59 protein-coding genes and 7 pseudogenes (2 of these 66 running past the window's edge) are annotated in these 55,239 nt (G+C 62.2%); 37 read left to right on the plus strand and 29 right to left on the minus strand.

The genetic code is table 11. The features are described 5' to 3' along the window. Positions 1-175, plus strand: partial view of a non-heme iron oxygenase ferredoxin subunit gene (locus HRJ34_RS27660; RefSeq protein WP_185210326.1) — the 3' portion only. Its footprint begins 158 nt before the window's first position; 175 of the gene's 333 nt are visible here — the last part of the coding sequence; its start codon lies off the left edge, out of view; it ends in the stop codon at positions 173-175. A 75-nt stretch (positions 176-250) separates the two neighbouring features. Beyond that, a pseudogene (locus HRJ34_RS27665) lies at positions 251-406 on the plus strand (anthranilate 1,2-dioxygenase); the annotation flags it as partial. 119 nt (positions 407-525) lie between these two features. Here HRJ34_RS27665 and HRJ34_RS27670 read toward each other — a convergent pair. Together HRJ34_RS27670 and HRJ34_RS27675 are read right to left on the minus strand one after the other, a co-directional pair. Next, a complete protein-coding gene (locus tag HRJ34_RS27670; RefSeq protein ID WP_244858183.1) occupies positions 526-1,455 on the minus strand; it encodes an ATP-binding protein in 930 nt (309 codons plus the stop codon). A 231-nt stretch (positions 1,456-1,686) separates the two neighbouring features. After that, positions 1,687-1,800: pseudogene (locus HRJ34_RS27675) on the minus strand (IS3 family transposase); the annotation flags it as partial. 86 nt (positions 1,801-1,886) lie between these two features. On the opposite strand from HRJ34_RS27675, the gene HRJ34_RS27680 reads away from it, so the two are divergent. Then, entirely contained in the window at positions 1,887-2,651 is a 765-nt protein-coding gene (locus HRJ34_RS27680) for an IS6-like element IS6100 family transposase (protein ID WP_001389365.1), read from the plus strand. Between the two features lie 61 nt (positions 2,652-2,712). On the opposite strand, the gene HRJ34_RS27685 is transcribed toward HRJ34_RS27680, so the two are convergent. The 10 genes and pseudogenes from HRJ34_RS27685 to bphC all read right to left on the minus strand — a co-directional run bounded on the left by HRJ34_RS27685 (position 2,713) and on the right by bphC (position 10,358). Beyond that, positions 2,713-3,723 (minus strand): ABC transporter substrate-binding protein, encoded by a 1,011-nt coding sequence (locus HRJ34_RS27685; RefSeq protein ID WP_208634564.1) that lies wholly within the window; start codon positions 3,721-3,723, stop codon positions 2,713-2,715. Continuing rightward, on the minus strand, positions 3,720-3,878 hold the full coding sequence (locus HRJ34_RS27690; RefSeq protein ID WP_208634565.1) for a hypothetical protein: 159 nt from the start codon (positions 3,876-3,878) through the stop codon (positions 3,720-3,722). The genes HRJ34_RS27685 and HRJ34_RS27690 overlap by 4 nt, the downstream gene beginning before the upstream one ends. Positions 3,879-3,948: 70 nt before the next feature. Further along, positions 3,949-5,532 (minus strand): class I adenylate-forming enzyme family protein, encoded by a 1,584-nt coding sequence (locus HRJ34_RS27695; RefSeq protein WP_208634566.1) that lies wholly within the window; start codon positions 5,530-5,532, stop codon positions 3,949-3,951. A 24-nt stretch (positions 5,533-5,556) separates the two neighbouring features. Further along, positions 5,557-5,955 carry a Zn-ribbon domain-containing OB-fold protein gene (locus tag HRJ34_RS27700; RefSeq protein WP_208634567.1) on the minus strand — a complete coding sequence of 133 codons (399 nt, stop codon included), beginning with the start codon at positions 5,953-5,955 and terminating at the stop codon, positions 5,557-5,559. Between the two features lie 12 nt (positions 5,956-5,967). After that, positions 5,968-7,155: a thiolase C-terminal domain-containing protein gene (locus HRJ34_RS27705; protein ID WP_226949243.1), complete on the minus strand. Its 1,188-nt coding sequence runs from the start codon at positions 7,153-7,155 to the stop codon at positions 5,968-5,970. Between the two features lie 20 nt (positions 7,156-7,175). After that, on the minus strand, positions 7,176-7,712 hold the full coding sequence (locus tag HRJ34_RS27710) for an aromatic-ring-hydroxylating dioxygenase subunit beta (protein WP_208634569.1): 537 nt from the start codon (positions 7,710-7,712) through the stop codon (positions 7,176-7,178). A gap of 106 nt (positions 7,713-7,818) precedes the next feature. Next, on the minus strand, positions 7,819-9,111 hold the full coding sequence (locus HRJ34_RS27715; RefSeq protein WP_208634570.1) for an aromatic ring-hydroxylating oxygenase subunit alpha: 1,293 nt from the start codon (positions 9,109-9,111) through the stop codon (positions 7,819-7,821). A gap of 68 nt (positions 9,112-9,179) precedes the next feature. Further along, entirely contained in the window at positions 9,180-9,350 is a 171-nt protein-coding gene (locus HRJ34_RS27720) for a 2-hydroxymuconate tautomerase (RefSeq protein WP_208634571.1), read from the minus strand. 2 nt (positions 9,351-9,352) lie between these two features. Next, positions 9,353-9,448: pseudogene (locus HRJ34_RS27725) on the minus strand (glutathione transferase GstA); the annotation flags it as partial. Between the two features lie 31 nt (positions 9,449-9,479). After that, the gene (gene bphC / locus HRJ34_RS27730) at positions 9,480-10,358 is read right to left on the minus strand and encodes a biphenyl-2,3-diol 1,2-dioxygenase (RefSeq protein ID WP_208634572.1); all 879 of its coding nucleotides are present in this window, start codon (positions 10,356-10,358) and stop codon (positions 9,480-9,482) included. Positions 10,359-10,753: 395 nt separating this feature from the next. Between bphC and HRJ34_RS27735 the strand changes: the two genes are divergently transcribed. The 3 genes and pseudogenes from HRJ34_RS27735 (at position 10,754) to istB (ending at position 12,513) form a co-directional block, all read left to right on the plus strand. Further along, positions 10,754-11,518 (plus strand): IS6-like element IS6100 family transposase, encoded by a 765-nt coding sequence (locus HRJ34_RS27735; RefSeq protein WP_001389365.1) that lies wholly within the window; start codon positions 10,754-10,756, stop codon positions 11,516-11,518. A gap of 48 nt (positions 11,519-11,566) precedes the next feature. Further along, a pseudogene (locus HRJ34_RS27740) lies at positions 11,567-11,749 on the plus strand (IS21 family transposase); the annotation flags it as partial. Further along, positions 11,746-12,513: an IS21-like element ISSsp5 family helper ATPase IstB gene (gene istB, locus HRJ34_RS27745; protein WP_007686288.1), complete on the plus strand. Its 768-nt coding sequence runs from the start codon at positions 11,746-11,748 to the stop codon at positions 12,511-12,513. The pseudogene HRJ34_RS27740 and the gene istB, both read left to right, overlap by 4 nt. A 123-nt stretch (positions 12,514-12,636) precedes the next feature. On the opposite strand, the pseudogene HRJ34_RS27750 reads toward istB, so the two are convergent. Next, positions 12,637-13,722 (minus strand): annotated as a pseudogene (locus HRJ34_RS27750) (DUF4158 domain-containing protein); the annotation flags it as partial. 16 nt (positions 13,723-13,738) lie between these two features. Here HRJ34_RS27750 and HRJ34_RS27755 point away from each other — a divergent pair. Next, positions 13,739-14,248, plus strand: coding sequence for a Fic/DOC family protein (locus HRJ34_RS27755; RefSeq protein WP_226949245.1), 510 nt, complete (start codon positions 13,739-13,741; stop codon positions 14,246-14,248). Positions 14,249-14,430: 182 nt separating this feature from the next. On the opposite strand, the pseudogene HRJ34_RS27760 reads toward HRJ34_RS27755, so the two are convergent. Continuing rightward, positions 14,431-15,266, minus strand: a pseudogene (locus HRJ34_RS27760) (IS3 family transposase); the annotation flags it as partial. A 52-nt stretch (positions 15,267-15,318) separates the two neighbouring features. Between HRJ34_RS27760 and HRJ34_RS27765 the strand changes: the two are divergent. Continuing rightward, a complete protein-coding gene (locus HRJ34_RS27765) occupies positions 15,319-15,708 on the plus strand; it encodes an SDR family oxidoreductase (protein ID WP_244858180.1) in 390 nt (129 codons plus the stop codon). A gap of 60 nt (positions 15,709-15,768) precedes the next feature. Here HRJ34_RS27765 and HRJ34_RS27770 read toward each other — a convergent pair whose 3' ends face one another. Further along, positions 15,769-17,007 (minus strand): NAD(P)/FAD-dependent oxidoreductase, encoded by a 1,239-nt coding sequence (locus HRJ34_RS27770; protein WP_226870539.1) that lies wholly within the window; start codon positions 17,005-17,007, stop codon positions 15,769-15,771. Between the two features lie 170 nt (positions 17,008-17,177). Between HRJ34_RS27770 and HRJ34_RS27775 the strand changes: the two are divergent. Next, positions 17,178-18,193, plus strand: a pseudogene (locus tag HRJ34_RS27775) (IS1595 family transposase). A 91-nt stretch (positions 18,194-18,284) separates the two neighbouring features. On the opposite strand, the gene HRJ34_RS27780 reads toward HRJ34_RS27775, so the two are convergent. The 9 genes from HRJ34_RS27780 to HRJ34_RS27820 form a co-directional block, all read right to left on the minus strand. Beyond that, positions 18,285-18,563 carry a 2Fe-2S iron-sulfur cluster binding domain-containing protein gene (locus tag HRJ34_RS27780; RefSeq protein ID WP_185210324.1) on the minus strand — a complete coding sequence of 93 codons (279 nt, stop codon included), beginning with the start codon at positions 18,561-18,563 and terminating at the stop codon, positions 18,285-18,287. Between the two features lie 5 nt (positions 18,564-18,568). Beyond that, positions 18,569-18,781 (minus strand): tautomerase family protein, encoded by a 213-nt coding sequence (locus HRJ34_RS27785; RefSeq protein ID WP_208634573.1) that lies wholly within the window; start codon positions 18,779-18,781, stop codon positions 18,569-18,571. Then, on the minus strand, positions 18,782-19,552 hold the full coding sequence (locus HRJ34_RS27790) for a 2-keto-4-pentenoate hydratase (protein ID WP_208634574.1): 771 nt from the start codon (positions 19,550-19,552) through the stop codon (positions 18,782-18,784). Beyond that, positions 19,549-20,610 carry a 4-hydroxy-2-oxovalerate aldolase gene (gene dmpG / locus HRJ34_RS27795; protein WP_208634575.1) on the minus strand — a complete coding sequence of 354 codons (1,062 nt, stop codon included), beginning with the start codon at positions 20,608-20,610 and terminating at the stop codon, positions 19,549-19,551. The genes HRJ34_RS27790 and dmpG overlap by 4 nt, the downstream gene beginning before the upstream one ends. Then, on the minus strand, positions 20,607-21,548 hold the full coding sequence (locus HRJ34_RS27800) for an acetaldehyde dehydrogenase (acetylating) (protein WP_208634576.1): 942 nt from the start codon (positions 21,546-21,548) through the stop codon (positions 20,607-20,609). Before HRJ34_RS27800 ends, dmpG begins: the two co-directional genes overlap by 4 nt. 22 nt (positions 21,549-21,570) lie before the next feature. Next, positions 21,571-22,383: a 2-keto-4-pentenoate hydratase gene (locus HRJ34_RS27805; protein ID WP_208634577.1), complete on the minus strand. Its 813-nt coding sequence runs from the start codon at positions 22,381-22,383 to the stop codon at positions 21,571-21,573. Positions 22,384-22,388: 5 nt separating this feature from the next. Next, a complete protein-coding gene (locus HRJ34_RS27810; protein ID WP_208634578.1) occupies positions 22,389-23,870 on the minus strand; it encodes a 2-hydroxymuconic semialdehyde dehydrogenase in 1,482 nt (493 codons plus the stop codon). Between the two features lie 25 nt (positions 23,871-23,895). Further along, positions 23,896-24,342, minus strand: a complete 447-nt coding sequence (locus tag HRJ34_RS27815) for a GlcG/HbpS family heme-binding protein (protein WP_208634579.1) — start codon at positions 24,340-24,342, stop codon at positions 23,896-23,898. A gap of 174 nt (positions 24,343-24,516) precedes the next feature. Further along, complete coding sequence (locus HRJ34_RS27820) at positions 24,517-25,281, minus strand: IS6-like element IS6100 family transposase (protein WP_001389365.1); 765 nt, start codon at positions 25,279-25,281, stop codon at positions 24,517-24,519. A gap of 62 nt (positions 25,282-25,343) precedes the next feature. Here HRJ34_RS27820 and HRJ34_RS27825 point away from each other — a divergent pair, with 62 nt between their 5' ends. The 3 genes from HRJ34_RS27825 to HRJ34_RS27835 all read left to right on the plus strand — a co-directional run bounded on the left by HRJ34_RS27825 (position 25,344) and on the right by HRJ34_RS27835 (position 27,908). Beyond that, positions 25,344-26,429 (plus strand): hypothetical protein, encoded by a 1,086-nt coding sequence (locus HRJ34_RS27825; protein ID WP_319025645.1) that lies wholly within the window; start codon positions 25,344-25,346, stop codon positions 26,427-26,429. Positions 26,430-26,824: 395 nt separating this feature from the next. Next, complete coding sequence (locus HRJ34_RS27830; RefSeq protein ID WP_208634580.1) at positions 26,825-27,511, plus strand: ParA family protein; 687 nt, start codon at positions 26,825-26,827, stop codon at positions 27,509-27,511. Next, positions 27,504-27,908 carry a hypothetical protein gene (locus HRJ34_RS27835; protein WP_208634581.1) on the plus strand — a complete coding sequence of 135 codons (405 nt, stop codon included), beginning with the start codon at positions 27,504-27,506 and terminating at the stop codon, positions 27,906-27,908. The genes HRJ34_RS27830 and HRJ34_RS27835 overlap by 8 nt, the downstream gene beginning before the upstream one ends. A gap of 42 nt (positions 27,909-27,950) precedes the next feature. Here HRJ34_RS27835 and HRJ34_RS27840 read toward each other — a convergent pair whose 3' ends face one another. Next, the gene (locus tag HRJ34_RS27840; protein ID WP_208634582.1) at positions 27,951-29,063 is read right to left on the minus strand and encodes a replication initiation protein; all 1,113 of its coding nucleotides are present in this window, start codon (positions 29,061-29,063) and stop codon (positions 27,951-27,953) included. 1,298 nt (positions 29,064-30,361) lie between these two features. Then, the gene (locus tag HRJ34_RS27845; RefSeq protein ID WP_208634583.1) at positions 30,362-30,835 is read right to left on the minus strand and encodes a hypothetical protein; all 474 of its coding nucleotides are present in this window, start codon (positions 30,833-30,835) and stop codon (positions 30,362-30,364) included. A gap of 190 nt (positions 30,836-31,025) precedes the next feature. Here HRJ34_RS27845 and HRJ34_RS27850 point away from each other — a divergent pair, with 190 nt between their 5' ends. The 14 genes from HRJ34_RS27850 to HRJ34_RS27915 all read left to right on the plus strand — a co-directional run bounded on the left by HRJ34_RS27850 (position 31,026) and on the right by HRJ34_RS27915 (position 42,770). After that, positions 31,026-32,309 carry a hypothetical protein gene (locus HRJ34_RS27850; RefSeq protein ID WP_208634584.1) on the plus strand — a complete coding sequence of 428 codons (1,284 nt, stop codon included), beginning with the start codon at positions 31,026-31,028 and terminating at the stop codon, positions 32,307-32,309. A gap of 168 nt (positions 32,310-32,477) precedes the next feature. Further along, a complete protein-coding gene (locus HRJ34_RS27855; protein ID WP_208634585.1) occupies positions 32,478-34,118 on the plus strand; it encodes a PRTRC system ParB family protein in 1,641 nt (546 codons plus the stop codon). A gap of 37 nt (positions 34,119-34,155) precedes the next feature. Continuing rightward, positions 34,156-34,584, plus strand: a complete 429-nt coding sequence (locus HRJ34_RS27860; RefSeq protein WP_208634586.1) for a PRTRC system protein E — start codon at positions 34,156-34,158, stop codon at positions 34,582-34,584. 47 nt (positions 34,585-34,631) lie between these two features. Beyond that, a complete protein-coding gene (locus HRJ34_RS27865; RefSeq protein ID WP_006954024.1) occupies positions 34,632-34,838 on the plus strand; it encodes a PRTRC system protein C in 207 nt (68 codons plus the stop codon). A 204-nt stretch (positions 34,839-35,042) separates the two neighbouring features. Further along, complete coding sequence (locus HRJ34_RS27870; RefSeq protein ID WP_226949246.1) at positions 35,043-36,005, plus strand: hypothetical protein; 963 nt, start codon at positions 35,043-35,045, stop codon at positions 36,003-36,005. 7 nt (positions 36,006-36,012) lie between these two features. Next, complete coding sequence (locus tag HRJ34_RS27875) at positions 36,013-36,840, plus strand: PRTRC system protein B (protein WP_208634587.1); 828 nt, start codon at positions 36,013-36,015, stop codon at positions 36,838-36,840. Positions 36,841-36,842: 2 nt separating this feature from the next. After that, a complete protein-coding gene (locus tag HRJ34_RS27880) occupies positions 36,843-37,496 on the plus strand; it encodes a PRTRC system protein A (RefSeq protein ID WP_319025646.1) in 654 nt (217 codons plus the stop codon). Then, positions 37,486-38,244, plus strand: a complete 759-nt coding sequence (locus tag HRJ34_RS27885) for a PRTRC system ThiF family protein (RefSeq protein WP_208634589.1) — start codon at positions 37,486-37,488, stop codon at positions 38,242-38,244. Before HRJ34_RS27880 ends, HRJ34_RS27885 begins: the two co-directional genes overlap by 11 nt. 92 nt (positions 38,245-38,336) lie before the next feature. Continuing rightward, positions 38,337-38,660, plus strand: coding sequence for a type II toxin-antitoxin system prevent-host-death family antitoxin (locus HRJ34_RS27890; protein ID WP_208634590.1), 324 nt, complete (start codon positions 38,337-38,339; stop codon positions 38,658-38,660). After that, positions 38,644-39,033, plus strand: a complete 390-nt coding sequence (locus HRJ34_RS27895) for a hypothetical protein (RefSeq protein WP_208634591.1) — start codon at positions 38,644-38,646, stop codon at positions 39,031-39,033. The genes HRJ34_RS27890 and HRJ34_RS27895 overlap by 17 nt, the downstream gene beginning before the upstream one ends. Positions 39,034-39,173: 140 nt before the next feature. Further along, positions 39,174-40,046 carry a Mom family adenine methylcarbamoylation protein gene (locus HRJ34_RS27900; protein ID WP_208634592.1) on the plus strand — a complete coding sequence of 291 codons (873 nt, stop codon included), beginning with the start codon at positions 39,174-39,176 and terminating at the stop codon, positions 40,044-40,046. A 24-nt stretch (positions 40,047-40,070) separates the two neighbouring features. Then, positions 40,071-41,309 (plus strand): hypothetical protein, encoded by a 1,239-nt coding sequence (locus tag HRJ34_RS27905; RefSeq protein WP_208634593.1) that lies wholly within the window; start codon positions 40,071-40,073, stop codon positions 41,307-41,309. Positions 41,310-41,531: 222 nt separating this feature from the next. Then, positions 41,532-42,125: a DUF1419 domain-containing protein gene (locus HRJ34_RS27910; protein ID WP_208634439.1), complete on the plus strand. Its 594-nt coding sequence runs from the start codon at positions 41,532-41,534 to the stop codon at positions 42,123-42,125. Between the two features lie 183 nt (positions 42,126-42,308). Beyond that, positions 42,309-42,770, plus strand: coding sequence for a hypothetical protein (locus HRJ34_RS27915; RefSeq protein ID WP_208634440.1), 462 nt, complete (start codon positions 42,309-42,311; stop codon positions 42,768-42,770). Positions 42,771-43,080: 310 nt separating this feature from the next. Here HRJ34_RS27915 and HRJ34_RS29375 read toward each other — a convergent pair whose 3' ends face one another. After that, the gene (locus HRJ34_RS29375; RefSeq protein ID WP_226949226.1) at positions 43,081-43,344 is read right to left on the minus strand and encodes a hypothetical protein; all 264 of its coding nucleotides are present in this window, start codon (positions 43,342-43,344) and stop codon (positions 43,081-43,083) included. A gap of 234 nt (positions 43,345-43,578) precedes the next feature. Continuing rightward, the gene (locus HRJ34_RS29380; protein ID WP_226949227.1) at positions 43,579-44,028 is read right to left on the minus strand and encodes a hypothetical protein; all 450 of its coding nucleotides are present in this window, start codon (positions 44,026-44,028) and stop codon (positions 43,579-43,581) included. 69 nt (positions 44,029-44,097) lie between these two features. Here HRJ34_RS29380 and HRJ34_RS27920 point away from each other — a divergent pair, with 69 nt between their 5' ends. Beyond that, on the plus strand, positions 44,098-48,048 hold the full coding sequence (locus HRJ34_RS27920) for a helicase-related protein (protein ID WP_226949228.1): 3,951 nt from the start codon (positions 44,098-44,100) through the stop codon (positions 48,046-48,048). 48 nt (positions 48,049-48,096) lie between these two features. Here HRJ34_RS27920 and HRJ34_RS27925 read toward each other — a convergent pair whose 3' ends face one another. Continuing rightward, positions 48,097-48,354, minus strand: coding sequence for a hypothetical protein (locus HRJ34_RS27925; RefSeq protein ID WP_006954054.1), 258 nt, complete (start codon positions 48,352-48,354; stop codon positions 48,097-48,099). A 297-nt stretch (positions 48,355-48,651) separates the two neighbouring features. Between HRJ34_RS27925 and HRJ34_RS27930 the strand changes: the two genes are divergently transcribed. The 10 genes from HRJ34_RS27930 to HRJ34_RS27975 all read left to right on the plus strand — a co-directional run. Then, complete coding sequence (locus HRJ34_RS27930) at positions 48,652-49,017, plus strand: DUF3768 domain-containing protein (protein ID WP_208634442.1); 366 nt, start codon at positions 48,652-48,654, stop codon at positions 49,015-49,017. 105 nt (positions 49,018-49,122) lie between these two features. Then, positions 49,123-49,956 (plus strand): N-6 DNA methylase, encoded by an 834-nt coding sequence (locus HRJ34_RS27935; RefSeq protein ID WP_208634443.1) that lies wholly within the window; start codon positions 49,123-49,125, stop codon positions 49,954-49,956. A gap of 119 nt (positions 49,957-50,075) precedes the next feature. After that, a complete protein-coding gene (locus tag HRJ34_RS27940) occupies positions 50,076-50,546 on the plus strand; it encodes a hypothetical protein (protein WP_208634444.1) in 471 nt (156 codons plus the stop codon). 2 nt (positions 50,547-50,548) lie between these two features. Then, positions 50,549-50,782: a hypothetical protein gene (locus HRJ34_RS27945; protein WP_208634445.1), complete on the plus strand. Its 234-nt coding sequence runs from the start codon at positions 50,549-50,551 to the stop codon at positions 50,780-50,782. 43 nt (positions 50,783-50,825) lie between these two features. Next, positions 50,826-51,218 carry a hypothetical protein gene (locus HRJ34_RS27950; RefSeq protein ID WP_208634446.1) on the plus strand — a complete coding sequence of 131 codons (393 nt, stop codon included), beginning with the start codon at positions 50,826-50,828 and terminating at the stop codon, positions 51,216-51,218. Further along, positions 51,215-51,913 carry a hypothetical protein gene (locus HRJ34_RS27955; RefSeq protein ID WP_208634447.1) on the plus strand — a complete coding sequence of 233 codons (699 nt, stop codon included), beginning with the start codon at positions 51,215-51,217 and terminating at the stop codon, positions 51,911-51,913. The genes HRJ34_RS27950 and HRJ34_RS27955 overlap by 4 nt, the downstream gene beginning before the upstream one ends. A gap of 178 nt (positions 51,914-52,091) precedes the next feature. Beyond that, positions 52,092-52,577: a hypothetical protein gene (locus tag HRJ34_RS27960; protein WP_208634448.1), complete on the plus strand. Its 486-nt coding sequence runs from the start codon at positions 52,092-52,094 to the stop codon at positions 52,575-52,577. After that, complete coding sequence (locus HRJ34_RS27965) at positions 52,574-54,385, plus strand: PcfJ domain-containing protein (protein ID WP_208634449.1); 1,812 nt, start codon at positions 52,574-52,576, stop codon at positions 54,383-54,385. Before HRJ34_RS27960 ends, HRJ34_RS27965 begins: the two co-directional genes overlap by 4 nt. After that, positions 54,372-55,031, plus strand: coding sequence for a DUF6915 family protein (locus HRJ34_RS27970; protein WP_208634450.1), 660 nt, complete (start codon positions 54,372-54,374; stop codon positions 55,029-55,031). Before HRJ34_RS27965 ends, HRJ34_RS27970 begins: the two co-directional genes overlap by 14 nt. A gap of 114 nt (positions 55,032-55,145) precedes the next feature. Next, positions 55,146-55,239, plus strand: partial view of a DUF5983 family protein gene (locus tag HRJ34_RS27975; protein ID WP_208634451.1) — the start only. It continues 1,010 nt past the right edge of the window; only the first 94 of its 1,104 coding nucleotides appear in the window; its start codon is at positions 55,146-55,148; its stop codon lies off the right edge, out of view.

Consider the following 55,239-nt stretch of genomic DNA (forward strand, 5'->3'; position numbering starts at 1 on the left):
CGACGGCTATCAGGACGGCGGCACGATCGAATGCCCGTTCCATGGCGGCGCGTTCGACATTGCGAGCGGGGCGGCGACGGTGTTCCCGTGCCAGATCCCGCTCAAGACCTATAGTGTCGAGGTCGACGACGGCTGGATCGCGATCCGGCTGGCATCGCCCGAAGCGGGCGCCTGAAATGGGAGCTGAGATGGGGGCACGGACGGGGTTCGAGGAAGCTGGGGCGCGCGATCTTCACCAGGAGGTTGAGGACTGGTGGCGCGCCATGCCGAGCTGATCGACGAGGACCGTCTGGAGGAATGGCCCGAGCTGTTCACCCAGGAGTGCGTCTACAAGATCATCGCGCGCGAGAATGTCGACCGCGGCCTGCCGATCGCGGCGATCTTCTGCGACAGCCGCAAGATGCTGGTGTGAACCGACAATTTAAGCTGCAATCTGCTTTGAACGCGGAATGCTGCCAACCGACAGATTATGCTGCAGCGGACGAGACTTCACACGCACCGTGATTGCCAGCCCGGGCGCAATTCTCATGATGGTTTTGAAGTCCCGGCCACCAGCTGCTCCAGCGCCTGCACCAGAGGCATTGCCGTGATGCCGTGCGGCTTCGGGTAGGCCATTTCTCCGGGGTAAATCAGCCAGCGCTTCTCGATCTCGAGATCGTCACAGGCAAGGTGAAACCCGCGCTCAACGCTGGGCGCCGTCGACCGCTTCACTTCGATGGCCACTTCGGGAACGCCGCCGGACACGAGGATGAGGTCTATCTCCGCACCATTCGCCGTCCGGTAGAAATGGGCATCGTAGCGATCGCCGACCGCGCCGATGATGTTCTCGATAACCATTCCTTCCCAGCTGGTGCCGGCGACAGGATGGGAAAGAATGTCGTCGAGCTTTTCGAGGCGCAGCAGGGCATGCAACAGCCCGCTGTCGCGAACATAGAGCCTCGGTGCCTTCACCAGTCGTTTGCCGACATTGGCAAACCAGGGATTGAGCCTGCGGACGAGGCCGAGATCACACAGGATGTCGATATAGTTGGCAACGGTCGGTGCCGAGATGGAGAGACTCCCCGCAAGGCCAGAGGCATTGAACAGACCCCCCTGCCCGTGGGCGAGCATCGTCCAGAGCCGGTTGATGGTCGCACTCGGCATGCGAGGAACCATGAAAGGCAGATCGCGTTCAACATAGGTGCGGATCAGGTCGAGCCTGCGGCGGAAGCTTTCGGTGTCGTTGGGCGCGGTCAGGCTCTCGGGAAAGCCGCCGCGCACCCACAACTGGTTGAGATCGTCCAGTCCGGCTGACCGCGCTTCGTCTGCGTCGATCGGACCCATGTCCATATAGGCGACGCGTCCGGCGAGCGACTCCGAACTCTGATTGAGCAGAATTCGGTTTGCCGAGCCGAGCAGCAGGAAATGACCCGCCCCCTCCCCTGCACGGCGGCGCTCGTCGATAACGCCGCGCAATGTCGAAAACAGATCCGGTGCCCGCTGGACCTCGTCAATGACGACAAGCTTGCCAACGCCTATCGTACGTAAATGTCACTTTCGTGCAGTGACCCCCGCTTCTCGCAAGGCTCGAGCGGCACCGTCGGCAACCGGCATATTTTCAGCATTGTCTCGCGGCCTATAAGCCCGAATATACCTGTACGCCGGTTCCCGGTCCGATCACGCTGCCTCCACGCAGCGGATGAGCCGGGTCAGGGTGATGCGCCGGCACGGCTCGGCCGTCGTTCCGCTCTGCGCCAACACGATCTCAACTTCACGCAGCTTGCCGATAATCTCTTCCGGCTTGTGCTTCTTGCTCGGCATTCGTCGTCCCTTTCGTGATCCAGACGGCTCTGTTGCAAAAATCGTGAAGCTTGAGCATGCTTGGCGGAGATTGGACGGACGGAACGATGACGGATTTCAAGTGGCGCCATTTCCAGGGTGATGTGATCCTGTGGGCGGTGCGCTGGTATTGTCGCTATCCGATCAGCTATCGCGACCTTGAGGAAATGCTGGCGGAACGCGGCATTTCGGTCGACCATACGACGATCTATCGCTGGGTCCAGTGCTACGCCCCGGAGATGGAGAAGCGGCTGCGCTGGTTCTGGCGGCGTGGCTTTGATCCGAGCTGGCGCCTGGATGAAACCTACGTCAAGGTGCGGGGCAAGTGGACCTACCTGTACCGGGCAGTCGACAAGCGGGGCGACACGATCGATTTCTACCTGTCGCCGACCCGCAGCGCCAAGGCAGCGAAGCGGTTCCTGGGCAAGGCCCTGCGAGGCCTGAAGCACTGGGAAAAGCCTGCCACGCTCAATACCGACAAAGCGCCGAGCTATGGTGCAGCGATCACCGAATTGAAGCGCGAAGGAAAGCTGGACCGGGAGACGGCCCACCGGCAGGTGAAGTATCTCAATAACGTGATCGAGGCCGATCACGGAAAGCTCAAGATACTGATCAAGCCGGTGCGCGGTTTCAAATCGATCCCCACGGCCTATGCCACGATCAAGGGATTCGAAGTCATGCGAGCCCTGCGCAAAGGACAGGCTCGCCCCTGGTGCCTGCAGCCCGGCATCAGGGGCGAGGTGCGCCTTGTGGAGAGAGCTTTTGGCATTGGGCCCTCGGCGCTGACGGAGGCCATGGGCATGCTCAACCACCATTTCGCAGCAGCCGCCTGATCGGCGCAGAGCGACAGCCTACCTCTGACTGCCGCCAATCTTTGCAACAGAGCCATTACACTTATTCAACGAGTTTCCATCGACCATTCTTGACCTGTACGATCCGCAAGGAGTCGGGGGTCAAGCCAATGTGGTCGGTCTCGTTCATCATCCGGAAATGCCCTGTCACACCCACAAAGGCGTTGCCTTTTTCGATGGCATCGCGAATTTTGGCGGGCTCGATACTGCCACTGCGCCGCACCGCCTCCCGGATGGCGAAGAACGAGTCATGTGCAATACCCGCAATGAAGGAAGGGGCTTCGTTGAATTTGGCGCGGTAGGCCTTCACATAGGACTGCACCACCGGTTGCTGGGGGTCGCTGGCCGGCAATTGATCCCACACAAGGATGGGGCCGTTGGCCATGATCATGTCCTCCGCCGCGCCGGCCGCCAATTTGACGAAAGCGTCCGACGCCAGCGCATGGGTTCCGTAGTGCGGCACGGTGATGCCGAGTTGCTTGTAGTTCTTGGTGGCAATCGCCGCCGGCTCGCCGAAGCCGCAATTGAAGATCGCCTGCAAACCCGGTTCCTGTCGCAGTTTGGTCAGCTGTACGGTCATGTCCGTGTCCTTGGCGTTGTAGGACTCATCGCGCAGAATCTTGACGCCTTTTCCCGGTGCCAATTTCTGCGCGAATGAGAGACAGGATCGACCGAACGCATCGCTACCGGCAATGATGCCGATGCTCTTGATACCGCGACCCAGCATGTGGTCGTACAGACGACTGACTACCATCGCATCGTTGTGGGCCAGTCTGAAAACGAACTTCTTGACAGGGTCGGTGATCACACTGCCACCGGCCAGCGACAGCATGGCGATACCGGCCCGTTCCACCAGCGGGACGGCTGACATCGTCGCGCCTGTCGTAGAGCCGCCAATGATGACGTGAACCTTGTCGTTCTCGATCAGACGCTTGACCAGCGTATTGGCGCGCGATGCATCCGATTCGTCGTCGTAGCCCTGGAACTCGACTTTGCGGCCATCGATGCCGCCAGCGGCGTTGATGGCTTCGACGTACATCTCGACGGTTTTCATGGCACCGCGCCCAGATAAGAAGCAGGGCCAGTGACGGACAGATAGGCACCGATTTTCAACGGCGGCTTGGTTTGAGCTGCCGCCGGCAACAAGACGGACACACACACGACGGCGGTAGCCATCAAACATTTCATGGGGTTGCGTAGTTTCAACATTTTTGTCTCCTAGGGTTACAAGTTTTAAGCAGGGGGAATTTTTAGAGGTGCTTGACGGGGCACTACAAGGTCAAGCAACTTCGAGTTGCCAGGGAAGGGGCACTGCACCGCCAGACAGCCATTTCTTCAACTCGCCTTTCTTCAGCTTGGCGTTGGATGTCTTGGGCAGTTCATCGACAAACACCACATGCTTGGGCGTTTCGGGGCGACTGAGCTTGCCGTGACAAAAATCGATAAGCGCCTGCACCGTCACATCGCGGTGCGAAGGTTTTCGGACGACCACAGCGACTACCGCCTCGCCCCATTCCGGGTGCGGCACGCCGACCACGGCCACCTCCTCCACCGCCGGGTGCTCGACCAGAATCGCCTCGACCGTGGTTGGAAACACATTGACCGCGCCGGTAATGATCAGGAACTTCTGCCGATCCAGCAGATACAGATAGCCGCGCTCGTCGAGCCGCCCGATGTCGTTGGTGCGCAGCCAGCCGTCCGGCATCGCTTCCGCCGTAGCCTCGGGCAGGTTGCGGTAACCCTTCATCATGGTATTGCCACGCAGCCAGATCTCGCCGGATTGACCGATCGGCACTGGCTGGCCCGACTCGTCGCGAATCGAACAGTCGTAGTGAATGCCGATGCGGCCGACCGACTTGAGCAGCTCGATCTCCTCGCGCAACGCATGCTCGTGGTCGGCATCGGTCAGGTAGCTGATCCAGCCGCCGGTGGCTTCTGTCATCGCGTAGGCCTGCAGCAGCTTGATCCCCTTGAAGGTCGCCCTCGCATCACGGATCAATTTGGGCGTGGCGGGCGACGAGCCGTACACCACCATGCGCAGAGAGGACAGGTCGTAAACTGGATTGGTTTGGATTTCAACAATCGCGCGCTGCAGCATGGTCGGGACGAGCATCCCGACCGTAACGCGAAAACGCTCGATGTCGCGCAGGTAAGCCTGTAATTGGTATCCGCCGTCCGGAATCACGGTCGTCATCCCGTTGCCGAGCCCGAATGCGTTCAGTATCACGACCACCCAGGCCGATGCCGCCGGCATGTACCAGACATCGTCAGGTCCAAAACCAAAAGAAATCAGCGAGTGGAGGATGCAGTTGACACCGCCCTCCTGCGTGAGCATTACGCCCTTGGGTACACCGGTCGTGCCGGAGGTGTAGCTGACAAAAAGGATGTCGTCGGGCGCCAACGCTGGCCAGTGCGGCTCACCCTCGGCTGTCGCCAGCAAGCTTTCGTAGTCGCGCTCCAGACCATGGCCTGCACCATAGCCAATCAGCGTGATGCCCAGTGCCTTGAGCTCGCCCAGCCGCTCGGCGAGCAGATGCCGGCAGCGCGTATCCAACAGCAGGAACTTGACCTCGCTGTCCTTCAGCACGTGCAGCATCTCGGGCCAGACGTACCCTGTATTGAGCCCGACCCGCGGCGCCGCGATCTTCATGCAGGCAAAGAAGTGCTCATACACCTCGATGCTTTCTTGCGTCAGGATGGCCACCGCCTCGCCCGGACGGTGGCCGAGTTGTTGCAAGGCCACGCCGAACCGGTCGGAGCGTTGATCCATCTCGCGCCAGCTACGCGAGCGTTCGCCGCACAGGTAGGCGGTCTTGGTCGGGTAGTTACGCGCACAGCGCTTAACCAGGTCTCTTGCCAACATAACTTGTCTCCTTGGTTTTAAGTTTCACTTGTCGGCCTTATTGCCGTCGTCAAGGGCCGGTCGGAACACCAGACCTTGTCGGTCGAAATGCGCCTGGACCGCCTGACCGACGGCGACCGCCTCGGGCGTGACGCCGTCAAGCCGGCATATCAGTCGCGGCCCCTCGGCCAGCTCGATCAATCCATGCACCAGAGGCACGGGAAATTCGGGCGTGTAGGGCCGACGCGTCACGGTAAAAGAGAGAACAGCCCCGCGGCCAGACGCGGGCCTCCATTGCACGCCGTGATCTCCAGCGACACACCAGGCACGCTGATGCAGACCCAGCGCCCGGCCGGTTTCGGTATGCACGGGAATGCGCAATTCGCCAGCAGCGATGAATGCGAGAAATGCCTCGTCGTAGCGGTGAAAAAAGGTGCTATCCATCAATGGCTCCAGTCAGGCGAGGGTGCGGTGTGGGCTGACCAGTACGCAGGTGTGGTAGTCAAGGCAGCCACCATTGCCGGTCACCAGAATCAAGTCGTTGCGCACGACCTGCCGCGCGCCGCCGGCACCGCGTGCCTGGATCACCGCCTCCGACAGCGGCGTCATGCCCTGCAGGTAAAAGCCCGACAGGTGCCCACCACCGGTATTGACCGGCAACTTGCCGCCGGGCGCGGTGTGGCCCTGCGCGACGAAGGCCCCGCCCTCACCCCGGGGACACAACCCATATGCCTCCAGACCCAGGATGCCGGCGTAAGAAAAAGCGTCGTAAAACTGGCACTGAGTCACATCACTGGCATTCACCCCGGCACTACGGTAAGCGGTCTGGCCGGCCTGGATGGCACCCGTGAAGACCTCTGGATCGTCGCCGCTCAGGCCACTGCGGCCGCGGTGCCCCTGGCCCATGCCGTGGATGAAAACGGGCGGCTGAGGCCCATCAACAGCACGGTCGGCGGAGGTGACGATGAGCGCGACAGCGCCGTTGACCGGGAAGCAGCAGTCGAACACGCGAAACGGCTCCACGACGAAAGGCGATGCGAGGTAGTCGTCCATCGTCATCGGCTTGCGCAGGAAGGCCTGCGGGTTCAGCGCCGCCCATTGCCGGCAAGCAAGCGCATAGGCGCCGAGCTGCTCGGCCGTGCTGCCATAGAGCGCCATGTGACGGCGCGCGGCCAACGCATAGGCGGCGGTGGCCCCCAGGAAGCCTTGCTGGGCCTCCCAACCCTCGACACCGGTCAGCGGCATCGCCAGAGCAAAGGCATCACCCCCACCTGCCCCCGATCCTTTGAGCGGGGTGTCGGCAAACACACAGGCCACCGACTTGACCAGTCCTTCACGCACCGCCATCGCTGCATACTGCACCATCTGCACCGCTGTCGAGCCCTCGGAATCCATCGCAGCCAGCAGCCCCAGGTCGCGCAGCCCAAGGTCGTTTTGCAGACGCAAGGGCAACTCTTCAGGCTCTGCTGCCGGGCTTTTGTTGAGCAACAAGCCATCGATGTCTTGCAGGCGCAGACCCGCATCAGCGGCAGCGGCGGCCACCGCAGTGGCCGCCAACTCGCGGATCGTGCCGACGGGCTGGCGTGACATCGCACTGAAACCCAGCCCGGCAATCGCGGCTCTGGCCCTGGTCTTTTTCTTCACTCGCGTGACCATGGTGCGCGTCAGATGATGAATGCCAGACTGGGAACAGCCTCGTCCCCATGGATCAGCACCACTTTCTTGAAGAACATGCCCAGCGAGCCATCCGCTCGGCGGCGCAGATGGTGCTCCACCCGCCCCGGCCAAACTTCTATCTGACCTGTCGATGAGCGCCGCAATTCGTAAAGCACAAAGTTCGACAGTACGCGGTAGCCGCCCTGCGCATGATGCTCTACCTCAATGTTGCTGACGATCCGCCGCATCGACGACACCGGCAGTTGGGCATGGCGCTTGCCTGTCATCAACTGCGCGATGCGGACGCGCAAGCGGGAACGGTTGTCCGCGGTAATCGACACATGTTTGTTCATGTCGTAATCACCCTCGCCGCGCGGAACCCAATAGGTCATGTCGTCCTCAACCAACGCCTCCCATTCGGCGTAACGCGATTCGTCAGCCAGGCGCGCCTCTCGGTACAAAAAGTCGCAGACTTCGCGGTGCTCTTCCAGCCCGATCACGTCAGTCTTTTGCTTGGTGCCGACAGCGGCTGTGATGCTTGTCATGATGTATCTCCTTGCGCGTCCTGCTCGCAGGACGCTTTTTTAAACACGAAATTTCAGTGAATCCGCCGCCCCCGAAGGGGGGCGGATGAGGTGGTGATCAATACGCTCAAACAGGGGACGGCGAAGGGGCTGTCATCACCTTTTTGTAGTGCTGCCAAAAGCCGCGGTTGGTACACTCGTCGGTCACGTGCCCCACCACCACGCCCATCTCATCGACATGCTCTCGGTTCAGACCGCGCGACACGTCCAGCCAGTCGGCACGGTCGCGCAAGGCGATTTGCTGGCGCTCCGAAATCACGCTGTCGTCGGCAAGCAGGAAGGCCGAGGGGCCCATCGCCGCTTCGGAGTTGCGGATAATGCGCTGGTTGACTTCGTCAGGAGCGCCTTCAAGCAGCATCGGGGTGTGCCATTGCACGCACTCATGGGCGTTGATTGGCAGAAAAATGATGATGTTCATCTCGCCGAGGAACAGGTTAGGGAAGATCGTGGCGTGGGGCGGGCCATCTCGCAGAATGTTGTCGCCCTTTTCCTCGCCGTAGGCGGCCTTCATCTGCGCGATGTACTCCGGAAAACGATTCGGCGTGGTGTTGAACCACTTGAGATACTCGGTGTAGGTCGGGGAGAGATACAATTCTGTATGCCCGTTACCCCAATCCTTGGCTTGGGAGCGCAGGCTGTCTTCTGCAGCAATCGCGGCGCTGTCATAGTGCGAATCGATCACTTGGGCAAAGGAAGCATGCACGTCGTTGACGTGGTAGCCGTCCGTGTCGTTCTCGGGCAGCATCTTCCAGTTGGCACCGAAACGCTGCTTGGTCCAGCCCGCCGTGAGCTGAAGGCGACCGGTGGGCGACATGTCGCAGGCGCGGTCGATCAGGATTTTTCCTCGCCCCAGTTGTTCCATCAAGGGTGGCGCCGAAGCATTGAAGGTGGCGAACACGAAGCCACGATAGACTTCAGTGCGCAAGGGCTGCAGCTTCAGCTCCGACTTGTCCTTGTCAAACCCGCCGGGATAGGGAACGTCCTTCAGGTTTCCGGCCAAATCATAGACCCATCCGTGGTAGGTGCAGGTGAAGTATTTTTCCTTGCCATGGTTGGCGATGCACATCATGTTGCCGCGATGCGCGCAACGGTTGGCGATGACGGCGATGGAGCTATCGCGCTGGCGCACCATCAAGACCTCTTCTCGGCCCAGCGTGCGGCGCACGTATTCGCCGGCCGTTGGCACTTCGGAGTCGTGACCAACGAAGACCCAGCCGTCGTAGAATATTTTCTTCATTTCGAGCTCGAATATCGACTCGTTCGCGTACAAGCTGCCGTGAATACGGTCTCGCTCTATCAAGGCACCGACATCAACGTCAGGAGCCTTGCGTGTGATGGTGATCGTTTGTGTACTTGCCATTTTGATTCTCCATAAAAATAGTGTAAAAACTGGCGCTGAAAGTATTTCCTTCCCGGGCCGCGCGCCAGCTAGCGTCCGAGATCCTTGGCGCTCACCCCGGCAATGCCCCAGTTCTCCTTGGGCACGTCCTGGATCCAGACTCTGACGTTTTCCTTGGGCGCGCCGACAGCGTCAACCAGCGCCTGCGTGACCTTTTCGATCACCGCGCGTTTTTGCTCTTCGGTGCGACCTTCAATCATGTCAGATCGACTTGTACCAGCTCGAAGTTCAGGCCCGCCTCGCGCAAGGCGATGTGCGGGGACAGGGAGCAGGCGCCAGGGCTGTAGTAAAGCTTCATTCAAAAACTCCTGTGTGGGTCAGCTTGTTGTTTATGCTTTGTTGCGCACCGACTTATGGCCCCACATGCTCGGGCTATCGTGCCGTGCCACCACCCAGGAGCGGTCAACGGTGCGGGCGCCCCAGCCGTACTCGACCTCGACTCCGGACGGGGTCGCTGCATAGAACGACACCATATGGTCATTGGTGTGGCACCCCAGCGTGGAGGTGATCAAGCCGTCAGCGTCAACCCGGTCAAACGCAAAACCGACGTCATTGAGCGACGAGACTTCGAGCATGAAGTGGTGAATGCGCTTGGGCAGCGGAAAAGCTGCGATCGCGAGGGTGTGGTGGCGTTCGTTACAGTGCAGAAAATACGCCGGAATCGTCACGTCCGGTCCCATTTTCATGTCGATGACGTCCGACAACTGGAAGCCGAGCACCTGGGTATAAAACGCCAGCGCCTTGTCCGAATCCGGCACGCAGCGCACAAAATGACCCAGCCCCTGCTCGCCGGTCAGAAAACCCGACACCGCCGCGCCGGGCATGAACGGTTTTTCGAACACCTCGCTGGCGCCATAATAAATTTCCAGTGGCAGACCAAACGGATCGGCAAACGAAATCAAGCCCATCACGCCGCGCCGCTTGGCCAGTTCGACATCGCCCGTGACCACTTCGATTCCGGCCTGCCGCAGTTTTTCTGTCATCTGCGTCAGACCCGCTGCATCGGCCACCTCGTAGCCAGCGTAGGCCAAATCGTCTGCCTCGCCCTGCTGGACGGCAATCCGCCAGGCGCGCGAATCGATGCGAAACAAGGCGCCGTCATCGGTGACGCCTGCTTCCATCAAGCCCAATTTCTGGGCCAGGAAAGAACGCCAGGCGGGCACATCCTTGACCGCGAATCCCATGTAACCCAAGCTTTTGATACTCATTTTGAAGTTCTCGCATTCATTGTATTTTTCACTTGGTCATTACAGAAGATTTCGCCACACTTCAGCATGGACCGAATCAAGGCTCAGCAACGTGTGTCTCGTCATAATCTCGATAATATAATCGACATTCGACATTTTTACGATAGGGAAAAACCCTAGGTGTCGAGTTCCGTGCGATTATGTACCCCGTCGCAGCTGGCCGTTGTTTCGGGCCCGTGCTGTTTTGGCGGGCCTTCTGGCCTCTGGTACTGAGGAGAACGCATCATGAGTATGGTCCATCCGATGGCACGCACTACCCCACGCACGCGTGCTGAGATTCATGAATCCCAGGCCGGGCTCTGTTGCAAAAATCGTGAAGCTTGAGCATGCTTGGCGGAGATTGGACGGACGGAACGATGACGGATTTCAAGTGGCGCCATTTCCAGGGTGATGTGATCCTGTGGGCGGTGCGCTGGTATTGTCGCTATCCGATCAGCTATCGCGACCTTGAGGAAATGCTGGCGGAACGCGGCATTTCGGTCGACCATACGACGATCTATCGCTGGGTCCAGTGCTACGCCCCGGAGATGGAGAAGCGGCTGCGCTGGTTCTGGCGGCGTGGCTTTGATCCGAGCTGGCGCCTGGATGAAACCTACGTCAAGGTGCGGGGCAAGTGGACCTACCTGTACCGGGCAGTCGACAAGCGGGGCGACACGATCGATTTCTACCTGTCGCCGACCCGCAGCGCCAAGGCAGCGAAGCGGTTCCTGGGCAAGGCCCTGCGAGGCCTGAAGCACTGGGAAAAGCCTGCCACGCTCAATACCGACAAAGCGCCGAGCTATGGTGCAGCGATCACCGAATTGAAGCGCGAAGGAAAGCTGGACCGGGAGACGGCCCACCGGCAGGTGAAGTATCTCAATAACGTGATCGAGGCCGATCACGGAAAGCTCAAGATACTGATCAAGCCGGTGCGCGGTTTCAAATCGATCCCCACGGCCTATGCCACGATCAAGGGATTCGAAGTCATGCGAGCCCTGCGCAAAGGACAGGCTCGCCCCTGGTGCCTGCAGCCCGGCATCAGGGGCGAGGTGCGCCTTGTGGAGAGAGCTTTTGGCATTGGGCCCTCGGCGCTGACGGAGGCCATGGGCATGCTCAACCACCATTTCGCAGCAGCCGCCTGATCGGCGCAGAGCGACAGCCTACCTCTGACTGCCGCCAATCTTTGCAACAGAGCCATCGATCTTGGCGCCATCGGCTTCGATGCCGTCAAGCACCTCGTCCTGTGCCGGATCGAACGCGTACCGCCCAGGCTGGACCTGGACGTCTATCCCTTCCTGCCACGCACCACGGTCGAGAAGACCTTTGCCAGAGCCTATCTGAGCCTGCTCTCCGACCGGCAGGAGGCCGCATGAGCGATCAGGCCCCGGAGATCCTTCTCGCTCACCATCTCAAGGCGCTCAAGCTGCCTACGTGCCTGCGTGAGCATCACAAGCTCGCGCGGCAATGTGCCGCTGAAGGCGTCGATCATATCCGCTTCCTCGCCCGCCTCGTCGAGATGGAAATGATCGACAGGGAGCGTCGCATGGTCGAGCGGCGCATCAAGGCCGCGCGCTTCCCCGCCGTCAAAAGCCTCGACAGCTTCGACTTCGCCGCCATCCCCAGGCTCAACAAGATGCAGGTGCTCGAGATGGCGCGCTGCGAGTGGATCGAGCGGCGTGAGAACGCCATCGCTCTGGGGCCATCAGGCACCGGAAAGACGCACGTAGCGTTGGGGCTCGGACTGGCAGCATGCCAGAAAGGACTGTCGGTGGGCTTCACCACCGCGGCAGCGCTGGTCAGCGAAATGATGGAGGCCCGCGACGAGCGCCGTCTTCTGCGCTTCCAGAAGCAGATGGCCGGATACAAGCTGCTCATCATCGACGAACTGGGCTTTGTGCCGCTCTCCAAGACCGGCGCCGAACTGTTGTTCGAGCTGATCTCCCAGCGTTACGAACGCGGCTCCACCTTCATCACCAGCAACCTGCCCTTCGACGAATGGACCGAAACCTTCGGATCTGAGCGTCTCACAGGCGCGCTCCTCGATCGCCTGACCCATCACGTCAGCATCCTCGAGATGAACGGCGAAAGCTATCGCCTCGCGCACAGCCGGGCCCGCAAGGCCAAAACCAGACCCTGAAAATTACACCAATGCCGGGGGGAGTGGCCCTCGGGCTACGCCCTCACGCCACTCCCCCCGGCATGTAACACGATGGCCTGGTTTTACGCCGCCGAATGGCCGACTTTTGCTCCGCCGTTGACACATCACCTTGTAGATGCGCCGGTCCAGAGCGCCCTTCGCATGGCTCTCCTTGACGATCGCCGCCAGCTTGGCCTTACCGGCGATCGGGAAAATGACATCGCAGATGCGCCCCGATGGTTCATTGATCGAGGCGCTGGCGATCTCGACCAGCAGGCGCTCCTTTCCATAGACCCGCTCGATGTCTTTCGCGATATCGCCCACCACCTTGCGTTTCGAGCGCGTTCCGATCTTGTGAACGGTTTCGATCAGCAGGTCGATCATCGCGTCAGTGAGTTGCGCCTCCCGCGACATTAGATAAATCGCATAAAGGCCGAGCTGTCGCGCCGGCGCATGCCGGCGCATCTCCGAGGCCTTTTCACCGGCAACGCGGCGAACAATCTGATCGACCCATGGCTTGCCCGTAGCCGTCAGGAGATCATGGGGAAGATCAAGTCTCTGGATAAAGGCGAGTTTCTCGGTCACGTCGAGAATGTTGTCGAGCGTTGCCTGTCCGGCGTCACCCTTCATCCTGTTGAATCCGGTCGAGCTGTCCGGATCGGCAAGCGAGGCTTCCAATAACGCCACCGCATCTGACGAAAGCCGATCACTGGCTCCGATCAGCCAGGTGTCCAGATAATCTTGCCGTTGTGAGCGAACGACACGTTCAAGCTCCTTGCGCGACGGCCCATAAATACGCCGGTCCCGGCACCACAGGAAAACATGCTCAAGCATGGCATTGATCGACTGGCCGCCCGGGCACAGCTCGCCAGCAATCCATTCCGTCAATTGCGCGCGATCCACCCGCTTCATGCGGTGATATCCAAGATGGATCAGGATCTCCGCACAATGCCGTCGTGCTGTCCGACTGGAAAAGTCATAACCGGCTATCTCGCCAGCCTCGACACCGAGTTGCTCGGCCAGATACGAGAGGCCATCGGTAGGGATTGAGCCGGGATCGATCGCGAAAAACCCCAGGGAAGCGAAGAATTTCAGCTGCGCGGCGAGGCCAAGGCGCGTCAGGGCCGGCTTCGAATTTACAAAATCAATATCGGCAAAGCTCAGGCTCCATCGTCCGATCAAATCCCCGCCCGGAATACTCCGATCCATCAACCCACTCCCTATGATGGAGCGAACTGTCCTCTTCTATGATTTCCATCGTCAATACCGAATGCCACGTTCCCAAAACGTTCTCCGACTTGGCCAAAATCGCAGCTTGGGGCCGACTGGGCCTTATACCTATCCCGGCACCGACACGCTTCGGAACCGGCTTGGGATCACCGATGATAAGACGCTCACAGAGGCCGAGCGGCGACTTACTCAGGCGCGCGGCGCGGAAGCCGCGCGCCTGACCTTTCCGGCAACGGCCGACGGCTACCGTGCCCTGCATAAGCATCTCTTCCAAGACCTCTACGAATGGGCTGGCCAGGACCGCACCGTCGACACCGCCAAGGGCGGTGCGCGTTTCGCGCACGTGCCCTACATCGCGCGGGAACTCGACAAGCTGTTCGCCGACGTAGGGGCGAAGAACGGCCTTCGCGGGCTGAAGTTGATGCCCCTGATCGTGCGTCTACTGCTCGACCACGCCACCGGCGCCCCCTGCGCGGCACGGGAGGAGAAGAGCGATGATCTGTGAGAAGATCGGTCCCCAGCATCTTGAGCGCAAGGCGATCCTGTATGCCTATGGTAAAACCCACGTTGTAGCTGGATATGATGGCGCCGCCCTGCGGACGAGGAGTCGTCGCAAGGCCCGGGATGAGTGGTTGGCGCTGATTCCCGGCTCGCATGAAGGTTATATCAGCTGGGAGCGCTCGGAGGATAGAAGATCTCGCCGTTGAGCAGCTCGTCGCGCAGCGACCCGTTGAAGCTCTCATTGTAGCCATTCTCCCAAGGTGATCCCGGCGCGATGTAGAGCGTCTTCACGCCGATCTTGCCGAGCCACTTCTGGACGGCCGTAGCGATAAATTCAGGACCATTAGCGGACCTGATGTGTGCCGGAGGCCCGCGCATGACGAACAACTCGGCCAACGCGGCCAGCACGTCCTCGTGACGTAGCTTCCTGGCGACGATGAGCGCCAGGCATTCCCGGCTGGCCCCATCGATAATGGTCAGGATCCGGAACTTGCGCCCGTCGTGAGTGCGGCCCTGAACGAAGTCATAGGCCCACACATGGCCCGGATATTCCGGCCGGAGCCTGATACAGGAGCCATCGTTGAGCCACAGCCGCCCGCGCTTCGGCTGCCGCTGCGGCACCTTGAGCCCCTCGCGTCGCCAGATCCGCTCGACCCGCTTGCGGTTCACTGTCCACCCCGCGTCGCGCAGCAGGGCGGTGACACGTCGATAGCCATAGCGACCATATTGCTTGGCCAAAGCGATGATGTCCTCGGTCAGCGCCTGCTTGTCGTCCGCCCCGCGCGCTACCTTGCGATGGGTCGACCGATGCTGTCCGAGCACCTGGCAAATCCGTCGTTCGGACACCGGTAGCTCTCGCCACAGCTGGTCGATACAGCGCCGTCGCCGCGCGGGGCTCAGAAGTTTCCCCGGGCGGCCTCCTGGAGAATGAGCTTATCCAGCGTCAGGTTGGATATCGCCCGGCCAAGCCGCAGATTCTCCTTCTCCAGATCCTTCATACGGCGCGCCTGAGAGGCCGAGATCCAGCGCTCCTTATGGCCGACAATGTGGTGCTGCCATGCCGTGCTGCCGCTGATGCTCGAAGCGAACAGCGGCGCGATCGTAAACATCGGCCCGGTCGCAACGCGCGGCATCAACCGGGTCCCCTATGCCGCGGCCAAAGGCGGAGTGTCGGCGCTTACCCAGGCGCTGTCGTTCGACCTCGACGACCGGCCGATCCGGGTCAATTGCGTCGCTCCCGGCGGAGTCAATGTCGAGCGGGTCACGCCGCGCAATCCCAAGCCGCCGACCGAGGCCGACATCAAGGGTTTCGGCGAAGTCGGCGAGCAGACGTTGCGCGACACCTTGATGAAGCGCTTCGCGGCGCCGGAAGAATTGGCCGCCGCGATCTGCTTTTTCGCCTCGCCCGAGGCGTCCTACATCACCGGCCAGACGCTGTACGTGGCAGGCGGCGGGATAGGCTGATCTGAGGGGGCGTCCAAGGCGCCCACCCTCTTCCGTACGGGAGAGGGTTTCACCGCAGGCCTATGCCGCCCGCGCCTTGGGCTTCAAGAACTCGCGGAGCGGAATCGAGGCGTCGCCGAGCTGACCCGGGTCGACCTCGAGCCGACGCTCGACCATCCTCTTGCCGACGCCCATGTCGACCGCGCGATTTGCGGTCAGCACGCCGGCGACGACGTTGCCGTCGAGGAAGAAAGCGGTGAACTGGCTGCTGTCGAGCTCGCCGCGCATCACCACCGGCAGGCTGTCGTCGATCCGGCCGGAGACCTGGATGTTGATGTCATATTGGTCGGACCAGAACCAGCAGGGCTTCAGATAATCGACCTCGCGGCCGATCATCGCCTGCGCCGCGGCCATGCCCTGATCGGCGGCATTCTGATAGGTTTCGAGCCGCACCCGGCCGCCGAAGAAATTGGGCTGGTCGGCGACGTCGCCCGCCGCGAACACCGCCTCATGGCTGGTGCGCCCCTGGCGATCGACGACGATGCCGTTGCCGATCGCTAGCCCGGCGTTGGCGGCAAGCTCGGTCGAGGGCACGATGCCGATCCCGACCACCACCGCGTCGCAATCGATGCGCGTGCCATCGTCGAGCTCGACGGTGCGGACCAGGCCGCCGTCAAGATACAGCCTGGTCACGCCGATGCCGTAACGCGCCTTCACCCCGCGCTTGTCGTGCTCGCGGCCGAGCCAGGCGCCAAAATGCGCACCGAGCGTGCGGATCATCGGCACCGGCGCCGGCTCGATCGCGGTGACCTCACAGCCGCTCTTGCGCGCGCTCGCGGCGACCTCAGCGCCGATCACGCCCATGCCGATGACGACGATACGCGCACCCGGCTTGAGATCTGCCGCGAGCCGGTCGGCGTCATCCTTGGTCCGCAAATGATGGACATTGGCGGCGGTCGCACCATCGAGCGGCAACAAGCGCGCCTTGCCGCCGGTCGCGAGCAGGATGCGATCGGCCGGGATTTCCTTGCCGGAGGCCAGCCGAACCCCTCGGCCGGAAAGCTCCAGTGCTTCGGCGCGCACGCCGAGCTCCAGCTCTATCTTATTGTCTTCATACCATTGCTGGTCGTGGAGGAAGAAATTCTCGGGAAGCTGGTCCCTGTCCCACAGGCATTCCTTGGAGAGCGGCGGCCGCTCATAGGGCAGCCACCGCTCCTCCCCGATCAGGACGATCCGTCCTTCATAGCCGTTGAGCCGGAGCGCTTCGGCGGCGCGTCCCCCTGCAAGGTTGGCGCCGACAATCACAACCGAAGCGATCATAAATTAGCCTCCGTACCCTTCGAACCGAACTTAGACTCAATCCCGGTTTGATTGAACCGGGATTGGCCTAACTTTCCTCTGCTTTTCGTGACGATCGTTATTGCGTGCCTATCCGGTTGACGCATACACCCACTAGGGATAGATTGTGTGCGTGAAGCGGGTAGTGGGTTATGGACGTTCTCGGCCGCACCGATCTGCCCTTCCCGCAATCGCTCCCCGAGTTTCAGCGGCTTTTTCCCGACGATGGGGCCTGCGCCGCCTACTTGGAAAGGATTCGCTGGGGTGACGGGTTCGCCTGCCCGCATTGTGGCATTGTGGGTGAGCCTTTCCGCATCGCTACGCGGCCCGGCGTCCTGACCTGTCGCGCTTGCCGCCGCCAGACGGGATTGACCGTCGGCACGGTCATGGAACGCAGCCACACGCCCTTGAGCACATGGTTCTGGGCAGCCTATCTGGTCGCCAGCCAGACGCAGGCATGTCGGCGGTTCAGTTCCAGCAGCTTGGGCTGACACGGTACGAAACCGCCTTCGGAATCCTGCACAAGCTCCGCGCGGGCATGGTACGGCCCGAGCAGGACCGGATCGGCGGCAAGACGGACGGTCATGTCGAGGTGGACGAAAACCTATGTCGGTGGAAAGACACGCGGCGAAGGCCGGGGTGTTCATCATAAGACGCTGGTGGCTGCCGCCGTCGAAGTCCGCCACCGGGAGCCGGGTACAGCCCAGGACAAGCGTAAGGATGGCCGCTTTGCCGGTCGGGTGCGGCTGTCTATCGCCGCCGACCGCAGCGCCGATTCGCTGTGCGGCTTCGTAGGGAGTGCCGTCATGCCGGGGTCGCTGATCGTCACCGACGATTGGAGCGGCTATGGCAACCTGCGGACACGCGGCTATGACCACCACGCAATCGCCGAATGTGGCGACCCCGAGGTGGCCGAGGAGTTCATGCCGATCATCCACCTCGTCTTCAGCAACCTGAAGACTTGGCTCAACGGCATCCACCACGGCGTGAGCGCAAAGCATTTGCAGGCCTACCTCAACGAGTTCACGTTCCGCTTCAACAGACGGTTCTACCCGTTCAACGCCTTCCGCTCGCTCCTCGGAATTGCGGGCGAGGTGAAAGCTCGACCTACGCCGAGCTATATTCCGGTGGCTGGGCGCACCCCACATGTAGTGGGTGTCTGCGTTAACCGGATAGGCACGCGTTATTGATCGAACATGCCGATCTTGCGGTCGTCGAGATTGCTTAGGCTGCATTTTCCGTCTTCTGACAAAAAGTTTTTAGTTGGGCAATTCGATGACGAGATTGTCGAGCGGGAACAGCTTGCAGGCGAGCGCATAACCCCCCGCCTCTTCCGCCTCGCTCACTTGTAGCCTGCTCATTTTACCGGTGCGATAATTTCCGCTGGTCACCTTCACCTTGCACACGCCGCACCCGCCGCCGCGGCAGCCGACGAAAATGTCATTCAGCCCCAAGCGCTCCATCGCGATCAGGACCCGTTCCTCCTTGGGGCATTCGAAGCGGCTGCCATCGACGATCTGGACTTGATGCTTGATCATCGTGGTCAGCTTGCCGCTTTCAAAGTATTGGTTTTGCGCGCGGCGAAGGTCACGCCCGCCACCGCGAAATTCGCATCCGGGATCTCGCGCAGGATCACGCGGATCGACTCGCGAGGCACGCCGAGCGACTGCTCCGCGGCATCGGTCAGCGCGAGGATGAACGCCTCCTTCTTCTCGGTCGTGCGGCCCTCGACCAAAGTGACTTCCATGATCGGCATTTATGCTTCCACCGTGATGCTGACCGATCCCAGGTTCTGGACGGTGTTGCGGATGGTCTGGCCGGCCTTGAGGGTCGGCGCCGCCGTGATGCCGCCGGCCATGACGATGTCGCCGGCGTTGATCGTCTCGCCCGCCTCGCCGATCAACCGCGCGGCGGCGACCAGCGAGCGCAACGGATGGCCGAGGATCGCGGCAGTCGAGCCGACCTCGACGACCTCGCCGTTGATTTCCAGGATCACGCCGAGGTTCGAGAGATCCTGCATCGGATCGCCCCAGCCGCCGACCACCAGGCCCGAAGACGAGGTGTTGTCGGCGACCACGTCGACCAACGCGAACTTGAAATTCTCGAAGCGGCTGTCGATCACTTCCATCGCTGGGGCGACGGCCTCGACGCAGGCGAGCGCCTGCGCCGCCGTGACCTTGCCCGCGAGCGGCGCCTTCATCAGAAAGGCGATCTCCGGCTCGATCCGCGGATGGACGAAGCGCGACAGCGACAGCGCCGCACCCTCCTCGAGCAGCATCGCGTCGGTGAGCCGCCCCCAGGCGACCTCGTCGACCCCGACCTGCTGCATCTTGGCGCGGCTGGTGAGGCCCATCTTGACGCCGATCCGCTTCTCGCCGCGCGCCAGGCGGCGCTCGACCGACAGCTTTTGGATCGCATAAGCGTCGGCGACGGTCAGCTTGTCATTGCTGTGGGTGATCTGAGGCGTGGCATGCGCTTCGTGCGCGGCACGGTCGAGAATCTCGGCATATTCAGCAAGCGAAGTCACGCGGCCATTTCCCCCTTGGGCTCGGTCTCACCCTTGCGCGCGCTCAGGATATCGAGAGCGACGTCGACGATCATGTCTTCCTGTCCGCCGACCATCCGGCGCCGGCCAAGTTCGACCAGGATTTCGCGTGTGTCGAGTCCGTATTGTTCGGCGGCCTTTTCGGCGTGGCGCAGGAACGACGAATAGACGCCCGCATAACCCAGGCTCAGGGTCTCGCGGTCGACGCGGACTGGGCGATCCTGAAGCGGCCGGACCAGATCCTCGGCGGCGTCCATCAGCGCCATCACATCGCAGCCGTGCTTCCAGCCCTTGCGGTCGATCGCGGCGATGAACACCTCGAGCGGCGCATTGCCGGCGCCCGCGCCCATGCCAGCGAGGCTGGCGTCGATGCGGATCGCACCTTCCTGCGCTGCAACGATCGAGTTGGCGACGCCGAGCGAGAGATTGTGGTGGGCGTGCATGCCGCGCTGCGTCTCGGGCTTGAGCACCCGGTCATAGGCCTGCAGGCGGGCGCGGACGCCATCCATGTCGAGCGCACCGCCGCTGTCGGTCACATAGACGCAATGCGCGCCATAGCTTTCCATCAGCAACGCCTGCTGGGCGAGCGCCTCGGGCTCGAGCATGTGGCTCATCATCAGGAAGCCCGACACGTCCATGCCGAGATCGCGCGCGATGCCGATATGCTGCTTGCCGACGTCGGCTTCGGTGCAGTGCGTCGCGACGCGCACCGAGCGCACGCCGAGCGCATAAGCGCGCTTGAGCTCCTCGACGGTGCCGATTCCGGGCACGAGCAAGGTGGTCAGCACCGCCTTCTCGATCACGTCGGCGGCGGCCTCGATCCATTCCCAATCGGTGTGCGCGCCGAAGCCATAGTTGAACGAGCTGCCGTTGAGCCCGTCGCCATGCGACACTTCGATCGCGTCGACACCGGCATCGTCGAGCGCCTTGGCGATCGTGCGGACACTTTCGGTGCCATAATTGTGCAGGATCGCGTGCATGCCGTCACGCAAGGTCACGTCCTGGATGTAGAGCTTGGTCTGGGTGGGATAGAGCGTCATGCTGCAGCCTTCCGATTGAGCATGCGGGCCGCCAGCATCTCGCCGGCGGCCTTGGCGGCCGCGGTCATGATGTCGAGATTGCCCGCATATTTGGGGAGATAGTCGCCCGCTCCTTCGACCTCGAGGAAGACGCTCGTCTTGAGCCCCGCGAACTCGCCATAACCGGGGATCTTGACCGGGTTGTTCGATCCGAAGCGCTCGAACTGGACCTCCTGCTTGAGGCGGTAGCCGGGAACGTAGGATTGCACCGTCGCGATCATGTCGAGGATCGACTGGCGGATCTTGTCCTCGTCGACCTGGTCGGTCAGCGTGAAGATCGTGTCGCGCATGATCATCGGCGGCTCGGCCGGGTTGAGGATGATGATCGCCCGGCCCTTTTCGGCGCCGCCGACCACTTCGATGCCCTTGGCGGTGGTGCGGGTGAACTCGTCGATGTTGGCGCGCGTGCCCGGACCGGCCGAGCGCGACGAGACCGACGCGACGATCTCGGCATAATGGACCTTGGTGACGCGCGCGACTGCGGCGACGATCGGGATCGTCGCCTGGCCGCCGCAGGTCACCATGTTGACGTTGACCGCATCGAGGTTCGAATCGGCATTGACCGGCGGCACGGTGAACGGCCCGAGCGCCGCGGGAGTGAGATCGACGATCTGCTTGCCGTCGGCGCGCAGGATCTCGTCATGGACCTTGTGGGCGTAAGCCGAGGTCGCGTCGAACACGACGCCGATCTCGGGATAGGAACCCATCTTCTTGAGGCCCTCGATCCCGTCATGGGTGGTCGCGACGCCGCGCTCGCGCGCCATCGCCAGGCCTTCCGACTTCTCGTCGATGCCGACCACGACGGCGAGCTCGAGGCTGTCGGAGCCCTTGAGGATCTTGATCATCAGGTCCGTGCCGATGTTGCCGGAACCGATGATCGCGCATTTGATCTTCGACATTCGTAAATCTCCCAAAGCGCCTTCAGGCGCCCGCTTCGAAAAAGGCTTTGACGGTGCCGACACCGTTGATCCGCGCCTCGACCACGTCGCCGGCCGCGACGCCGGCCATCGGGCCGAGCGCGCCGCTGAGGATCACGTCGCCCGCCTTGAGCGGCCGGCCGGCCTTCGCCATCACCTGCGCAAGCCACAAGGCCGCGCTGATCGGGCTGCCGAGGCAGGCGACGCCCGCACCGACCGAGATCGGATCGCCGCGGCGCTCCATCACCATCCCGCAGGTGCGCAGGTCGAGCCCGTCAAGCTTCTTGGGAACGGCCCCCAGAGTGTACACCCCGCTCGACGCATTGTCGGCGATCGTGTCCCAGATCTTGATATCCCAATTGGCGATGCGGCTGTCGACGATCTCGATCGCCGGCACGACATATTCGATCGCGCGCAGCATTTCGGCGGTGGTCACGTCGGGATCGTCGAGGTCGCGCCCGATCACCAAAGCGATCTCCGCCTCGACCTTGGGCTGCACCACGCGCGTCAGCAGGATCGGCTGGCCTTCGGGCACGTCCATGTCCGCATAGAGCATGCCGTAGTCGGGCTGGTTGACGCCGAGCTGCTTCTGCACCGACTTCGACGTGAGCCCGGTCTTGCGGCCCACCAGCCGGCGGCCGTTGGCAAGATAGTGCGTCGTATTGGCGTCCTGCACCGCATAAGCGGCCTCGACGCCGCCGGCCGAGATCAGATCCCGGATCGGCGGGCCAGGATTCATCGTCTCGGCGGCGTGCCTCAACTGGGCCGCGGCCTTGTCGATGTTGCTTCTATCGAATGTGACTTCCTGATCAGCCATGGCGCTCACAACTTCACGCAGATGTTTTCGATCTCGGTGTAGAATTCGAGGCTGTGCACCCCGCCTTCACGGCCGATGCCGGATTGCCCGGCGCCGCCGAAGGCGGTGCGCAGGTCACGCAGGAACCAGCAGTTCACCCAGCAGATGCCGACCTCCATCTCGGCCGACACGCGATGGGCGCGGGAAAGATCCTGCGTCCAGATCGTCGCGCTGAGCCCGTAGGGCGTGTCGTTGGCCATCGCAATGGCTTCTTCCTCGGTGTCGAATGGAATGACGCCGCAGCACGGGCCGAATACTTCCTCGCGCATAACCGTGGAATCGGGAGCAAGGCCGGTCCAGATCGTCGGCTCGACGTAGAAACCGCCGTCAACGTTCTTCGGAACGCCGCCGCCGGTCACGACGGTCGCGCCTTCGTCGACCGCGCGCTGGTAATAGCCGAGCACCTTCGAGCGATGCTCGTCGCTGATCAGCGGGCCCATATATTGGGGATGCTTCGGATCGCCGGGCTCGAACGCCTGCGCCGCCGCGGCAAGCCGCTCGACGAACTTGTCGAAGATCGACCGCTCGACGAAGATGCGCTCGGTCCCGAGGCACACCTGGCCGGTGTTGAGGAAGGTGGCGCGAGCAACACCCTCGATCGCCTTGTCGATGTCGCAATCGGCGAACACGATCGCCGGGTTCTTGCCGCCGAGCTCGAACGAAATGTCGCGCAGGCCAACCGCGGCCTGCTTCATGATCGCCGTGCCGGTGCCGGTCTCGCCGGTGAAGGTGATCGCATCGACGTCCTTGTGGCTGGTCAGGAACTCACCGGCCGAATCCGGGCCGAAGCCGTGGACGACGTTGAACACGCCCTTTGGCATGCCGACCGCGTCCATCACCTCGCCGAGCAGCGCCGCGGTGCGCGGCGTTTCCTCGGACGGCTTGACGACGACGGTGTTGCCGCACGCGAGCGCGGGGCCGACCTTCCAGGTCATCAGCAGCAACGGGAAGTTCCACGGGCAGACCACCGCAACCACGCCCTTGGGCTTGCGCACCGCATAGTTCAGCGCCTTCGACCCGTCGGGAGTCGGGGTCATGAACGATTCGGTGGGGGTCGTCGAGACGACGTCCGCGAACATGCGGAAATTGGCGGCGCCGCGCGGAATGTCGATGTGCGAGGCGATCGAGATCGGCTTGCCGGTGTCGGCGACCTCGGCCGCGAGGAAATCGTCGAAGCGGCGCTCGATCTCGTCGGCGACCTTGATGATCAGCTTGACTCGCTCGGGAATCGTCATCTTGCCCCACGGGCCCTTCAAGGCGCGCTTGGCGGCCTGAACGGCAGCGTCGACGTCCTCCCTGCTCGCCTCATAGACGCGGCCGATCTCCTTGCCGGTCGCCGGGTCGATGTTGACGAAGCTCTTGCCTTCGCTGCCCTTGCGATAGGCGCCGTCGATATAATTCAAAACTTCCGCCGTCACCGTCGGCAAGGGCTCGTCGCCTCGCGCCATCTTCTTTCTCCGTTAATTCGAAACTTCAGTCGAACCGTTTGGCGCCGATCGCGGCAAGGCCGGCATTGGCATAAGCCGTGTCCATCGCCTCGCTGCCGCCCGATACGCCGATGCCGCCGACGATCTCGCCGTCGACGACGATCGGGAGTCCTCCGCCGAACATCACCATGTTCCTGCGCCGCGTGATGCCGTCGCGAAGTGCGTCGCTGCCCGAAACGATGCCCGGGATGTCCGCGGTCGGCATCTTGAAGCTCGCGGCCGTATACGCCTTGTCCCGAGCGATGTCGCTCGAATGAAACGGCGCGCCCGTGGCCCGCACGAAGGCGACAAGCTCGCCTGCTGCGTCGACCACGGCCGCCACCACCGCACAACCTTCGTCGGCGCCGGCCCGGAGGGCGGCGCCGACGGCGGCATGAGCGGCCTCAGGACTGATCGTCTTGACCAGCCTGATACGCACGATCGGTTCACTCATGTATTGACGGCCATGAAGCGATCGTTGAGCTGCCGCTCATAGTAGAAGATCGCCTTGCCGGCCTCGTCCGCGCTCCACACGCGGCGGGGGTTGTCCGGATAATAATCATAGCCGCCGGAGGGCTCTGTTGCAAAGATTGGCGGCAGTCAGAGGTAGGCTGTCGCTCTGCGCCGATCAGGCGGCTGCTGCGAAATGGTGGTTGAGCATGCCCATGGCCTCCGTCAGCGCCGAGGGCCCAATGCCAAAAGCTCTCTCCACAAGGCGCACCTCGCCCCTGATGCCGGGCTGCAGGCACCAGGGGCGAGCCTGTCCTTTGCGCAGGGCTCGCATGACTTCGAATCCCTTGATCGTGGCATAGGCCGTGGGGATCGATTTGAAACCGCGCACCGGCTTGATCAGTATCTTGAGCTTTCCGTGATCGGCCTCGATCACGTTATTGAGATACTTCACCTGCCGGTGGGCCGTCTCCCGGTCCAGCTTTCCTTCGCGCTTCAATTCGGTGATCGCTGCACCATAGCTCGGCGCTTTGTCGGTATTGAGCGTGGCAGGCTTTTCCCAGTGCTTCAGGCCTCGCAGGGCCTTGCCCAGGAACCGCTTCGCTGCCTTGGCGCTGCGGGTCGGCGACAGGTAGAAATCGATCGTGTCGCCCCGCTTGTCGACTGCCCGGTACAGGTAGGTCCACTTGCCCCGCACCTTGACGTAGGTTTCATCCAGGCGCCAGCTCGGATCAAAGCCACGCCGCCAGAACCAGCGCAGCCGCTTCTCCATCTCCGGGGCGTAGCACTGGACCCAGCGATAGATCGTCGTATGGTCGACCGAAATGCCGCGTTCCGCCAGCATTTCCTCAAGGTCGCGATAGCTGATCGGATAGCGACAATACCAGCGCACCGCCCACAGGATCACATCACCCTGGAAATGGCGCCACTTGAAATCCGTCATCGTTCCGTCCGTCCAATCTCCGCCAAGCATGCTCAAGCTTCACGATTTTTGCAACAGAGCCGTTGATAACGATCCATTATCAACACCACGCATCCGGGCATACTTTACTGAACGATCGTTTCGGTTCACTATTGGCTATGGAAAACCGGCACGCCCCTGCCCGCTACGGACCCGACTATACCCCGAAAATGGTCGCGGCGATAGCATCGTGTTCGACGGCGATCGGGCGGCTCGATGCCCGGTTTACCGTCAGTCCCGTCGCGAAACCGTGGGCCATGCGCGCGGCGTGGAGCGGTTACGCGAAGGCGCTACAACTACAGTCGGCCGAGGTTGAGGAAATCGATGTATTTTCGTGGGGCTGTGGCCTGAAAATCCCCGGTCGCCCTCCCCTCGCCAGCCATCTGGATCTGTTCGACCGCTTCGCCGAATGGCGCGCGGCTCTCGATGCGGATGCGCTCGCCTGGCGCGACGCGCTCCCTACCGCGATCGGCGAGCCGAGTGAGGCCAAAGACCACCCTCCCCTGATCCGCGGCCTCGACACCGTGCGCCAGCTCGCCCGGATCGATCACAGCATCATGCCCTGGCTTGGCCTGCCGTTCGCGCTGCGCGACCGCGGCCTTACGGCTGCCCCCCTGCCCTGCCTCGCGGGCGGCGCCAAGGCGTTCCGGATGAAGCGGAGGCCGGATGCCGATGATTGGCTGGCGGTGCTGCGCGCGCTCGAAAGCGCGGCCCGGATCGGCCTTGAAAGGCTGCACGGCCTTGAGCGTCATTATCGCGATGCCCAGCGGGCGATTGCGGCCGAGTATCGACCTGGCGCACTCCCTGCGTTACTGGCGCTTATCCAGTATCGGCCGCTCCTCTCCCCGCAATCAGTTGCAGAGCTGCTCTCCATGAGCATCGCCGGAGCGAGCAAACTGATCGAGCGCGCTTCTATGGCAGGCCTTCTCGTAGAGATCACCCGGCGGCGGAGCTGGCGTCAATATCTGGCTCCCGACCTCGCTGCGGATTTTGGCTATCTACCGGCGAAGCGGGGGCGGCCTACTAAAGAGCGCCCTCCCCTTCCCCTCGATCGCGATCTTGCTTCTGTCTTCGATGCGTTTGACAGGGAAATGGCAGCAGTAGACAATCTCCTCACCGGGGTGCGCTAGCCCAATTCGCTTTACCGCACACTTCGGCATTCGAAGAAACTAGCTGTTTATCAACTATTTAGTTTTGTGCAGCGTCATGTGCTGCATATACCACCGCGTATTGTAGGGCGCGATGTAACGCGCTTTGTGCTGCGCCGGTGCCTGCGTATGCGCGCTTGCCCGCGCTTACGTCTGCGCGTCCCGCCGTGCTGCCGCCCGCGCGGCTACCATGTGACGGTGATGTATATGTACACGCGCCGCAGCACGCGCGCTCGCATGTGGGCGCGCGGCATACTTGCACCGCGCATATACACGCGCTATCGTCGTCGCATACGGATGGTGCCGCGCATCCTTATGCGCGGTCGGCTACTGCCGCGCGGGCGAACGCGCGGCCCTGTATTGGAGGAGTTTAACGAATGCCGGTCATCACCATCGCACAGAGCAAAGGAGGTGCGGGCAAAACCACACTCGCTCTCGCGCTCGCATCCGAATTTGAGGCGCTTGGCGGCTCCGTATTTATGCTCGATGCTGACCGCCAGAATAGCCTGTTAAACTGGCACCGCGATCGCCGCGAAGAGGGGAGGGGAGGGGACTCCCTCATAACCGTCGAGGATGCCTCCCAAATCCGTGACGGCGAGATCGGCGCCGCAATCAAAAGAGCAAGGGAAAACGCGCAACTGGTGATCGTGGATTCTGAAGGCACGTCCAACTTCAAGACCGCATATGCCGCGATGGACTCTGACTTTGTGGTGATACCGACCCGCTCCTCGCGCCTCGACCTCGAAAGGACCGTCGAAACTAGCGAAATGCTGCAGAAGATGGGTGGCGGAGTGCCATACCGAGTGCTCATTACCCAAACCGGGCAGGTCGCGCGCTCGCGCGCCGAGTGGGAAATCGATGCCCAAATCGGCAATGCATTGCCGATATTCAAGGAACAAATGCACACGCTCGATGCGTTCCGCGCCATGTCGAATTTCCGCATGACCCTCGCGGAAGTGGAGCAAGCCGGTCTCGCCAAAACCGAAAAAGCCCGGCGAATAGCCCAGAGCGTCCTCGCCGACGTCCTCGGCGAAATTCAGAACAAGGAGGCATCCAATGGCTGAACCCAAACCCGCAGCCCCGGCCATGGGTGACATCATCGGCAAAACCCGGCAACGGCTCGAAACGCACGACGATCCAACCGAACGCCTGAAGAGCCTTATCGCGTCCACACCGCCAGCGGGCGCAGCAGTCGATCAAACGCCGATCCGGGAACCAGTCCGACCGACTCCCCCCGCAAATTACTTCCCACAAGTACAGGCAGACACCGCCGCAATTCCCAAGCGCAAACCAATGCGCGGTCCGGCGCGGACCAAGCACATCACCATGCGTCTCTCGCAACCTGAACGGGACAGGCTCGTCATCTGGTGCGAAGCCAGAAATCTCAGCCTCCCCGATGGGATCATCGCCTTGCTCGATCTCGCCGAAGGGGAGGGCGCTCCTGGACCGGGGCCGGTCTGAGGCTCGACGCCCGTTTATATGAGTGATCGGGGGTAGGGGTTCCTATGCACGCCCACGTTGCTGCACGAAGGATTTACAAAACCCCTCCCACGACTTGTAAAGTGCATCCCCAACCAGGTTATCCAGTCGAGAACCCATCGTCTTGCGATACCCACTCGCAATGAGATCCTTGTCCCAACCACCGCCATAATCCGCAACGATCGTCAACAAACGCGTGTCGGGGCAGAAGTGCAGGGAATCGCGGGGAAACGGCTTACGCTCGATAATTTTCGGCCGATCCGCGATCGTCTCCACCGTGCCCTCACGCCGCGCGCGCCGACCAACCCTAGGACGATCCAACTCGCGCGCGGTTTCCTCCTGATCCTCAAGATCCTTGGGGTGAAACATCAGTTTCACAGCCTCGACCGGCCGACCACGGCCTGATCCACGGATTTCCTCCCATTCAACCGTAAAATCCGCCAGCTGATCGATCTCCGCCTTCGACTTCGCCAGCACATCGCGCCGGAACTCGGCAAAGTTCTTGAAGCTGCCGTCAGGAACTCCAAGCTTCCGCCGCAATTCATCGACTTTCATTTTGTACACCCGGTTCTGCCGATTGATGATCAGACACCCCAGATCGTAAAGGGAGAGAGCGTAGCGAGACTGCAGCGCAAGCATCACACCGAGATTCACGCGCGCATAATAGTCCGAGCGCTGCAACACGCGCTTGAAATTATCCGAGAACTGAAATTCGACGACGCTCATCCCGTCTTCGGAAATTTCCTCGACACAGCTCGCTAGCAACGACTGCGACATCACCGCAGGTTTACCCTTCGACGTCGTCGTTCGGATACGAACAATGACCCGAAGCAATTCATCCATCACGGTCTGAATACGCTCATTACCCTTGTGGGAGCCTCGAAGCTCCTTTTTCGTAATAACGAACGTCTTGTCTTCATAGGCTTCCGGACCAGCCTTGCGCAGCATCAACGCGAAAGCTTTGCGCGCAGCAGCGCCAAGCGAGCCGGTCTCGAACTCGGACTCGACCAATTCGCCGGGTTTGCTTACAAAATCGAGATCACGGCGGCGAATCACATCCGCAACGCGCAGCGTCCGGCTCAGACTCTCCAGCCCTGATGTTACCTCGATTTCCGATATGTCCGAATCGAGCTTCATATGAGTTGCATACCATCAACGTGTCATAAAGAGAACCCGCCCCCATTTACTCACATAGACGAACCCCCGCCGACTCATGAGAAAAGGCAGGGCACTCTGTCGCCAGCCCCCTGGTCCTCACATAAACGCGCCGCGAAACCCGCAGAAATACACGGGTTTAGGAGCGCCCCCGATTCCTCACATAAACACGATCGATTGGCCCAGATCAGTTGCCGCAAGACGAGACAGTGCGCCCCCCAGCGACTCACAATAACGCCGCGCCAAGCTGCTGATCCGATTCGGTTTTCCGGAGCACCCCCGTCCACTCATATAAAAGCCGATCGAAAGGACTGACCGCTTACCACTGCAAGCCCAGACGCCCCCGATCGCTCATATAAAGAACCGCACGACCGGCGTCAGCCAATCCCGACCGCCACCATCGCCCTCAAAATCGACCCCAAATCCAGCGCAGTCGGCGAACGAAACGATTCATTGGGTTGAATCAAACCCTTCCAGAGGCCACTTCATATCGAATCCCGGCCACCCCCAATCGCTCACATAAACCCCCGGACGCTCATCCAGTTGCCCCCTTGCGCTCGCATTAATGCCCCCTTGCGCTCACGCTAAAGCCCCCACCGGCTCATATAGAGGCATATCAACGCATTGAGTTTCAACGACTAAATGGTCCCGAATCTTAGAATCATGAATCTATAGAAGCTCCCGCGCTCCGCTTGGGCGTTTTTTATAAGATGATTCTTTAAGGGAGATGCAACCGCGAGGTTGGCTCCCGAACCACCGGCCTGCCCAATCGGACGCCGTAACCCACAGCGCATCAAGCAACGGGCGCTAGCACTCTGATTACGCTAGAGGCAGCAAACTGTCGACCATCGCAGCGTACATCGCCTCCACCTCGGTTTGCGACGCAACGCGGCTATCAGGGCTATCAACTGGCGCTGTCCGCCACGACATTCCTCTCATGACGCGCTTCGAGCGACTTCAAGGTCCGAATAAGGGGAGAGGGGAGGGCGGCTCACTGCCCAATGCAGGGTTTGCAATTGTCCCTCACCCTCATTCTGATGAAAGGCCCCTGCTATGCCGACTACTGCGGGATCGACCGCCGAGCGCAAACTCAACAGCTTCCAGCGTGCCTGGGAATATGCCTGCCGTCGGAGCGAGCGGGCCGGCTATCCCCAGACCATCGTACGAACAGGGCTTGTCGAACAGCCCTTCCTGGTCACCACAACGCCAGACGACGACGCTGAGATTGCTGCGCAGGTTATGCCGTGACGGAATACCCCATCCGGCAACCTGCCATTCTCTTAACCGGCTGGAGCCCGGAACGTCCGCCACGACCGACCAAGCGGAAACGACGGCGCGAACGCGCCGACCGGGCCGTCCGGTTCCGGCGAAATATAGGGCGAGATCGGATCGTTCACGGCATGGTGGCGCGCTACGCTGCCCCGTGCCTTCAGGATCGCGGCAAGCCATTCGAGATCGTCGAGCATATGGGACGCACCGCGTCCAGCGAGCGCGTAGTAGATCGAGCGCTGATAATCATCGCCGCGCTCTCCCAGAATCCGGCCCAGCTTTCGCCGACCGTCTGGATGGCGGGTGCCGACAAGATGCACAGCCTCGAGCAGTTCCACCACCGAATAATAAGCGTCGTTCGCTTCGACACCGATCGACAGCGCCGCGATTGCCCGGCGTTCCGGACGCTGCACATGATCCAGCGACGCATCGACAAGCGTGATGTCGATATCGATCCGGCCAGGCAGTTTCTTTGGGCTGCTCATGTGACATCTCCTAGGCAAGCAATAATCGGAACATATCACGAACAATGCCAGTCGACCAGAGCAACTTCCTCCAGACTGTTTATAAGGCGAATCGCCATGTGCTATGCTCCCCACCGAACGCCAGTGGACAGGAGAATGCGCATGCTGAGAGCATCAGCGGCATGCCCCCGATGTCGCCCTGGATCGTTCCATGTGGCTGGTTGATCGCGGGGGCAGGGGCCACCAACGAATCCCAATCGATCCGCTCGTTCGCGACGCGCTCGTGCGATGGTACATCGGGAAGGGAAACCACCACGACGAGGAAGCCGGCGTCGTCTTGGTGGAACAGGCCAGGCTCGGCGACATGTGGATCGCTTGTGACTGCCTGGGCGCCCAAGTCGCTCCGCCGTTGATGACGCCAGCCTATCTCAGCGAAGCGGAAACCTTCTACCTCAGACGCCTAACGGGTCCGGGACGACCCGAGCATCGCCTCGATTGTCCATTCTTCCATGCCCAGGCCGCGCCCGGACACATGGCGACCGCCGACCCGGTTCGACCAGTCGACCGCCCCGAGGGCTATTTTTCGGTGCTTAAGAGCGCTCCGGTTCGCCTTGCTCGCGCGCCCGAAGACAGCGCAGGCGGTCGTGTGCGCCAACCACATATCCCGCGGCTTGCCCGATTGATGTGGCGGCTGATCGATCTTGCCGGTCGCAACCAAGCCATGCTGTCGCCCAGTGGCGAACGCGGCATCGCCAGCGAATTCGCAGCAATCCAGCAAGCCGCCGGTCATATCGAGGTTGCGCCAGGCGTCGAGCTGGCGAGGGTGTTATGGACGCACGGTTCAGCCTTCCGGCATCGGCGCGTCTATGCCGGTATTCGCGCGCTTGCTTCCCGCTGGCCCCGCGGACACGCCCCGCAAGGATTTCTCCTGCTGTTTGCCAACGGCATTGAGGGCAATGTTATCCATGCCGCCGGCTGCGATCCCATCGAAGTCGCGACGCGTATCCAGCACCCATCGATTCATGGCACGCCCGTCGCCGGCCCCTATCTGGCGCTGATCGTCATCGGCGAGCTGCCGCAGGTGAAGGGCTATGCGCCGCTGCGGGCCTATGCTCAGCCCATCTATTCGGGACAGCGCTTCATACCCGTCGATTCCGATTTCGAACGCACCGTGTTGCGCGATCTCCTGCGCATCCAGCACCGGCTCGATGAACATCATTACGATAGCGCGATCACAAAGCCCCTGTTCGATATCCAGACACCCGCCGGGAACTGTCGGCCCGACTTCATCATCGAGACATGCTCGCGCGAGACCGGCGAGAACCGCATCGCCATAGTCGAGGCGATGGGTTTCGACACCGACGCCTATCATGACGCCAAGGCGATCACCCATCCGCGCATGGAAAAGATCGCTCCGGTCATCGACATCAATGATACCGACCTACGCGACGGCGCATTGCAAGCGCGTCTGCTGGACCTGATCACCAGCGCCTGAAGCCACGGATGCGGGCTCCCTTTTTGCCAAACGCAGGAAATCGACCAACCCGCTCTGAGGCCCGATGGGCCACGAGAGGCAAGGGGGAGGGGAGCGGATTGGACTCGCCGGATTGAAGCCGCACGGCCGCGAAGGACGGGTCCGCGACATTCCGCAAGGAGACGTGCCTTGGACGCACCAGAACCCGTTCCCGAAATCACCCTGCCGCTTTCCAAAATCATCAAAGGAGATAATCCGCGCCGCTATTTCGACCGCGCGAAGCATGAAGAACTCGTAGCATCCATCCGTCGGCGCGGCGTCTTGCAACCGATCCTGCTCAGACCAAAGGACGGATTCTTCGCAATCGTCGCGGGCGAACGTCGTTATCGCGCCTCGCTGGAGGTCTATGGCCCGGAAGGCGAAATCCCGGTCGTCATTCGCGAGATGACCGATCGGGAAGCCCTTGAAGCCGCAATCGCAGAGAACCACGATCGCGACAACGCATCGGAGACCGAACAGGCCGATGCAGCGGTGCGAGTGCTCGCGGAATGCCAGGGTGACCGCGCGGAAGCCGCAAAGCGTCTGGGATGGTCCCGCACCATGTTCGATCGCCGCCTCGCCCTCGCTGAACTATCCGAACCGGTCAAAACGGCCCTGGACGAACGCCGTATCAAAGTCGGTCATGCCGAACTGCTCGCCGCGGTGCCGAAAGACAAGCAGGACAAGGCGCTCGAAACCATTCTCACCGCGCAACTCGACGTCGCCAAGACACAGGAGCTTCTCAAGCGGGTGACACAGGACCTTGCGTCTGCCTGTTTCGACAAGAGCGAATGTACCAAGTGCCCCTATAATTCCGCCACCCAGCGCGCGCTCTTTGAGACCCATGTCGACGACGGATACTGCACCAACGCCGGATGCTTCCAGATCAAGACCGAAGCTGCCGAGGTCATCCGTTTCGAAAAGGAGGCCCAGGCCGAAGCCGCGGCAAGAGCCGCTCTCGCGACGTCTGCAGACGATGAGGGGGCAGACACCGCCGATACGGAACTCGATAACGCGCCGCCCGCAGCCTCGCAGGATGGGGAAGGGGAGGGCGAGCCACCTTCGGTCCAATCCGAAGCAAATCCGTCGTCGGCGCCAGCTCCGGTCAGCCCGGCAAAAGCCTCGCAAAGCGCCCCGAAACCCGGTGTGACGGCCAAGTCGCTCGCCGCGCGCACGAAGGAGCTTCGCGAAGCGACCTGGCGGACCGCGCTTGCCCGTGCGCTCGCAGGCAACGCAGATCACGCCCGGACGACCATCCTCGTTGCCGCGATGTCCGGCTCGCTGTCCCAGATCAAGGCCGAGACGCTGACGTCGCGCGCCAGTCTGCTTGTCGGCGATAATTTCCGGGATCTCGATTATGCGAACAGGATCGCCGAAATCCAGGCGCTGCCCGATGCGCGCTCTACGAACATACTGTCCGTCATTGGCGCGGCTTACGCCAAGGACGTCCTCAACTTCAGCCACGTCGCGGATCTCGCGCGGGTGTTCGGGGTCGATCTGCGCGACAGCTGGCAGGTCGATCAGGCGTTCCTCGAGCGATACACCAAGGACGAACTCAGCTTCATCGCTCAGGAATGCGGCCTCGTTGCCCATATCGGCGCCAAGTCCTTCGCGCGCCTCCTCGCCTCCAAGAAGACGGAACTCATCACCGGCATGCTCAACCGTATCGGGTTCGACTGGGCCGGACGACTGCCCGGCGCAATGACCCTCGACAGCACCTACGGCCCGCCGCCAGACCCGACACCAGTTCCCGATGAAGCCCCCGCGAGCGTCGCCGAACTCGTTGCCTGATTACCCACCCGTTCCCCACACGAAAGGACTGAACACCATGCTTGTCACAAGCCTGCTGCCGCTGCTCGCCCGCTATTCGCTTGCTTTCGACCTTGTCGCCGGACCTGACGACACGGTCACGCTGACGATCATCCCGCGCAAAGCCGAGGGCGCTACCGCTACGCTCGACACAAGCGAGACACGCCCGATCGCCATCACCGCAAGCGCCGCCGAGATCGATGCCGAACTCGCCAGGGGAGCCGAAGGCGCGCTCGGTCAACTCATCGCCGCACGCAAGACGCTCGCCGACCAACTGGCCGGACAGCGCGAGGTCGCCGAAGCCGCCAGGACGGCCGCGATCGAGGCCGCCAAAGCGAAGTCGGCCTCAGCGCCCAAGCCCTCGGCATCGACAACCGCGGCAAAGACCCCGGCTCCGGCCACACCCCCCGCGGACGCCAAAGCGGACGAGCCCGCCAGCCTCTTCTGACCCCGGTCATTCTCCCATCTCAACGATCAGCCAACAGGAGACCTTCAATGCAGATCAACCAGCTCGAACGCACCTACCGCTACGATGGCATCGACTTGCCGGTCCCGCCCCATCTCGCGGGCGATCCTCGTGCGCTCCGCGCCTACCATGCGACCCTCTACCCGGCGATCCTCAATGCCGAGATGGCCGACGCCGGCGTGATCGGCGGCGCGCACGTGACCGAATATCGCCGCGCGGTCGGCACCAAGGGCTGACCATGGGCCGCCGCAAGTCCGCGCCCATACCGCCCGCACCCCGAAAAACCCTGCTCGAATGGATCGAATGCGATGATGGCGACACTCCCGGAACCCAGCTCCCCGCCTGCAGCCTCAAGGCCCAGGCGCTCCACGCGCGGATCGGCACAAATCCAACCCTGGCGGGGCCTGGTATCTCCGAACCGATGCACGCGCCGAGAGGCCTTGCACTCCCGCCGCTCGGCTGACCTTGCCGGGCGGTCACCCGCGGTTTCGAGGGACATTCCGGTCCTGTTCGATTGTCCGCTGGCGCCCCACCACAAGCTGATCGGTCAATGGGTCGCGGCGCGCACTCCGGGCTCACAAAGCCTCACCCGCCCAGAAGCGCGGCGCCATATCGAACGGGTCTTCAGCGAGGCGGTTCACGATGTCCTCGGCGCAATCGACATGGTGGACCTGCGCACGGTCGTTCTCCACGGGCACGATCACGGACCGCCGGCAATCGCAATCATCTGCGATAGTCTCGGCCAGCTCGACCTTGGCTGGATCGAAACCGGGGACGCGCCCATCCGCTGGCGCGCCGCGATTTATAAGGCACTGGGAGAGACATTGCGCCGCGCCCTGCCGATCTTCGGATACGACGACCTCTTCGAAGATGTGTCGATGTACTACTGGGAAGGCGAGACCGACGACGAATCCGCCCGGCAATCCATGATCGACATGTACGGTCCGGACGAGATCGAAAATAGCGAAATGACCCTGCCGTCGACCATGAACGCACGGCGTCCCGAATGGATGATCTCAGCCAATGCCGCGCGTCCCTCGCGGCTCCCGGCCCGATTGCGCCAACTGCTGAGCGAACTGCACGATGCCCACGACGCACTCGCACAGAGCCCGCGGGAATTGAATGCCTGGGACTACGATATCGAGATGGTCTTCGAATATGTTCCCGGCATCGAGGAATGCGCGACGCTGCCGCCGCTGACCCTCGTTCCCTTCGACCAGTTCGCGCGTGAACTCGACGATGTCGGACGCCACGGCATGGAAATGGGCTTCATGGACTTTTGCGGCCTGTGCCCGCTGCCCGACGCCGACCGCATCGACGACTGGTTTGCCACATTGCGCGCCGGCGCCCGCTTCCTCGCCTCCGCCCAGGCCCTGCTCCAGTTCGACCCGGCAAGAAAGTGAGCCCGTCATGCCCGATTATTCGACCCATTTCGAAGCCGTCGACGGCAGTCTCGTCCTCGCGAACGCGATCCTGCTCTATCGCAGCGATGCGCGCGGCATGTCCCGTTCCTCCGGCCATGACAGCTTTGCCTTTGCCAGCATGCACGCGGTCAAGCTCGATGATGAGGAGCGCCCGACCATCGAAGCAGGCACGCCGCTGACCCGCGCGCATCTGCGCCAGTGGTCCGAAGCGCTCGGCCGCACGACTACCCCCCAGCTCCTGCCCGATAACATGCTGGTCGCACACCCCGATCTTCTCGTCTGGTGGATACCTGAGCAGGTGCGACCCGCCTATTTCGCCTTGTCATCCCCGCCGGACGACCTGCGCCTGCTCGGCAAGCGGATCATCGTGCCCGTCCCCTATCCGGCGCATCTGTTCGTCGCGACCCACTCCGGCCTCGGCATTTTCGCGCTTCCGGCAAATCAGCGACCCGGCGTGGACACCAGGCTGCTCCATTCCCCGATTCTCAACGTCTTTGTCGAAGGGCATCTTTGCTGGGGCAGCATCGCACGACCCAAGGAGCTTACCATTGCCTCCATCCCGCAATTCGAAAGCGCGGTGTTCGATAGCTGGTCGACGCACCCTAACCCCGGCCAGGAGTTCACGATAAAAGGGAAGGGCGGGCTGATCGCTCTCTGGGATGACCTTGCGGCGCGGCGCGCACGCCGGTTCCCGGTGAGCCGCCTCAAGCCTTTTATCGCAGGCGCCCGCAACACCGCTGCGCAGAAACAGCGCCCGGCGGCTGGCGATGCAATGACCCTCGGGCGGCTGATTGCCGCGCTCACCCGGAGATGAATATGCTCACCGACGATCCGACAGATGCGGCAGTGCTCGCCGCCGTGCCCTGCTACCCGGTTCCACCGTCCGGGCGCTCGCCCGCGATCGATGCCCTTCGCGCCGCGCGGGGCGGTCACGGTATCGCCATCGGATGCGACAATGTCATGCTCATCCTGCGCCGCCCCTGGCTCGCGCTCGATGTGCCGATCACCGCGTCGATCGCCGCCTATCTGCCCTATGGCGCTGCAGGACCGCCGAGGGCCGACCTGCTCTGCGGGCTCATCCCACATGAGCATCGCGCGGCGATGCTCGATCACTTCCGGGCCGCCTTACCCAATGAGGCCGCTGCGTTCATCGTCTGGGATGAAGCAACCCGGGAGTTCTCACTGATCTTTCCGACAATCGACGAAGCGACGCCCTCACGCCTCATCTACCGCACCCCGGTTCTTCCGCCGGGTTGCCACATGATCTGCGACGCACACAGCCACGCGCGCGGCCGCGCGTTCTTCAGCGCCACCGACGATGCCGACGACGCCGATGCAACCAAGCTCGCGCTCGTCTTTGGCAGGATCGACGATCCGACCGGACCGGAAATGGTCTCACGTCTGTGCGCCGGCGGAATGTTTCTCCCCCTGCCACGCAGTCCGTTCACAGGAGATCACCATGCAAACTGACCTGCCGCGTCGGCACTACATACCCGCCGCTTTCAACAACCAACCGATCAGGATCCTGCTTGTCGGCTGCGGCGGGTCAGGCTCGCAGATGCTCATGGGGCTGGCAGGCCTCGATATAGCCTTGCGCGCCATCAGCTCTCGCTCGCTCGACGTTACGACCGTTGACGATGACATTGTCAGCGAAGCCAATCTCGGCCGCCAGCCCTTCTACCACGGCGATATCGGGCATTCGAAGGCCCGCACCCTTACCGAGCGAATCAATCTGGCACATGGGCTGGACTGGAAGGCCGTCCATGGTCGCGCGCCTAGCGCCATCAGGCCGGAAGCCGCCGAGATGCTCATTACCTGTGTCGACACAGCATCCGCTCGACGCGCGATCGGTGCCGCGATCGAGGATGAGCGCAACAGACCTACCTACTGGATGGACCTCGGCAACCGCGCGAATGACGGGCAATTTATCATCGGCTGCCCAGCGTCGGAGAGGGGCGACGATGGCTCGCGCCTGCCGACTGTTCTCGAAGCTTTTCCGGAACTCAGGGACGAAAGCCTGCCCGACGACGATTCCCCGTCCTGCTCGGTCGCCGAAGCGCTCGAACGGCAGTCGCTTTTCGTAAACCGCGTCGTTGCAAGCCACGCGCTCGCGCTTCTGTTCGACCTCCTCGGCCGCGGGTCCATTGGTCACGCCGGCGGGTTCATCAATCTCAGCACCGGGCAGTCCGTACAGATCCCATTACCAGATCCGCGATGACACGACCTGCCTGTTCGAATCTCATCAGCCGAAACTTGCAAAAATTGCCATATTTGCTATTTTGGGGGCATCATCTGGTTGAAGAGAGTCCCATGGCCGATCCCGTTATCGCCACACCGCCGAAAAAGAAGGTTCCGCTGACTACCTTCCACAACCACACGGGACAGTATCTTGATCTCGGGCGCCGGACACCTGTCACCATCACCAAGCATGGAAGGCCCGACATCACCTTGGCCGAAGCGTCCTACTTCGAGCGGCTAGAGCGAATTGCAGCAGGTCAAATTCTCTCGGTCCTGGATCTGGTTGCCGTCGACGCCGCCGATATGACCAGTGAGCACGCCGCCATCTTCGAAGCGGCCCGTCCGACGAGTGAGGAAATCGCGGCAGATCGTTGGAACGATGACCCCGCTTCCTAAAGTCGGTGACATACTCCACTACGTCTACCTCTTCACCCACGAACAGCAAGCAGGTCGCGATGAAGGCGTCAAAACGCGACCTGTCATGGTTATCGCTACCCAGGGGCAACGGGTATTTACAGTCGCGATCACCACGAAGGCCGACCGGCAAGCCTCAACCCTGGCAATACCCGATCAGGTAGCGGACGCTGCGGGGATCTCCCGCGGCACATCAGTCGTCGTCGACCAGTATAATCACTTCACCTGGATAGGCTTCGATATCCGGCCAGTGTCACCGGAACCTTCCTATATTGCCGGTCGCATGCCTCCGGGCTTCACCAATACGGTTATTTCTGCTCTCAAAGACAACGCGACAGGTATCGACCGAGACTGAATCCTTACAGTGTTCACGCGTAGGTATCCGCCCCGCGGTGATCGACACATTCACATCAGCCGACTCGAACCGTCCTCAGGCCCAGCGGGCCGCGAGAGGGTAGGGGGAGGGGCAATGGTGATCCAAGGGAGATCACCATCATGCTCACCACACGCAGCCAGCGTTGGCGCAACCGGCGCTGCCACTGGATACCGGATGCGACGGAAATTGATCCGAAGCAGCTCGCCGTCGATATCATAAGCACAAAGAATCAGGCGGCCCCGTTCGTGCGGGCGCATCACTACACCGCCTCGATGCCGGTCGCGCGTCTATCGGTCGGCCTTTTCGCTAATGGCGCAGGCGGCCGCGCGACACTGGTCGGCGTCTGCGTCTTCTCGCACCCGGTCAACAACGCCAGCGTTGCCAAGAGCGCCGGTCTTACCGATCCCCGCACCGCATGCGACCTGGGACGCCTGGTCATAGACGATTCCCAGGGCGGAAATGCCGAGACATTCCTGATCGCCCGCGCGTTTCGGCTTCTGCGCCGCGAGAAGCCCGAAATCCTCTCCGTGATCTCCTATGCCGATCCGGTCCGGCGCGTCGATCCCGATGGGCAGGTAATACTGCCTGGACATTGCGGCCTCATTTATCGCGCCGCAAACAGCCAATATTCCGGCAGATCGAGCCCCCGCACCGACCTCATCCTACCCGATGGTCAGCCGATCTCCTCACGCGCCCTGTCCAAGATCCGCAACGCAGAATGCGGACAGCGCTATGCGATCGAGGCTCTCCTCACTGCCGGCGCACGCCCGCCCAATTTTGGCGAGGATCGTGCGGACTGGCTCGCCGATCTCGAGCGCACCGGCTTCCTGCGCAGACGGCGTCATCCGGGATGTCACACCTATCTCTTTCCCCTCACAAGGGCGGCCCGGATCGCGGCCCGCAAAGTTCCAAACCTGCCCTACCCAGTGCTCGATCGAAGCGCGACGCAGGGCGATGTGACCGCATTGCCGCTGCTGCAGCACGCTATGTGAGCACTCGCGCAAGGACCATTCGACATGACCGAGACCTTTGATCCCGCCAATGCGGCCTGCTGGATAGCGCGTGGCCGTCCTTCGCATCACGCCCATGCCATAGCCGATGCCTGGCGCGCCTTTCCCGACCTCCCGATCGGGACTCCCCTCGAAGTGCGCATGGCCCGCACCCGCGAGCGCACCGCAATGCTCAAGCCTCTCCATGAGCAGATAGCCCAGGAAGGCGAACAGCACCGTCAGGCGAAAAATTTCGCCTTTGTTGAGCGTAAAGTCGCCGAGGGCAGCACCGACAGCCGCGATGCCGGAATTCTCCGCGCCCGCGATGTCCACGGCTATGACTGGGATGAGGCGGTAGCCTGGGCCACTGGCAATTATGCGGCAAGGGCAGGCTGGGAGGCACGGCCACCGTCGCGCACACGCCTGGGTGAACCCGACCTGCGACGCGGCGCCTACAATCAGGGCTTTCTCGACGGGGGAGGGCGGCCCGATGACATATTCGACGCGGCCCGCCGGTCCCTCACCGCGGTTACCCCCGAACCTGCCAAAGTCGCCAGCCCGCCGTCCTCACGTCCGCTTCCCAGCCAATGGCCGTCCCCTGGCGATCTGCCCGCTCCCGCATCCTGGCATCGGCGCCTGCTCATCCTTGGCGCGAGCGAATATAGAGCCGGTACAATCGGCATCCTCACTATGCTCCATGAGCGGTCAGGCCATGAGGAAACCACAATCTGCCTGATCGACGTAGAAAGAGGTCTTTACATCCTCTCCGACGCAAACAGCATAGCATCTGGTGACGACGACGCCTTGCGGGAATATCTGCGGCAGCGCGACTATACCGACATCGTCGCAATCGCCAGCGAAGCCGAATTCGCCCGGCTCGATTCCGCCGCGCCTGTTCTCCCGCTTACCCGGACAATGGAGCGCACGCGCAACTCTTTGCTCCAGCAACGGACCCAGTTTCGTCTCTGGATTTCCCGTGGCCGCTCTCCCGGTGAGCAGTTCGCGGCCGGCCATATTCGCTGGAGCAAGATGGCCGCTGGGCTGTCAGGACGCCTTGGCGATTTCACCGTCCGCTACGCCGGGCCGGCGCGACCACGCGGTCACCGCATCATTGTCGAGGACGCCGACGGCATGCCCGCTTCAGGCTATCGGACAGTCCACGGCCGGGCACTCCATCCCGAACTGGTGATCGGCAACAAAAGTCACCTGCGAGCGGCAATGGCGGGGTTGTTGCGCCAATATGCCGCTGCCTTGCGGCTGGGTTGACCAGGCAAAGCGACGTTCACGGCACCCGCGCTTTGTGACGCAAGCAAATCCATAGCGCGTGCGGAAGTTGCGCGATCCCGATCAATCCAACCACAGGCTTCGCCCACGCGGGAAAGGGCAGAGGGATGTGATGGAGCGAGGCCGAGTATCGAGCCAGCTTCTCCGGCCTCAATCCTCCCGTTACCGGCCGCCACCGCGCTGGCCGATCCCCAGGAGACCGACATGGCCACCACCCCACCGTTCACCAAAGTCCTCGATGCCGTCGCGACGCACGCAGAGATGTTCGCATTGTTCAATCGCATTCCCGACTGCCATCCGGAGGAGCGGATATCGGGACGCGCCTATGTCAACCAGTGGTTCGAGATAGAACGCAGTTCCTACGAGATAATGCTCGAAGTGCTGCCGCCTCTGTTCATGCGTGCCGGGATGTTCGCCATGTCCGAACTCAAGGCCGGCTTCGTCGGCTCGGTCTTCTTCGACATCAGGATCGATGACCGCGACCGCTGGTTCCATGCCTATTGCAACCTTGGTGACCCTGCGAGCCCCGATGCTATGCGTGCGGCGATCATCGGCCATGAGCAAGCCAACCTCCGGGCTCTGACCCGTGACGAGAAGCTCGAACTGATCTGGTCGCGCACCCATGCCGATTTCCGCGGGCTGGCAGGCCAGTTCGATCCCGAAGCCTGGCCCGCCGAGCAACGCGGCCAGCGTACCATATTGGTCTACGAGCCCGGAAGCGGGACGGTCCTCAAACTCCTCAACGACCTGAGCGATAACGAAATCGCCGAACGGCTTCCGCGCGATCGGACAATCTAGCGACGCCCCGAGCCGACGACATCCGATCCAACCGGTGGGCGACGCCGCCAACCCCATATTCGGGAACTCCTCCTCCATTCACACCAGCTTGCACCCTGACAACGCGGAGCAGGCTCCGCGCTGACAGGTAAGGGGAGGGGGCGAGGAACAGGTGCTTGCCATTGGAGCATCACAGGAGTCCCCATGAAAATCGAACTCAGACGCATCACCCATAGCGCCGCCTTGTCCCAGGAAACCGCCGCCTATCGCGCGGAAATCTGGATTGACGGCGAACTGGCCTTCCACGCCCACAATCAGGGACATGGTTCCGCCGACTTCTTCGACAAGGTCGGTCGCTGGGACGAGTCCGAGGTCCAGGCATGGCTCAAGGCTAATCGGCCGCCGCGTGCGCTGGGCGACACCACGATCGATCATGATCTCGAATGGGAAGTCAGCGATCTGCTTACCCATGCCCTCGAAGGGCGACGGCTCAGACGCCTGCTGCGCACCAATCTCGTCACGATCGAGAAGAACCAGATCTTCCAGTATCCGCTGCGCAAGCGTCCGCTCGCCAACATTTCGCGCGCCGTTCTCGCCACCAATCCCGATGCCGTCATCGTCAACGGTGCGGCCGACGATGTCTTCGAACACGCCTCGATCTCCTGATCTCCAGCCAGTGATCCGCCGGGTCGGGCGTCTGGCCTGACCGCGACCCTTGCGATGCCAATCGGGCGGTTCGGACCGCCTGTTGGATCCCATCGCCTTCTCACCATCCCCTGAAAAGGAGGCTCTCATGCGAAACAGTGCATCCGCGCTGGCGCTCCAGCTGTGCCTGGACTTCGACCAGCCCATCAAACCCGCGCCCAAACCAACCAAACCGAGCGTTGTCCCCACCGACCTGTTCGACGTCACGGCAAAGCCGCCCGCCGCACTGCCGGTCGACTTCTCCTTCGCCGGCGGCCGGGTACTCGCCCCGTCATGGAAGGCCCGCGCGCACGACAATATCGAGGCGATCCGTCTCTTGAATGTGCTCGATCGCGAAAGCCGCAGCGCATCGCCCCACGAGCAGGAGGCCATCGCCAAATTCATCGGCTTCGGCGCCTCTGAACTTGCCAACAATATCTTCGCCCGCCGCGGCGACGAATACCGGCAGGGCTGGGAGGAATTGGGCCAAGCCCTTGTCGCCGAAACCACCGACGCTGAGCTTTCGTCGCTCAAGCGCGCCACCCAATATGCCCACTATACGCCTGAATATATCATCCGGGCCATGTGGGAGGCCGCCCGCATCCTCGGCTTCACCGGCGGCCAGATCCTCGAACCTGGCTGCGGCAGCGGGCTGTTCATGGGGCTGCGGCCCGATTATCTGTCGAGCGACACGCTGTTCGTCGGCATCGAAAACGATCCCGTCACCGCCCGCGTCGCCAGCGCCCTCTATCCCGGCCAGATCATTCGCTGCATCGACTTCGACAAGGCGTCACTGCCAGGCGACTTCGATCTCTCGATCGGCAATCCGCCCTTTTCGAACGTCACCGTGCAGAACCGCACGCCGCTCGGCCGGATGGGGCTCTCGCTCCACGATTACTTCATCGCCCGGTCGATCGAGCAGCTGCGCGCAGGCGGTATCGCCATGTTCGTCACCTCGCGATACTCGCTCGACAAGAGCGATCCAGCGGCACGCCAGCATATCGATGGGATGGCCGATTTCCTCGGCGCGGTTCGCCTTCCCGGCAAAGCCATGCGCGACGAGGCGGGCACAGACGTCGTCGTCGACATCCTGCTCTTCCAGAAGCATCAGAGCGACGCGGTCCGCCCCCGGCTCGACTGGCTCGACCTCGCCGACATTCCCGGCAGCGATGAAGGCAGCGGTCCGCTGCGGATCAACCAGTATTTCCTCGACCATCCCGACCATGTCCTCGGCACCCATGAATGGCGCAGCGGCCAATATGGTATGGAGTATGGCTGCGCCGCCGCCCCCGGCGCCGATATACCCGCCATGCTCAGCGCGACGCTGTCCAGCATCGCGAGCGGGGAGGCGGGCTCATTCAATCCAATCGAGCGCGGCTCCTCACTTCGTGACCGCGTCGACGTCGCGCTAGACCTCTCAATCGGCACCGCGGCGGAAGAAGCCGACTTCAAGGAAGGCAGCTATCTCGTCTCCGGCGGCGCGCTGCACCAGATCATCGACGGCATCGCCACGACCGTGGCGGTCAAATCCGGGCGAGGCGATCAAGGCATCTTCGCCAAGCACGCAAACAACATCCGCGCGCTCATCCCGATCCGCGACGCCGTCCGGGCCATCCTGCGCGCCCAGCTAAACGACGAACCCTATGCCATCCTGCAAGAGCGGCTGCTCACGCACTACCGCGCCTTCGTCAAGAAGAACGGCCCGATCAACCGCACCGTCACCACGGTCCGCACCGACCTGGACACGGGAGCGGAGAAAGAATATCAGCGGCGCCCCAATCTTCAGCCCTTCCTCGACGATCCCGACGTCTGGCTGGTCGCCTCGATCGAATCCTATGACGAGGCGAACGACGTCGGCGCCCCCGGTCCGATCTTCACCGAGCGTGTCGTCAAGCCCCCCATTACTCATGAAATCCACTCCGCGCAGGACGCGCTCGCGCTATCCCTCCACGAACGCGGCCGGGTCGATATCACCCTGATCGCGCAGCTGCTCGGCACCAGCGAAGCAGAGGCACTCAGCGACCTGGCCGAAGATGTCTACCTCGATCCCATTCGCAGCACGCCGCATTTCAACAACTGGGTTCCCGCCGACGAGGCGCTGTCCGGGCCCGTCCGCACCAAACTCGCCCTCGCGCGCGAGAAGGCCGATCTCGATCCGCGTTTCCTCGTCACCGCCGCGGCGCTGGAGGACGTCCAGCCGGTCGATCTCAAGCCCAGCGAGATCACCGCGCGCCTCGGCGCACCCTGGATTCCGACCGACGTCATCGAGGCCTTCATCGCTGAAACGATGGAGATCGAAACCCGCATCTTCCACACCGTCAACATCGCCAGCTGGACCGTCGACAAGACCCCCTTCGAAGGCCACGTCAGCTCGACATCGACCTGGGGCACCCCGCGCCGCAGCGCCGCCGACCTGATCGAAGACGCGCTCAACTCCCATATCCCGAAGATCTACGACATCATCCGCGAGGCCGACGGGTCCGAACGGCGAGAACTCAACACAATCGATACCGAGGCCGCCAAGGAAAAGCTGGCAGCCATCAAATCGACCTTCGAGACATGGGTCTGGCAGGAGAGCGATCGCGCCGACCGCCTCGTTCGCCTCTACAACGACGCCTACAACAACCTCGTACCCCGCACCTTCAACGGCAAGCATCTGAAGCTGCCGGGCGCATCGAGCGCGATCCGGATGCGCGATCATCAGAAACGCGTCGTCTGGCGGATCGTCGCGGCCGGCTCGACCTATGTCGCGCATTCGGTCGGCGCCGGGAAAACCTTCAGCCTCTGCGCTGCGGTGATGGAGCAGCGGCGGCTGGGCCTCGCGAACAAGCCGATGGTGGCGGTCCCCAACCATTGCCTCGCCCAGATCGCCCGCGAATTCCTGATGCTCTACCCGACCGCGCGGATCCTGGTCGCCGACGACACCAACTTCGTGAAGGAAAAGCGTCAACGCTTCCTGGCGCGCGCCGCCACCGGCAACTGGGACGCGATCATCATCACCCATGACGCCTTCAAGTTCATCCCGACGCCGGCGACGTTCGAGAAGGAGTTCATCGAAGAGCAGCTCGCCAGCTATGAGGCGCTGGTCGATAATATCGACAACAACGACCGCGTCTCCCGCAAGCGCGTCGAGCGCCTCAAGGAGGGGCTCCAGCGTCGCCTCGAAAACCTGCGGTCGCGCAAGGACGATCTTGTCCATATCGGCGAAATCGGCATCGACCAGATCATCGTCGATGAAGCCCAGCAGTTCCGCAAGCTGACCTTCGCGACCAACCTCGGCGACCTCAAGGGCGTCGATCCCACCGGATCGCAGCGCGCCTGGGATCTCTATGTCAAATCCCGCTACCTTTCCGGCATCAACCCGGGACGGGAACTGATTCTCTCTTCCGGAACGCCGATCACCAACACGCTCGGCGAAATGTACACGCTGCAACGCTTCATGCAGCATGATGAGCTCTACGCCAAAGGCCTGCACGAGTTCGACGCCTGGGCGGCCAATTTCGGCGACACCCGCACCGAACTCGAACTCCAGCCCAGCGGCAGCTACAAGCCGGTCACCCGCTTCTGCGAATTCGTCAACGTCGCCGACCTCATGGCGATGTACCGCACCGTCGCCGACGTCGTGCTGAAGGACGACCTGCGGCAATATGTCCAGCTACCCACCATCAAGGGCGGCAAACGGCAGATCGTCGTCGCTCAGTCCGGCGAACCGTTCAAGGCCTATCAGCGGGTGCTCGCCAAACGCATCAAAGCCATCGAGGCGCGCAGCGGCCGCCCGCAGAAAGGCGACGACATCATCCTGTCGGTCATTACCGACGGCAGGCATTCAGCCATCGACCTGCGCTTCGTCGACGTCGGCATCGGCAATGAAGAGGGCAACAAACTCAATCTCCTGATCGAGAACGTCTACCGCATTTGGCGGGAAACCAGCGAGCACCGCTATACTGACCCGGAGACCGACAAGCCCTATGAGCTGCCAGGCGCGGTGCAGATGATCTTCTCCGATCTCGGCACCGAGGCGGCGATCGAGACGCGGGGCTTCTCCGCCTATGTCTGGATCCGCGACCGGCTGATCGCGATGGGCATCCCCGCCGATCAGATCGCCTTCATGCAGCATTACAAGAAGAACAGCGCCAAGCAGCGCCTGTTCAACGACCTCAACCAGGGTCGCAAGCGCATCGTTCTGGGCTCGACAGCGACCATGGGTACCGGCGTCAACGCGCAGCAGCGTTTGAAAGCCCTGCATCACCTCGATGTGCCGTGGATTCCATCGGATATCGAGCAGCGCGAAGGCCGGATCGAGCGCCAGGGCAACCAGAATGACGAAATCGAACTCTATGGCTATGCCACCAGCGGTTCGATGGACGCGACCAACTGGCAGATGCTCGAACGCAAGGCGCGGTTCATCGCCATGGCCATGTCTGGCGACCGCTCTATCCGCCGCATCGAGGACGTCGGCTCGAATGTCAGTCAGTTCGCGCTGGCCAAAGCCCTCGCGTCCGGTGACGATCGCCTGATGCGCAAGGCCGGTCTCGATGCCGAAGTCGCGCGGCTGGAGCGGCTGCGTGATGCCCATGTCGATGACCAGTTCAATATCCGCAGGACGATCAGGCGCACGATCGACGCGATCGACGAGGGCAGGGCGCGGATCGTCAAACTCGAGCAGGACATCGCCCAGCGTATCCCGACCCGCGAGGAAGAGGTCATCCTCGCCTGCGATGGCCAGATCGTTTCCGATCGCAAGGCGGCCGGCGAACGGATCATCCGCAAAGCCCTCGACCTGCGCAAGAGCGGTGCGGACCGTGTAATCATCGGTTCACTGAGCGGGATCGACCTCAAGGTCACCAGCCATCCTGCACTGAGCGACGACGGCAGGCGCTATCTGCGCATTATGATCGCTCCGGTGCACCACGGGCAGGACCGCGCGTTCGAGATCAGCGAGAAAACCCGCCCGAGCACGGCGCTTGGCCGGCTGGAATCCTCGCTCGCCAATCTCGATACCGACCTAGCCGAGGTGAGGGCATCTCTCGAAGCCAACGAGCGGCGCTTGCCTTCCTTCCAGGCCCGCCTTGGGCAGGATTTCCCCGAAACCGCCCTGCTTGATGAAAAACAGCGTGAACTGGCCGAACTCGAAGCCGAGCTTGCCGCGACCAGGGGCGAGTTCGATGCTGATAATGATGACGAGGTCCTTCCCGACGGGGATGACGGCGACGAGGGCATATGCAAGGAGCCGGTGCTGGACATGGTCGCGGGCGAGTGAGCCTGGCCGCGTCGGATGGTCCGATCCGACGCGATCTCAGCGTCCCGACTACCAGTCGAGAGTCAACGCAAATGCCCCCACGATCGCAAGGATTACAGGCGTCCCGGTCAGATAAAGCTTCTGCCAACGCCACCATGTGCCCGGCACGAACATCACGACCGCGCGCACCGATCCCAGGTCGCGCCAGAACCGTTCGCGCCACAGCTGCACCGCCACCATCGTGCCCGACAGAAAGAGCGCCAGCATGCAAACAAGCGCGGTCGCCGCATATAGCGCTGTCCAGTTCATGATTTCGGCCTGCGACATCTCTACTTCGCCTTTCGCATCTCAATCCCAAACGCCATGCGTTAGATCGCGACACTGCCTATTTCTCTCATATAGGATCGGGCGCAACCCTTCTCAACGAGCCAGCTTCGAGCTGGATTGCGCTGCATCCGGATTTCTGCCGACCCGTTAGCGCTGCTGCCACACATAGAATCTCGCTTTTTATCGCCGAGATCCTTTCGCCCGATGGGCGTCGAGAGAGGAGGGGGATGGGAAAGGGCGGCAAGGCGGATCGTGCATCGCAGTCCCGCCGTCTGCCCGTCCATCCCGGAGACAGATATGCACAAAACCCCCCAGGCAGGTTCCCGCACCGAGGGCATCGCCATCCTTAACGACCGCTGCCGGCAGGGCCTCGACCGCGGTTCCCGCACCGTCATCACCCGAAACTGCCTCGCCCGTCTCGCCGGAGACGGCGGCCTCATTGCCGAAGTACTCGCACAGGCTGCGATCATGGCGGCCGTTCGCGGAGCGAGCTTCGATCGCGACAGTCCGGAACGCGACATGGGCGCAGTTACCGTCGGCGAGGTCAAGATACTCTTCAAGATCGATTACTATGACGAGAATCTGGAATTCGGCTCCGAAGATCCCGCCGACGCGGCAAAAACTACCCGCGTCCTCACCATCATGCTGCCCGAAGACTACTGAGTTCCAGTAGCTCGGGCCGACGCATGAGGCAGGTTTCTCGCCGCTTCAGTCCATCGGCTGTGGCACCCAACACACCCCCAATCACTCATAGAAAGGAGCTTCGCAATGGGCTCCGCCGACCGCCACATCAAGGCGATCTGCAAGCTGTTCGATACCTGCCAGTATCGCCACGATCGCTACACGCTATTCTCGGACTTCGTCGAAGCCGCGGCAATCAGCCTGTCCAACAGTCTCGATCTCGCCCAGAACCAAGCGCGCGAGGCGCGTTACATGGAGATTGTCGGGCGCTACGATCGTGACGTCATCGACACTTTCCCGCGCATCTTCGCCGAAGTCACCCTAGCGATGGAAGCCCGGACCTGTGACGTGTTGGGCCGCGTGTTCGGCGAGCTCGGCCTCGCCAACGCCGCGCGCGGCCAGTTCTTCACCCCCTACAGCGTCTGCCGGATGATGGCAGCGATGACTGCGGACTCGTGCCCGGAAGATATAATAGCAAAGAAAGGATTTCTGACCCTTTGCGAGCCTGCCTGCGGAGCAGGTGCCATGGTAATCGCCACCTGCGAAACGCTGCGGGAGGCTGGAGTCAACTATCAGCGGCACCTCCATGTGACCGCCATCGATATCGATCCACGCGCCGTCCATATGGCCTATATCCAGTTCGCGCTGCTCCATGTCCCGGCCATAGTCATCATCGGCGACTCTCTCGCCGGAACCACACGCGAGCTCTGGTACACGCCCGCCCATATCCTCGGCGGCTGGAACGCAAAACTCGCGGCGCGTGCCAGGTGGCAGGCAGCAGATGCTCCGGCGGATGCTGAAGCGCCGACCCCTGCCGAGGACCAACCACCTTTCCAGCCACCGCCTGACAGCTTCGCCATACCGCACGTCCCCATCCAGCTGTCGCTCTTCCCGAGCCCGAGCGCGTCCTCGCAGCCCTGAGACCACTCTCTCCAGCCGCCTCCATCCCACGCCGCTCCATCCGGTTCCCGGACCCGCAAAATTCGAAGAGCGGAGGGGGAGAAGGCGGAGTGGACCCAAGCCAATCAAGGAGACACGCTATGTCCGCACAGTCGATCTATGCCCGCGCCCCGCTCGGAGCGCTTGTCCGTTACAGCGATGGCCAGCCGATGCCGCCCGAACGCCACCGCAAGAAGCTCGCCGCGTGGAAAAGCAGCAACGGATCCGGCCGCCTCGTTCGTAAGACGCATGCCGCAGTACGCCCCACCTACACCCACCCCGCCGGCTTCACGCTGCACGAAGGCAATTTCGGGAGCGATGGCGTTATCGTCCTGGTCGTTCACAAGAGCTTTTCCGTCACCAGCACGCTCACCTTTGAGATTGTCGAAGAACCCGCGCCCGGTTCGGTCCGCATCCTCACCAGCTTCCAGGGCGAAGACGAACTGCGCCACCTCGCACCGGACATGGTAGCCGCCGAAGACTGGCTTTCCCGCAATCACTACACCGGCGCGCGGCTCGAAGTTGTCGGAGAGCATCAAGCCAGCGCCGAGACCCTCGGCCAGGCTGCATGATGATGGCGGGGGGCAACAAGCCTCCTGACGAAGCGCGCATATGGCTTCTCGTTCAGATCCACGACCTCCTCTCCGCATACCTGCTCGACCATTGCCCGGAAGAGCAGAGCTGGGAGGATTTCGATGCCGACATCGACGCTCTGCGCACCGATGTGGCGAACCTGCGCGCGCAGCATCTGACGCAGGTTGCCAGCCAGAACGCGGCGAAGCCCTCACATCCGGGCAACCGGGTGTGAGGCCACGCCGGCACGACCGTTCCCTTCGATGAGGAAACCGCCTGTGACCATCACACACCACGTTCATGTCTATGCAGTCGTGCGCATCAAGCTTGCCGTGACCGCGGCCGATCATTTCGACGCGATGAAACGCGCTGACAGCATCATGACGGAGTCCAGCTATCCCGTGCGCCTCGTTCCCGGTGGACCACAGGTTCTCGACGCTGAGCCCGCCGATGAAATCAGCGGCTACCTGGTCGACGAGACCGGCGACCCGCAGTTCGAGAAATCCCGTTTCTACGGATGCGACCACAGACTCTGCGATCTCGCTCAACCCGGCGCGTCGCCGGCGCAAGGAGAAGGGGGGGAGAAGGGCGGAGTGTCGGCTGATCGTGTGATGTCCACCGGCACCGACGCCCAATCATCCCAACTCGTCTCCCGAAAGGACTGCCGATGACCCAGCCATCCTCCAGCGCCGAACCTCACTTGTGGAGCCAGACCCACTGCGACGACCGGGGCAATTTCGACTATAGCGGCGACCTCTACATCGCGGCCGAGAGCCTGCCCGACCTGTGCCGCAGGATCGATCTCCATCTGACCCGGACGATCGTGGGCACACAGTTCTCCGTTACCGGCGAGCGCTTCTCAGGTGGTCGCAGTGTACGCGTTGAGCTTCTCGATGCCCCCGACGATCTTTCCGACGAGGCCGCGCGCCGGGCCTTCGAAACCCTGATCAGCGACCAGGCGGAACGCTTCAATGTCGCGAATGGCAATCTCCCGCAGGACTATATGATCTGCTCATTCTTCCTGCGCGTGAGCATCGGCACCGCCTATTGGTCAGCGCTATCCGCCAGACGCGGCCATGCGAATCCCGTCGAGGCTCGCATCCCACTCGCGCGGTTCAAACGCCAGCTCAAACCGGGCCACAAACTGAAACTGATTGCCGCGCGCGTCGGCCACCGGGCCCTCGGGACTATCCGCACCGTCACAGCAGTCCGCTCAGGTGACCTCATTCTCGAAGACCGGTCCTATCTCTCCTTCCCCCGTGCATCCGCATTCGCCTGCGACGGCAAGCTCATCCGCATCGCGAACGGACGTAACGAGGATCCCGATGACCACCTGCTCTACGAGTGGATTCAGGGCGCCGCCTGACCGATCGCTTTCAATCCCGCGCGCCTACGGCGCACAAAGCGAAGAGGGATGGTGCGATTTGATCATGCAGATCTTCGGCGCACCCGACAACTCCGCCCTCTGACCCGCACGATCACATCACCGACAACCGCAACCACAGCCCGCGCTTTCGCGGGCTTTTTGCATTTGGGAGGGCCATATGCCTGAGCTACTCGATCAGCCGGCGGATCCAAACGCCGACACCAATCACTTCAGCAAGATCCTGGCATTGCTCCGCGCCCTCCAGATCAGCGAAGTATCCTACTCGCTCAGCGGGGGCGGCGATCAGGGCGAAACCAGCCTCGATCACGTGCGGTACCGCGATGGAACCGAAGCGACCGAGATTCCCGAAGTTCCCGTAGGGATCGACGCGGTCGGGCGACCCGCCATGCTCTGTTACGCACTCAGCGAATATGCCGCCGATCTTCCCGAAGGCGATTGGTGCAACAACGAAGGCGGCTACGGCACCGTCACCATCGAACCCTTCGCCGAATACCCCTGCGACTGCGACATGACCTATCGCCAGGATGGGGACTGGGGCGACGACGAACTGGATGACGATTTCGAGGACCTGGTCCTCGAACCCGATACCGCAAATGCGGATTCAGGCCCGACCGCAATCATCATCGGGGAGACACAGGCATGAGGCGTAACAACCCATCCTTCGAGCGCTATCTCGCGCGCGCCGCAACTACCCTGCATCGCATGGTTCCTCAAACCGCGCAGCTGCGATCGGACCCACTCGACCTCGCGGCGACCCTGATCGCGCTATCCCGCTGCGAAATCCGCTTCACCCGCCATGATGGCGCGCTCGCACCCACGATTTCAATCCATCCTGATCCAGCCCACTCTCCCAAAGCGATGATGCTTATCGACCAGTTCAGCACCGCCATCCTCGAGACGATCTACAATCCCAATACCCATTTCTCGATCTGCCTCGAACAGACCGTCAACGACAGCGGATATCTCGATCTCGTCACCAATCTCGTTCTGTCCGGCGCCGACCACCGCCGGATCACGGACATGACGCAGACGATCGGAACGGCGATCCTGCAACTGCGTGAGCGGCTGGTCGAACTTATGCAGGCCCATTTGCGCGCCATCCTGTTTCGTGACCTTGGCTATCGCACTGGTAACAAGATTCTTTCGCTCGGGCGGATCATCCACTGGGCGCTCACCACCGACCTCGAGGGTGCCCCAGGCCGCAAAACCGTGCTGCGCAACCGCGGCCAGGCGCTCACCGTCTATGGTGCCATCGCCACGAGCATGCTCAAGCCTGAAATCACCGCCACGATCGATGCCGGTCGCCCCCTCAAGCCAGTGCTCGCCGCCGCTGTCGGCATCAGCGAAGCGCAATTGCGCCGCTTGCACCGTGCAACGCCCAAAGACGCCGCTTACAACGCACTCTATGACCATATGCCCGCCGTGCGCATGCTGGTCCGCCATGACATCCCCCTCGAACAATGGCCGGACGGCAGCGAATGGGGCCACCGTCTCTGGGAGCAGAAGAACTGCGATCCCCTCATTCGGCCGGACTACCTCGATAGCTCGATCGAAACCCGCGATACGCTCCAGGCGCTGCGCGAGGATCTCCTCTACCCACTCGCCGGCGCACGTCTCGAAGCACTGGGCCTGTCTCGCCGGATCCACGCCCTCGACAATTTCGTGACAACCCTGGGCGTTCCACTGAGGCTCTGCGACACGACCGCCCATCGCCAGTTCCTGCGTAGCATGCACAGTGCGATCATCGGACCGCGCGGACCGCAATCGTTCCAGAGGGCCATTGCGAAATGGCACCGCCGCGCAGCCAGCGCCGCGGCGCTCCGGCACGAGAACACCGCCGATCGACCCGGCTGGCCCGCACTATGCCTGTCCTGGCAGTCCCCCTGCGGGCTGCATAGCTTCATACCGCTCACCAGCGCGCAGGCACTGGTCGAGGAGGGCAATGCGCTCAACCACTGCGTGGGCGGATATTATTCCCAATGCCGGCGGGGCGACACCCAGATCCTGTCGCTGCGGTCCGGCTCCAACCATGTGGCGACCCTCGAACTGCTGATTACCGACTTGCCGGGCAATTCCCTCAATATCAACGTCGGCCAGTTCAAGGCCCGCGGAAATGCCAGGCCCGACCCCCAAGCCTTCGCAGTGCTGCGTGACTTCCTCGCCGACCTGCGCGACGGACTTCACCCGGTCGCTACCAAGGAACTCGCCGCGCATCGCGATGCCATAGCCGATGCCGACCAATACTATCTTCGCCGTAACAGGCTCACCCTCGACCACGCCCGCGGCGCCTGGCCACTCTACCGCGTGCTGCTTCCACGCGGTGCGCCGGAGACTTACGACGAATGGTGCGAACATTCCGGACTCACCTCCGCGCTCGATGATATTCTCAGCGCGCTCGCGCGATCCCTCTGCACTTCCGATCAGAGAGAACTCTATTATGAACCCTTTTGATCACGCACGCTCATCCGCGCGCATCCACGGCGGCCGCTGGCAAGATTACCACCCCATCCATGCCTGGTTCGACGCCACGAAAGCCGCACATTGTCACTTCACCCACCGCGCTCTGCGTCACCACCATGAAGGGATCGCCGAGGCTTTGGTCGTCTTCGGCGATACAATCACCAACGCTGATGGCGCTGCGATCGCGGTCCGCTCGATCGGCATCCAGCATATCGAGGAGGACTGCCGCTATCTTCCCTCCGCTGCGGATTGGCTCGACGATTTCGACGCGCCAGACTGGCTTCACGCCCCGATGCCCGATGCGGAACACCTCTCCCGAACCAGCGCGCGGCGCTTCGGCGGCGAGGAAACCGACTATCTTCCCCTCCATCGCTGGTTTCTCGAAACAGCATCATGGGTGAACACACCCGCCCACCTCATATTTCGTCACCATGCTTTCGGAATATACGAGGCCGAGCACCGCTTCGGGCCGGCGATCGACAATGGTGCATCCGGAATCCCAACGCGTGTGGTTGCCGAGCAGCATGTCCGGACAATACTGGGCCGTATGCCCGCCGCACCCGATTTCCTGCGACGGCTGAAGGGCCAGCGTTGGATGCTTCAGGCGACCTCACCGGCATCGGTCGGCTTGACCTGATACTCCGCTGCACAAGCAACCGCGGGGGAGAGGGAAGGGGGCGAGGAATGGGAGCCGGGACCGGAATGCCAGTCATTCCACCGGATTTTACCATTTTCCCTGGAGGGCTGCACCATGGCCAACAACTATCTCAAACTCTCCTTCGTCCTCACGCCGACGAGTGAGGAAGAGGCATTGCTCGACGAATGCCACGCGCTGTCGCAAGAAT

Source organism: Rhizorhabdus wittichii (assembly GCF_017607425.1).
Taxonomy (GTDB): Bacteria; Pseudomonadota; Alphaproteobacteria; order Sphingomonadales; family Sphingomonadaceae; genus Rhizorhabdus; species Rhizorhabdus wittichii.

What these genes read in the sequence shown, in the direction of transcription:
- HRJ34_RS27820 (WP_001389365.1), bottom strand. Translation starts at nt 25,281, where the DNA reads ATGACGGATTTCAAGTGGCGCCATTTCCAGGGTGATGTGATCCTGTGG.
- HRJ34_RS27840 (WP_208634582.1), bottom strand. Translation starts at nt 29,063, where the DNA reads ATGAAGCTCGATTCGGACATATCGGAAATCGAGGTAACATCAGGGCTG.
- HRJ34_RS27710 (WP_208634569.1), bottom strand. Translation starts at nt 7,712, where the DNA reads ATGACAAGCATCACAGCCGCTGTCGGCACCAAGCAAAAGACTGACGTG.
- HRJ34_RS27815 (WP_208634579.1), bottom strand. Translation starts at nt 24,342, where the DNA reads ATGAGTGAACCGATCGTGCGTATCAGGCTGGTCAAGACGATCAGTCCT.
- HRJ34_RS27845 (WP_208634583.1), bottom strand. Translation starts at nt 30,835, where the DNA reads ATGAGCAGCCCAAAGAAACTGCCTGGCCGGATCGATATCGACATCACG.
- HRJ34_RS27700 (WP_208634567.1), bottom strand. Translation starts at nt 5,955, where the DNA reads ATGGATAGCACCTTTTTTCACCGCTACGACGAGGCATTTCTCGCATTC.
- HRJ34_RS29380 (WP_226949227.1), bottom strand. Translation starts at nt 44,028, where the DNA reads ATGGGTGCCGAGGACATGGTCGGGATGGTCGAGGAAATACTGGTTGAT.
- HRJ34_RS27785 (WP_208634573.1), bottom strand. Translation starts at nt 18,781, where the DNA reads ATGCCGATCATGGAAGTCACTTTGGTCGAGGGCCGCACGACCGAGAAG.
- HRJ34_RS27945 (WP_208634445.1), top strand. Translation starts at nt 50,549, where the DNA reads ATGGCGGGGGGCAACAAGCCTCCTGACGAAGCGCGCATATGGCTTCTC.
- HRJ34_RS27905 (WP_208634593.1), top strand. Translation starts at nt 40,071, where the DNA reads ATGACCGAGACCTTTGATCCCGCCAATGCGGCCTGCTGGATAGCGCGT.
- HRJ34_RS27695 (WP_208634566.1), bottom strand. Translation starts at nt 5,532, where the DNA reads ATGTTGGCAAGAGACCTGGTTAAGCGCTGTGCGCGTAACTACCCGACC.
- HRJ34_RS27850 (WP_208634584.1), top strand. Translation starts at nt 31,026, where the DNA reads ATGTGGCTGGTTGATCGCGGGGGCAGGGGCCACCAACGAATCCCAATC.
- HRJ34_RS27805 (WP_208634577.1), bottom strand. Translation starts at nt 22,383, where the DNA reads ATGGCTGATCAGGAAGTCACATTCGATAGAAGCAACATCGACAAGGCC.
- HRJ34_RS27865 (WP_006954024.1), top strand. Translation starts at nt 34,632, where the DNA reads ATGCAGATCAACCAGCTCGAACGCACCTACCGCTACGATGGCATCGAC.
- HRJ34_RS27755 (WP_226949245.1), top strand. Translation starts at nt 13,739, where the DNA reads ATGGAGCGAACTGTCCTCTTCTATGATTTCCATCGTCAATACCGAATG.
- HRJ34_RS27935 (WP_208634443.1), top strand. Translation starts at nt 49,123, where the DNA reads ATGGGCTCCGCCGACCGCCACATCAAGGCGATCTGCAAGCTGTTCGAT.
- HRJ34_RS27915 (WP_208634440.1), top strand. Translation starts at nt 42,309, where the DNA reads ATGAAAATCGAACTCAGACGCATCACCCATAGCGCCGCCTTGTCCCAG.
- HRJ34_RS27860 (WP_208634586.1), top strand. Translation starts at nt 34,156, where the DNA reads ATGCTTGTCACAAGCCTGCTGCCGCTGCTCGCCCGCTATTCGCTTGCT.
- HRJ34_RS27835 (WP_208634581.1), top strand. Translation starts at nt 27,504, where the DNA reads ATGGCTGAACCCAAACCCGCAGCCCCGGCCATGGGTGACATCATCGGC.
- HRJ34_RS27800 (WP_208634576.1), bottom strand. Translation starts at nt 21,548, where the DNA reads ATGTCGAAGATCAAATGCGCGATCATCGGTTCCGGCAACATCGGCACG.
- HRJ34_RS27930 (WP_208634442.1), top strand. Translation starts at nt 48,652, where the DNA reads ATGCACAAAACCCCCCAGGCAGGTTCCCGCACCGAGGGCATCGCCATC.
- HRJ34_RS27780 (WP_185210324.1), bottom strand. Translation starts at nt 18,563, where the DNA reads ATGATCAAGCATCAAGTCCAGATCGTCGATGGCAGCCGCTTCGAATGC.
- HRJ34_RS27890 (WP_208634590.1), top strand. Translation starts at nt 38,337, where the DNA reads ATGGCCGATCCCGTTATCGCCACACCGCCGAAAAAGAAGGTTCCGCTG.
- dmpG (WP_208634575.1), bottom strand. Translation starts at nt 20,610, where the DNA reads ATGACGCTCTATCCCACCCAGACCAAGCTCTACATCCAGGACGTGACC.
- HRJ34_RS27680 (WP_001389365.1), top strand. Translation starts at nt 1,887, where the DNA reads ATGACGGATTTCAAGTGGCGCCATTTCCAGGGTGATGTGATCCTGTGG.
- HRJ34_RS27920 (WP_226949228.1), top strand. Translation starts at nt 44,098, where the DNA reads ATGCTCAGCGCGACGCTGTCCAGCATCGCGAGCGGGGAGGCGGGCTCA.
- HRJ34_RS27965 (WP_208634449.1), top strand. Translation starts at nt 52,574, where the DNA reads ATGAGGCGTAACAACCCATCCTTCGAGCGCTATCTCGCGCGCGCCGCA.
- HRJ34_RS27955 (WP_208634447.1), top strand. Translation starts at nt 51,215, where the DNA reads ATGACCCAGCCATCCTCCAGCGCCGAACCTCACTTGTGGAGCCAGACC.
- HRJ34_RS27690 (WP_208634565.1), bottom strand. Translation starts at nt 3,878, where the DNA reads ATGTTGAAACTACGCAACCCCATGAAATGTTTGATGGCTACCGCCGTC.
- HRJ34_RS27715 (WP_208634570.1), bottom strand. Translation starts at nt 9,111, where the DNA reads ATGGCAAGTACACAAACGATCACCATCACACGCAAGGCTCCTGACGTT.
- HRJ34_RS27770 (WP_226870539.1), bottom strand. Translation starts at nt 17,007, where the DNA reads ATGATCGCTTCGGTTGTGATTGTCGGCGCCAACCTTGCAGGGGGACGC.
- HRJ34_RS27765 (WP_244858180.1), top strand. Translation starts at nt 15,319, where the DNA reads ATGCTCGAAGCGAACAGCGGCGCGATCGTAAACATCGGCCCGGTCGCA.
- bphC (WP_208634572.1), bottom strand. Translation starts at nt 10,358, where the DNA reads ATGAGTATCAAAAGCTTGGGTTACATGGGATTCGCGGTCAAGGATGTG.
- HRJ34_RS27810 (WP_208634578.1), bottom strand. Translation starts at nt 23,870, where the DNA reads ATGGCGCGAGGCGACGAGCCCTTGCCGACGGTGACGGCGGAAGTTTTG.
- HRJ34_RS27885 (WP_208634589.1), top strand. Translation starts at nt 37,486, where the DNA reads ATGCAAACTGACCTGCCGCGTCGGCACTACATACCCGCCGCTTTCAAC.
- HRJ34_RS27895 (WP_208634591.1), top strand. Translation starts at nt 38,644, where the DNA reads ATGACCCCGCTTCCTAAAGTCGGTGACATACTCCACTACGTCTACCTC.
- HRJ34_RS27925 (WP_006954054.1), bottom strand. Translation starts at nt 48,354, where the DNA reads ATGTCGCAGGCCGAAATCATGAACTGGACAGCGCTATATGCGGCGACC.
- HRJ34_RS27875 (WP_208634587.1), top strand. Translation starts at nt 36,013, where the DNA reads ATGCCCGATTATTCGACCCATTTCGAAGCCGTCGACGGCAGTCTCGTC.
- HRJ34_RS27735 (WP_001389365.1), top strand. Translation starts at nt 10,754, where the DNA reads ATGACGGATTTCAAGTGGCGCCATTTCCAGGGTGATGTGATCCTGTGG.
- HRJ34_RS27830 (WP_208634580.1), top strand. Translation starts at nt 26,825, where the DNA reads ATGCCGGTCATCACCATCGCACAGAGCAAAGGAGGTGCGGGCAAAACC.
- HRJ34_RS27880 (WP_319025646.1), top strand. Translation starts at nt 36,843, where the DNA reads ATGCTCACCGACGATCCGACAGATGCGGCAGTGCTCGCCGCCGTGCCC.
- istB (WP_007686288.1), top strand. Translation starts at nt 11,746, where the DNA reads ATGAGCGATCAGGCCCCGGAGATCCTTCTCGCTCACCATCTCAAGGCG.
- HRJ34_RS27940 (WP_208634444.1), top strand. Translation starts at nt 50,076, where the DNA reads ATGTCCGCACAGTCGATCTATGCCCGCGCCCCGCTCGGAGCGCTTGTC.
- HRJ34_RS27900 (WP_208634592.1), top strand. Translation starts at nt 39,174, where the DNA reads ATGCTCACCACACGCAGCCAGCGTTGGCGCAACCGGCGCTGCCACTGG.
- HRJ34_RS27960 (WP_208634448.1), top strand. Translation starts at nt 52,092, where the DNA reads ATGCCTGAGCTACTCGATCAGCCGGCGGATCCAAACGCCGACACCAAT.
- HRJ34_RS27720 (WP_208634571.1), bottom strand. Translation starts at nt 9,350, where the DNA reads ATGATTGAAGGTCGCACCGAAGAGCAAAAACGCGCGGTGATCGAAAAG.
- HRJ34_RS27970 (WP_208634450.1), top strand. Translation starts at nt 54,372, where the DNA reads ATGAACCCTTTTGATCACGCACGCTCATCCGCGCGCATCCACGGCGGC.
- HRJ34_RS27910 (WP_208634439.1), top strand. Translation starts at nt 41,532, where the DNA reads ATGGCCACCACCCCACCGTTCACCAAAGTCCTCGATGCCGTCGCGACG.
- HRJ34_RS27685 (WP_208634564.1), bottom strand. Translation starts at nt 3,723, where the DNA reads ATGAAAACCGTCGAGATGTACGTCGAAGCCATCAACGCCGCTGGCGGC.